The organism is Endobacter medicaginis (genome assembly GCF_014192375.1).
GTDB lineage: Bacteria > Pseudomonadota > Alphaproteobacteria > Acetobacterales > Acetobacteraceae > Endobacter > Endobacter medicaginis.
Window position 1 is genome coordinate 222383 of record NZ_JACHXV010000003.1, and the last position, 57130, is coordinate 279512.

At 68.2% G+C, this 57130-nt stretch carries 53 protein-coding genes (2 of these 53 cut by a window edge); 40 read left to right on the forward strand and 13 right to left on the reverse strand.

The window, feature by feature from the left end:
* Positions 1–107, forward strand: partial view of a cell division protein ZapE gene (gene zapE, locus FHR90_RS04955; RefSeq protein WP_183274865.1) — the 3' end only. It extends 1048 nt beyond the left edge of the window; the window shows 107 of its 1155 coding nt (coding positions 1049–1155); its start codon lies off the left edge, out of view; it ends in the stop codon at positions 105–107.
* On the opposite strand, the gene FHR90_RS04960 is transcribed toward zapE, so the two are convergent.
* The 3 genes from FHR90_RS04960 to FHR90_RS04970 are packed head-to-tail and all read right to left on the reverse strand — an operon-like array spanning position 41 to position 4963.
* Positions 41–2374, reverse strand: a complete 2334-nt coding sequence (locus tag FHR90_RS04960) for an ABC transporter permease (RefSeq protein ID WP_176625439.1) — start codon at positions 2372–2374, stop codon at positions 41–43. The genes zapE and FHR90_RS04960 overlap by 67 nt on opposite strands.
* Before the next feature lie 55 nt (positions 2375–2429).
* Positions 2430–3467, reverse strand: a complete 1038-nt coding sequence (locus FHR90_RS04965; protein WP_183274866.1) for an HlyD family secretion protein — start codon at positions 3465–3467, stop codon at positions 2430–2432.
* Positions 3464–4963, reverse strand: a complete 1500-nt coding sequence (locus tag FHR90_RS04970) for a TolC family protein (RefSeq protein WP_183274867.1) — start codon at positions 4961–4963, stop codon at positions 3464–3466. The genes FHR90_RS04965 and FHR90_RS04970 overlap by 4 nt, the downstream gene beginning before the upstream one ends.
* Before the next feature lie 493 nt (positions 4964–5456).
* On the opposite strand from FHR90_RS04970, the gene FHR90_RS04975 reads away from it, so the two are divergent.
* The 9 genes from FHR90_RS04975 to pdxA all read left to right on the forward strand — a co-directional run bounded on the left by FHR90_RS04975 (position 5457) and on the right by pdxA (position 17666).
* A complete protein-coding gene (locus FHR90_RS04975) occupies positions 5457–8351 on the forward strand; it encodes a 2-oxoglutarate dehydrogenase E1 component (protein ID WP_183274868.1) in 2895 nt (964 codons plus the stop codon).
* A gap of 20 nt (positions 8352–8371) precedes the next feature.
* A complete protein-coding gene (gene odhB, locus FHR90_RS04980) occupies positions 8372–9796 on the forward strand; it encodes a 2-oxoglutarate dehydrogenase complex dihydrolipoyllysine-residue succinyltransferase (protein ID WP_183274869.1) in 1425 nt (474 codons plus the stop codon).
* Positions 9797–9927: 131 nt separating this feature from the next.
* Complete coding sequence (gene lpdA, locus FHR90_RS04985; RefSeq protein WP_183274870.1) at positions 9928–11670, forward strand: dihydrolipoyl dehydrogenase; 1743 nt, start codon at positions 9928–9930, stop codon at positions 11668–11670.
* Positions 11671–11963: 293 nt separating this feature from the next.
* On the forward strand, positions 11964–12974 hold the full coding sequence (locus FHR90_RS04990; RefSeq protein WP_176623008.1) for an ABC-three component system protein: 1011 nt from the start codon (positions 11964–11966) through the stop codon (positions 12972–12974).
* Complete coding sequence (locus FHR90_RS04995) at positions 12962–13471, forward strand: ABC-three component system middle component 2 (RefSeq protein ID WP_218061986.1); 510 nt, start codon at positions 12962–12964, stop codon at positions 13469–13471. Before FHR90_RS04990 ends, FHR90_RS04995 begins: the two co-directional genes overlap by 13 nt.
* Positions 13468–15348, forward strand: a complete 1881-nt coding sequence (locus FHR90_RS05000; protein ID WP_176623006.1) for a hypothetical protein — start codon at positions 13468–13470, stop codon at positions 15346–15348. The genes FHR90_RS04995 and FHR90_RS05000 overlap by 4 nt, the downstream gene beginning before the upstream one ends.
* A 500-nt stretch (positions 15349–15848) precedes the next feature.
* Positions 15849–16148, forward strand: coding sequence for a type II toxin-antitoxin system TacA family antitoxin (locus FHR90_RS05005; protein ID WP_218061985.1), 300 nt, complete (start codon positions 15849–15851; stop codon positions 16146–16148).
* A gap of 7 nt (positions 16149–16155) precedes the next feature.
* Entirely contained in the window at positions 16156–16665 is a 510-nt protein-coding gene (locus tag FHR90_RS05010; RefSeq protein ID WP_221188212.1) for a GNAT family N-acetyltransferase, read from the forward strand.
* Positions 16662–17666 (forward strand): 4-hydroxythreonine-4-phosphate dehydrogenase PdxA, encoded by a 1005-nt coding sequence (pdxA, locus tag FHR90_RS05015; protein WP_176623002.1) that lies wholly within the window; start codon positions 16662–16664, stop codon positions 17664–17666. Before FHR90_RS05010 ends, pdxA begins: the two co-directional genes overlap by 4 nt.
* Here pdxA and FHR90_RS05020 read toward each other — a convergent pair.
* Positions 17657–18241, reverse strand: a complete 585-nt coding sequence (locus FHR90_RS05020; protein ID WP_176623000.1) for a lipocalin family protein — start codon at positions 18239–18241, stop codon at positions 17657–17659. The two genes, pdxA and FHR90_RS05020, sit on opposite strands and share 10 nt — an antisense overlap.
* Positions 18242–18361: 120 nt before the next feature.
* Here FHR90_RS05020 and egtB point away from each other — a divergent pair, with 120 nt between their 5' ends.
* The 4 genes from egtB to FHR90_RS05040 all read left to right on the forward strand — a co-directional run bounded on the left by egtB (position 18362) and on the right by FHR90_RS05040 (position 23707).
* Positions 18362–19609 (forward strand): ergothioneine biosynthesis protein EgtB, encoded by a 1248-nt coding sequence (egtB, locus tag FHR90_RS05025; RefSeq protein WP_183274871.1) that lies wholly within the window; start codon positions 18362–18364, stop codon positions 19607–19609.
* The gene (egtD, locus tag FHR90_RS05030; protein ID WP_176626244.1) at positions 19609–20589 is read left to right on the forward strand and encodes an L-histidine N(alpha)-methyltransferase; all 981 of its coding nucleotides are present in this window, start codon (positions 19609–19611) and stop codon (positions 20587–20589) included. The genes egtB and egtD overlap by 1 nt, the downstream gene beginning before the upstream one ends.
* A gap of 72 nt (positions 20590–20661) precedes the next feature.
* Positions 20662–22680 carry an OPT family oligopeptide transporter gene (locus FHR90_RS05035; protein ID WP_183274872.1) on the forward strand — a complete coding sequence of 673 codons (2019 nt, stop codon included), beginning with the start codon at positions 20662–20664 and terminating at the stop codon, positions 22678–22680.
* A gap of 31 nt (positions 22681–22711) precedes the next feature.
* Entirely contained in the window at positions 22712–23707 is a 996-nt protein-coding gene (locus FHR90_RS05040) for an LLM class flavin-dependent oxidoreductase (protein WP_176626053.1), read from the forward strand.
* A gap of 3 nt (positions 23708–23710) precedes the next feature.
* Here FHR90_RS05040 and FHR90_RS05045 read toward each other — a convergent pair whose 3' ends face one another.
* The gene (locus FHR90_RS05045) at positions 23711–24277 is read right to left on the reverse strand and encodes a hypothetical protein (protein ID WP_176626055.1); all 567 of its coding nucleotides are present in this window, start codon (positions 24275–24277) and stop codon (positions 23711–23713) included.
* 193 nt (positions 24278–24470) lie between these two features.
* On the opposite strand from FHR90_RS05045, the gene FHR90_RS05050 reads away from it, so the two are divergent.
* From FHR90_RS05050 to FHR90_RS05060, 3 genes are all read left to right on the forward strand, one after another.
* Positions 24471–24746 carry a hypothetical protein gene (locus FHR90_RS05050; protein WP_183274873.1) on the forward strand — a complete coding sequence of 92 codons (276 nt, stop codon included), beginning with the start codon at positions 24471–24473 and terminating at the stop codon, positions 24744–24746.
* Between the two features lie 88 nt (positions 24747–24834).
* Positions 24835–26949 (forward strand): M13 family metallopeptidase, encoded by a 2115-nt coding sequence (locus FHR90_RS05055; RefSeq protein WP_176625081.1) that lies wholly within the window; start codon positions 24835–24837, stop codon positions 26947–26949.
* Positions 26950–26957: 8 nt separating this feature from the next.
* Complete coding sequence (locus FHR90_RS05060; RefSeq protein ID WP_176625085.1) at positions 26958–27794, forward strand: TIGR01459 family HAD-type hydrolase; 837 nt, start codon at positions 26958–26960, stop codon at positions 27792–27794.
* Between the two features lie 16 nt (positions 27795–27810).
* On the opposite strand, the gene FHR90_RS05065 is transcribed toward FHR90_RS05060, so the two are convergent.
* Complete coding sequence (locus tag FHR90_RS05065; RefSeq protein ID WP_176625083.1) at positions 27811–28368, reverse strand: YqgE/AlgH family protein; 558 nt, start codon at positions 28366–28368, stop codon at positions 27811–27813.
* Between the two features lie 154 nt (positions 28369–28522).
* Between FHR90_RS05065 and FHR90_RS05070 the strand changes: the two genes are divergently transcribed.
* The 5 genes from FHR90_RS05070 to FHR90_RS05090 all read left to right on the forward strand — a co-directional run bounded on the left by FHR90_RS05070 (position 28523) and on the right by FHR90_RS05090 (position 32345).
* Positions 28523–28771 (forward strand): hypothetical protein, encoded by a 249-nt coding sequence (locus FHR90_RS05070; protein ID WP_183274874.1) that lies wholly within the window; start codon positions 28523–28525, stop codon positions 28769–28771.
* 35 nt (positions 28772–28806) lie between these two features.
* Positions 28807–29217, forward strand: a complete 411-nt coding sequence (locus tag FHR90_RS05075) for an organic hydroperoxide resistance protein (RefSeq protein WP_246330037.1) — start codon at positions 28807–28809, stop codon at positions 29215–29217.
* Positions 29217–29963 (forward strand): SDR family NAD(P)-dependent oxidoreductase, encoded by a 747-nt coding sequence (locus tag FHR90_RS05080; RefSeq protein ID WP_176623084.1) that lies wholly within the window; start codon positions 29217–29219, stop codon positions 29961–29963. The genes FHR90_RS05075 and FHR90_RS05080 overlap by 1 nt, the downstream gene beginning before the upstream one ends.
* Positions 29960–30874, forward strand: a complete 915-nt coding sequence (locus FHR90_RS05085; protein WP_266152915.1) for a PPK2 family polyphosphate kinase — start codon at positions 29960–29962, stop codon at positions 30872–30874. Before FHR90_RS05080 ends, FHR90_RS05085 begins: the two co-directional genes overlap by 4 nt.
* A 97-nt stretch (positions 30875–30971) precedes the next feature.
* Entirely contained in the window at positions 30972–32345 is a 1374-nt protein-coding gene (locus FHR90_RS05090) for an NAD-dependent succinate-semialdehyde dehydrogenase (protein WP_176623086.1), read from the forward strand.
* Between the two features lie 21 nt (positions 32346–32366).
* Here the strand turns inward: FHR90_RS05090 and FHR90_RS05095 are convergent, their stop codons facing one another.
* The 4 genes from FHR90_RS05095 to clpS form a co-directional block, all read right to left on the reverse strand.
* The gene (locus FHR90_RS05095; RefSeq protein WP_176623088.1) at positions 32367–33605 is read right to left on the reverse strand and encodes an Hsp70 family protein; all 1239 of its coding nucleotides are present in this window, start codon (positions 33603–33605) and stop codon (positions 32367–32369) included.
* A 49-nt stretch (positions 33606–33654) separates the two neighbouring features.
* A complete protein-coding gene (locus FHR90_RS05100) occupies positions 33655–33909 on the reverse strand; it encodes a hypothetical protein (RefSeq protein WP_176623090.1) in 255 nt (84 codons plus the stop codon).
* Between the two features lie 160 nt (positions 33910–34069).
* The gene (gene clpA, locus FHR90_RS05105; RefSeq protein WP_176623092.1) at positions 34070–36403 is read right to left on the reverse strand and encodes an ATP-dependent Clp protease ATP-binding subunit ClpA; all 2334 of its coding nucleotides are present in this window, start codon (positions 36401–36403) and stop codon (positions 34070–34072) included.
* 258 nt (positions 36404–36661) lie between these two features.
* The gene (clpS, locus tag FHR90_RS05110; RefSeq protein WP_218061993.1) at positions 36662–37063 is read right to left on the reverse strand and encodes an ATP-dependent Clp protease adapter ClpS; all 402 of its coding nucleotides are present in this window, start codon (positions 37061–37063) and stop codon (positions 36662–36664) included.
* Between the two features lie 311 nt (positions 37064–37374).
* On the opposite strand from clpS, the gene FHR90_RS05115 reads away from it, so the two are divergent.
* The gene (locus tag FHR90_RS05115; RefSeq protein WP_183274875.1) at positions 37375–38535 is read left to right on the forward strand and encodes a D-alanyl-D-alanine carboxypeptidase family protein; all 1161 of its coding nucleotides are present in this window, start codon (positions 37375–37377) and stop codon (positions 38533–38535) included.
* A 116-nt stretch (positions 38536–38651) separates the two neighbouring features.
* Positions 38652–39452 carry a type I methionyl aminopeptidase gene (gene map / locus FHR90_RS05120; protein ID WP_176622935.1) on the forward strand — a complete coding sequence of 267 codons (801 nt, stop codon included), beginning with the start codon at positions 38652–38654 and terminating at the stop codon, positions 39450–39452.
* On the opposite strand, the gene FHR90_RS05125 is transcribed toward map, so the two are convergent.
* The gene (locus FHR90_RS05125) at positions 39443–40351 is read right to left on the reverse strand and encodes a LysR family transcriptional regulator (protein ID WP_176622933.1); all 909 of its coding nucleotides are present in this window, start codon (positions 40349–40351) and stop codon (positions 39443–39445) included. The two genes, map and FHR90_RS05125, sit on opposite strands and share 10 nt — an antisense overlap.
* 117 nt (positions 40352–40468) lie before the next feature.
* Between FHR90_RS05125 and glaH the strand changes: the two genes are divergently transcribed.
* On the forward strand, positions 40469–41413 hold the full coding sequence (gene glaH, locus FHR90_RS05130; protein WP_176622931.1) for a glutarate dioxygenase GlaH: 945 nt from the start codon (positions 40469–40471) through the stop codon (positions 41411–41413).
* Positions 41407–42651 carry an L-2-hydroxyglutarate oxidase gene (lhgO, locus tag FHR90_RS05135; protein ID WP_176622929.1) on the forward strand — a complete coding sequence of 415 codons (1245 nt, stop codon included), beginning with the start codon at positions 41407–41409 and terminating at the stop codon, positions 42649–42651. The genes glaH and lhgO overlap by 7 nt, the downstream gene beginning before the upstream one ends.
* Before the next feature lie 38 nt (positions 42652–42689).
* Here the strand turns inward: lhgO and FHR90_RS05140 are convergent, their stop codons facing one another.
* Complete coding sequence (locus FHR90_RS05140) at positions 42690–42923, reverse strand: hypothetical protein (RefSeq protein ID WP_176622927.1); 234 nt, start codon at positions 42921–42923, stop codon at positions 42690–42692.
* A gap of 260 nt (positions 42924–43183) precedes the next feature.
* On the opposite strand from FHR90_RS05140, the gene ggt reads away from it, so the two are divergent.
* The 11 genes from ggt (at position 43184) to FHR90_RS05195 (ending at position 52910) form a co-directional block, all read left to right on the forward strand.
* A complete protein-coding gene (gene ggt / locus FHR90_RS05145; RefSeq protein WP_266152860.1) occupies positions 43184–44971 on the forward strand; it encodes a gamma-glutamyltransferase in 1788 nt (595 codons plus the stop codon).
* A gap of 195 nt (positions 44972–45166) precedes the next feature.
* Positions 45167–46510, forward strand: a complete 1344-nt coding sequence (gene purB, locus FHR90_RS05150) for an adenylosuccinate lyase (RefSeq protein WP_176622923.1) — start codon at positions 45167–45169, stop codon at positions 46508–46510.
* A gap of 88 nt (positions 46511–46598) precedes the next feature.
* Positions 46599–47381 (forward strand): NRDE family protein, encoded by a 783-nt coding sequence (locus FHR90_RS05155; protein ID WP_183274876.1) that lies wholly within the window; start codon positions 46599–46601, stop codon positions 47379–47381.
* A 133-nt stretch (positions 47382–47514) separates the two neighbouring features.
* On the forward strand, positions 47515–48279 hold the full coding sequence (gene purC / locus FHR90_RS05160) for a phosphoribosylaminoimidazolesuccinocarboxamide synthase (RefSeq protein WP_176624670.1): 765 nt from the start codon (positions 47515–47517) through the stop codon (positions 48277–48279).
* A 24-nt stretch (positions 48280–48303) separates the two neighbouring features.
* Positions 48304–48543 (forward strand): phosphoribosylformylglycinamidine synthase subunit PurS, encoded by a 240-nt coding sequence (purS, locus tag FHR90_RS05165; RefSeq protein WP_176624672.1) that lies wholly within the window; start codon positions 48304–48306, stop codon positions 48541–48543.
* On the forward strand, positions 48543–48896 hold the full coding sequence (locus FHR90_RS05170) for a Rap1a/Tai family immunity protein (RefSeq protein ID WP_176624674.1): 354 nt from the start codon (positions 48543–48545) through the stop codon (positions 48894–48896). Before purS ends, FHR90_RS05170 begins: the two co-directional genes overlap by 1 nt.
* Positions 48897–48910: 14 nt before the next feature.
* A complete protein-coding gene (gene purQ, locus FHR90_RS05175; RefSeq protein ID WP_176624676.1) occupies positions 48911–49603 on the forward strand; it encodes a phosphoribosylformylglycinamidine synthase subunit PurQ in 693 nt (230 codons plus the stop codon).
* Positions 49600–51822: a phosphoribosylformylglycinamidine synthase subunit PurL gene (purL, locus tag FHR90_RS05180; RefSeq protein WP_183274877.1), complete on the forward strand. Its 2223-nt coding sequence runs from the start codon at positions 49600–49602 to the stop codon at positions 51820–51822. Before purQ ends, purL begins: the two co-directional genes overlap by 4 nt.
* A 15-nt stretch (positions 51823–51837) precedes the next feature.
* A complete protein-coding gene (locus FHR90_RS05185) occupies positions 51838–52068 on the forward strand; it encodes a BolA family protein (RefSeq protein WP_176623920.1) in 231 nt (76 codons plus the stop codon).
* A 28-nt stretch (positions 52069–52096) separates the two neighbouring features.
* Entirely contained in the window at positions 52097–52444 is a 348-nt protein-coding gene (gene grxD, locus FHR90_RS05190; RefSeq protein WP_176623918.1) for a Grx4 family monothiol glutaredoxin, read from the forward strand.
* A gap of 133 nt (positions 52445–52577) precedes the next feature.
* A complete protein-coding gene (locus FHR90_RS05195) occupies positions 52578–52910 on the forward strand; it encodes a hypothetical protein (protein ID WP_176623916.1) in 333 nt (110 codons plus the stop codon).
* 234 nt (positions 52911–53144) lie between these two features.
* Here the strand turns inward: FHR90_RS05195 and FHR90_RS05200 are convergent, their stop codons facing one another.
* Positions 53145–53750, reverse strand: coding sequence for a LabA-like NYN domain-containing protein (locus tag FHR90_RS05200; protein ID WP_176623914.1), 606 nt, complete (start codon positions 53748–53750; stop codon positions 53145–53147).
* Between the two features lie 82 nt (positions 53751–53832).
* On the opposite strand from FHR90_RS05200, the gene folK reads away from it, so the two are divergent.
* From folK to FHR90_RS05215, 3 genes are all read left to right on the forward strand, one after another.
* Positions 53833–54333 (forward strand): 2-amino-4-hydroxy-6-hydroxymethyldihydropteridine diphosphokinase, encoded by a 501-nt coding sequence (folK, locus tag FHR90_RS05205; protein WP_176623912.1) that lies wholly within the window; start codon positions 53833–53835, stop codon positions 54331–54333.
* Between the two features lie 68 nt (positions 54334–54401).
* On the forward strand, positions 54402–54800 hold the full coding sequence (gene rpoZ, locus FHR90_RS05210; RefSeq protein WP_176623910.1) for a DNA-directed RNA polymerase subunit omega: 399 nt from the start codon (positions 54402–54404) through the stop codon (positions 54798–54800).
* 78 nt (positions 54801–54878) lie between these two features.
* Positions 54879–57130, forward strand: partial view of a RelA/SpoT family protein gene (locus FHR90_RS05215; protein WP_394367839.1) — the 5' portion only. Its footprint extends 52 nt past the window's final position; 2252 of the gene's 2304 nt are visible here — the first part of the coding sequence; its start codon is at positions 54879–54881; its stop codon lies beyond the right edge, outside the window.

Sequence of the window (57130 nt, forward strand, 5' to 3'; positions counted from 1 at the left end):
AGCGCACCGCCTCCCGGCTTCAGGAAATGCAGAGCCCCGACTACCTCGAACGCGGCGTCGCCCTCCATGAAGGCCCGCACCAGCGCCAGCCGGCCAGCGCGCCATAGATCAGGGCGAGCACGATCATCGTCAGCGTGTAGGGGGCGATCTCGGCCAGGCTCGCCCCCGCCCCGTTGATCTCGACGAAGGCCGGTATCGCCACCGTCGACGGGATCGGCCAGGCCAGTGCGACCAGCCAGCCGGGCATGGCGAAATGCGGGATCGCCAGCCCGCCGAGAAAGAACAGCGGCACCGAGGTCCCGGCCAGGATGTAGACCGCCCGGTCATGCCGGTCGAACAGGCTGCCGACCAGCAGGCCGAGCCCCGAGACCGCGGCCGCGAACCAGCCACCGAGAAACGCAGCACCTGCGATGTTGCCGCCGCGCGGGAAATCCTGGAACCACAGCACGAAGCCCCAGTAGAACGCGTTGGTGCAGAACCCCACCACGGTCAGGGCCGTCCACAGCCCGAGGAAATGCGGCCAGCTCATCTTCCAGCCCGGTCGCCCCCGACGCCGGCGTCCCGCCCAGGCCTCGCGCCGGAACCCGGCCAGCGTCGCGGTGCCGAACAGCAGCGTCTGCTGCAGGATGATCGACATCACCCCCGGTACGGCGTAGCTGCCATAGCCGTTGGTGGTGTTGAACATCGGCAGCGTAGTGACGGCGAAGGCCTGTCCCGTCGTCCCATCCGCGCGCGGCAGCGTCATGCCCAGAACGTCCTGTGCCGTCTGCCGGATCGCCGGCGGCAGCGCGCTCGTGACCGCCCCACCGACGAACGACGCCCGCGTCGGGTAGCCGCCATCGGTCGACAGCGCCAGGCCCGGCGCGTCGAGCCGCCCCAGCCGGCGGCTGAAATCCGGCGGAATGTCCAGCAGCGCCATGACCCGGCCCGCCGCCAGCCAGCGCGTAGCCTCCACCGGATCGCCGCTGATCCGCGTCACCGCCACCGCCTCGGTCGCGTCCAGATGCCGGATCAGCTCGCGCGAGAAACGGTCATGCTCCTGGTCCAGCACGCCGACCGGCAGGTCGTGCGCCGTCTGCCCGACATAGGCCGACGGGTAATAGAACGCGTAGAGCGCGACCGACAGCAGGAACAGCGAGAACAGCGGCTTCGAGCGCACCATCGACGCCACCGTATCGACATAGCTCCGCCAGAACCCGGTATCGTTGAGGGCCGCCGGCGGCACCTTCTCTTCCTTGCCGGGCTTGCGCGACCGCCACCGCAGCAGCGGGGCGGCCACCAGCAGCGGGATCACCGCGTAGCCCGCCAGCAGGGCGAAATCGCCCAGGTTCGCTGCAAGCGGCATCCCGAGCGTCCATTGTCCGTTCTGGATGCGGATGTAGTGGCTCAGCGGTATCGCGCTGCTCACCCACTGCGCGAACAGCGGACCATGCACCAGCGGCAGCGTGGCATTCGAGAACGCGATCGACGACCCGGCATAGACGGTGGACGCCGAATACGCCGAATCCGGATCGCCGGCCGCACCCACCAGCAACGCCGCGATCGAACATGTCGCGACCATCAGCAGCGCCTCCGCCGCCACGATCTCGATCACGCTGCCGACCGGATGAAACCCCCGCACCGCCCCCAGCCAGACCGTCCACACCATCAGCCACAGCGTGAAGATCACCACCGTCGGTGCGAGGCGCGCCACCAGCAGCGCCCAGGGACTGGCCATCCCCCAGGGTTGGGGCCGCTTCTCCAGCATTTCGCGCGACACCGCTCCGATCGCCGCACAGCTCGCCAGCAGCAGCAGCACCCCCGGCACGATCAGGCTGCCGAGAAACAGCTCCAGGCTGAGCTGCGGATTGCCGACAAAACTGACCTGCACCTGCGGCGCCGCCGGCCGATGCCCCGACAGCGCCGCCCCCACCTCCTCGGGCAGCCCGAGCAGCCGCGGCGCGAACGCCTTGAGCCTGTCGCCAAGCGCCGCCGTGATCTTGCGCCCCGCCAGGCTGGCCGCCGTGTAGAAGCTCGCGTTCTCGTAGATCAGCACGGCGTCGGGCGTCCGTGCCCGCGCCCGCCGCTCGAAATCCGGCGGCAGATACACCACGGCATACAGATCCGCCCGCCGCAGCCGCGCCCAGGCCTGTTCCAGATTGCCGGAACTCATCTCGACCGACAGATCGCTGCTCGCCGCAAGCGCCCTCAGCACCGACCGGCCCAGCGCCGAATGGCTGTCATCGACCAGACCCACCGGCGTATGCCGGATGGTGCCGCCGATCAGCATCGCCCCCATCGTCACCATCGCCAGCGGCGGCAGCACCAGCATCAGCACCAGCTCCCAGGGCCGGCGAAGAATCGTGGCGACCTCGTCGCACAGGGCGCGGATCATGCGGGTGCGCCGCCCCCTGCCGAGGTCCGGGGCAGGACCCCGCGCGACATCACGCTCACTGCGGCCAGTCGAACAGCACGCTCATGCCGGGTCGCAGACGGGGAATGTCGCCGACCGGGCGGGCGCGAACCTCGAAGGAGCGGACATCGTAGCCGCGTGACTGCCGGGTGGTGCGCTCGGTGGCGAAATCGCCCTGCGGGCGGATGAAGCTGACGCGGAAATCGGCGGCGCGATCGTCCAGCGCCGGAATGTGCCCGTGCAGGACGTGGCCCATGGCGATGCCGCCATACTGGTCCTCGCGCAGATTCATCGTCACCCACAGATCGTGCAGGTCGATCAGCGAGAACAGCGGGGCGGCGGGGATCACCACCTCTCCGGGATTGGCGAAGCGCTGCGAGATCTCGCCGTCGATCGGCGCGACCAGGGTGAGATCGGCCAGCAGCGCGTCGGACACGCCCAGGCCGCCCTGCGCGACCTGCACCTGGCCGGCGGCGGCGACCTTGTCCTCGGGGCGGCTGCCGGCGAGGGCCTTGAGATATTGCTGGTGGGCGGCCTCGGCATTGGCGGCCGACGAGGCGCGGGCGGCGACGGCCTCGTCGCGGCGCTGCCGCGCGATCACCCCTTCGGCGAACAGCGCCTCCGCGCGGCGGGCGGAGACGGCGGCAAGATCGGCCTGCGCGAGGGCGCTGTGCCACAGCGAGGCGATCGAGGCGATGGTCTCCGGCCTGTCGCCGTTGTCGGCGCGGGCCTGCGCGGCACTGGCCGAGACCAGCGCGCCGCTGGCCTGATGGTTGGACGCGACGAGTTCGGGGCTTTCGAGGATCGCGACCGCCTGTCCGGCGCGCACCGCATCGCCCTCATGGGCGAGAAGGGTCTTCACCCTGGCCGGCACCTTCGACGAGATCGAGATCGTGTCGGTATCGATCATCCCCTGCACCTGCTGCGGTGGCGGGCGCGAGGCGAGATACAGCCCGATCGCGACGAGGATCAGCACCACCACCAGCACGACCGCGACGATGATCGCGCCGCGCCGCGGTGGCGGGCGACCGCCATCGGGCTCGTGTTCGCCTTCCGGCTTCGTCTCGTCCGTCATGGGGTCTCGTCGTCGTCGGTGGGGGCGTCGAGCGCATCGGCGCGGGTGCGCAAGCTCTCGAAGCGCTCGGCCTGGCCGGAGGTGGTCAGCAGCGCGATCAGCGCGAGATCGTACTCATAGGCGGTGGCGGCACGCTGCACGAGCGCGTCGCCGAGCAGGTTCTGCGCGTCGATCACCGAAGCCGTGGTGCCTTCGCCCTCGCGGAACGCGGCTTCCTGGGTGCGCAGGTTCTCGCGCGCCGCGGTCAGCGACGAGGCTTCGGACAGATATTCGCGCCGTGTGGTGTCGGTCAGTGTCCAGGCGCGCTCGACGGTGAGCTTCACGTCGCGTTCGGCCTGGTCGCGGGCGGCGGCACTCTGCGCCTCGCGGGCATGGGCGGCGCGCATCTCCGCGGCACGGTCGGTGCCCGACAGCAGCGTCATGTGCACGCCGACGCCGACCGCCCAGTCCGGCAGCGTCGGAACCTCGTCGTGCCGGGCGAGATTGTAGGTGCCGAAGGCGTAGATCTTGGGCAGGTACTGGGCGCGGACGAGTTTCGTGGCCGAGCCGGCCGCGTCCTGCGCGCCGGAGGCGGCGCGGATCTGCGGGTTGGCGGCCGAGGCGAGCACGAAGCCGTCCTCGGGCCCGACCGGGGCCTGGTTGACGAACAGCGGTGTCGCGGTGCGCACCGCGCCGCTCTGCAGCTGGCTGGCGAGCGAGAGCTGCGCGGTGCGGTAGTCGCCCTCGGCGCGCAGCACGGCGCGCTCGGCCGCATCCCGCGCCACCTGCACCTCCAGCCGCCGTGCCCGGGGCAAGACGCCGTGCGCTTCCAGCAGGGTGGCGTCGCGCAGGTGCCGGTCCATGCCGGCCAGCGTGTCGCGGCGGGTGGCGAGCACCTGCGCGGCCAGCGCCTGGCCGAAATAGGCCTGCACCAGGCTGACGCGGTCGGCGTCGGTGGCGATCCCCTCGGCGGCGGTGGCCTCGCGCAGCTTCGCCGCCGCCGCCCCCTGCGCGGCGCTGATCGCGCCCCCCATGTAGATCGGCAGCACCGCGCTCACGGTGGGGCGGAAATTGTTCTGCCGGAAGCTGCCCGACAGCGAATCCGGGATCGGGGCGACGATTCCGGGCAGCAGCGACGAGACCTGCGCGGCGACCTGGTCGGCGACGCTCCCGGCCGCCTCGCCATACTGGTCGCGCACCTGCCCGGCGGCCTGGGTCAGCGCCGAATTGACGTTGTTCTGCACCCCCTGCTTGACGCCGTTGAGCGGCACGGTGATGGTCTTCTGGTAGCGCAGCTCCTGCACGTCGAGGCTGACCTGCGGGCGATGCAGGGTGGACACCGCATCGCGATCCGCCTTGGCCGCCGCCACCCCGGCGGCCGCGCCCCGCTGCCGGGCCGAGGCCTGTGACTGGAGCGTGGCGGCCTGCTCGAAGCTGAGCGCCGGGGGCGGGGTTTCGGCCGTCTGCGCCTGTGCGGCGATTGACAGCAGGCCCGGCAGGCACGCGGCGAGCAGCAATCGCCCCGATCGGCGGCAAGGCGGCTGACAGATCATTTCGCCGCGTAGATGCCGGATAATCCGCCGACCCGTCCAGTCTCTCGCGGACGGAAACTCCCGTCTCTGTTACATGGCCGACACAGCCGAGGACTGGACAGGCAGCGCCCCGCGCGCTGGTGATACTGGCGATGCGGCGCACGCGGACGCGCGGTCGGCCCGGTCGGAGAGACGCGCGCACGTCGCCACGCCTGGGTGCCGTTCGGGTCCATGTCAGCGCTCCCCGGGCACGATTGCCTGCAAAATGAGCATGCCCTGCGAAAAATGAACATTTCGTCAAGGTGTTCATGCGTAATCAGCATGGCTGATAGGGATTTGCCGCGTTGGCAAGCAGTCGGTCGGAAGCGTATCTCTGTATGGTTAGGTCAGTTGACCGCTGACAGAGACCAGCGGTTGCGCGTCGTGCGCAACGCGGAACGGTCCAGGGCGGGGCTGCGAGGGGTTACTGGAGGCCGAAATGGCAGGCGTCGACGTTCTGGCGGGGGCCCTGAGCGGGGCGAATGCGGCATATGTCGCCGATCTCTATGCGCGCTGGGCGGCCGATCCCGGCAGCGTGGACGCGAGCTTTATCCCGCTGTTCGAGGCGCTCGACGACGAGGGCCGCGCGGCGATCGCCGATGTGGCGGGTGCGTCCTGGGGCAGTCATGCCTCGCTAATCGGCTCCGACCCGGCGCCGGCGGTATCGCCCGTCTCCGGCGCCGCGCAGCCGGGCGGGGTGCCGGGCGGCGTATCGCTCGCCGTCGCCCATGCTGCCGCCGATGACAGCCTGCGCGCGCTGGCCATGGTGCGCGCCTATCGCGTGCGCGGCCATCTCGAGGCCCGCCTCGACCCGCTCGGCCTGCAGGTGCCCAAGCCCCACCCCGAGCTCGACCCGGCCAGCTACGGCTTCGGCCCCGCCGACTGCGACCGCCCGGTCTATATCGGCCGCGCGCTCGCCGACCTGCTCGAGCGCGACACCGCCACCATCAACGAGATCGTCGCCGCCCTGCGCGAGACCTATTGCGGCCCGGTCGGCATCGAGTTCACCCACATCCAGGACCCCGAGCAGAAGGACTGGCTGCAGGCCCGCGTCGAGGGCGCGCCGTGGCGCAACTGGGCGACGCGCGACGAGAAGCGCACCATCCTGTCGCAGCTCACCGAGGCGGAAGGCTTCGAGGCGTTCTGCCAGAAGCGCTATGTCGGCACCAAGCGCTTCGGCCTGGAGGGCGGCGAGGTCACCATCCCCGCGCTGCACGCCATCATCGCTCGCGCGGCCGGGGCCGGCGTGCGCGAGGTGGCGATCGGCATGCCGCATCGCGGCCGGCTCAACACGCTGGTCAACGTGGTGCGCAAGCCCTACACCGCGATCTTCTCCGAGTTCGGCGGTGCGAGCTTCAAGCCCGACGACGTGCAGGGCTCGGGCGACGTGAAATACCATCTCGGCACCTCGACCGATGTCGAGCTGGCCGGCCACAGCGTGCATATCTCGCTGCAGCCCAACCCCTCGCATCTCGAGGCCGTCGACCCGGTGGTGGTCGGCAAGGTGCGCGCGCGTCAGGACATGACCGACGACAGCGCCACCCGCCGCGCGGTGATGGGCATCCTGATGCATGGCGACGCCGCCTTCGCCGGCCAGGGGCTGGTCTACGAGGTGCTGGCGATGAGCCAGCTCATCGGCTACCGCACCGGCGGGACCATCCATGTGGTGGTCAACAACCAGATCGGCTTCACCACCGTCTCCGCCCATGCCTATTCGGGCCTGTACTGCACCGATGTGGCCAAGTCGGTGCAGGCGCCGATCCTGCACGTCAACGGCGACGAGCCGGAGGCCGTGGTCTACTGCGCGCAGCTCGCCGCCGACTACCGCCAGCGCTTCGGCGCCGACGTGGTGCTCGACATCGTCTGCTACCGCCGCCACGGCCACAACGAGAGCGACGAGCCGGCCTTCACCCAGCCCACCATGTACAAGGCGATCCGCGCGCGTCCCACCACCCGCACGCTCTATGCCGAGCGTCTGGCCCGCGAGGGCGTGGTCAGCGAGGCGCAGGCGAAGGAGGGCTGGGACGGTTTCCAGTCGCAGCTCGGCGAGGCGTTCGACGCCGCGAAATCCTATCGCCCCAACAAGGCCGACTGGCTGGAAGGCCGCTGGTCCGGCCTGCGCGCCGCCACCGACTGCGACGACGCGCCCGTCACCTCGGTCGCGCTCGACACGCTGCGCCATGTCGGCACCGCACTGGCCACCGTGCCGAAGAACTTCGCCATCAACCCCAAGATCGCCCGCCAGCTCGAGGCCAAGGCCGAGATGTTCGAGTCCGGCCAGGGCATCGACTGGGCGACCGGCGAGGCGCTCGCCTTCGGCACGCTGCTGATCGAGGGTCACCGCGTGCGCCTCTCCGGCGAGGACGTCCAGCGCGGCACCTTCAGCCACCGCCACGCGGTGCTGATCGACCAGTCCAACCAGAACGAATACGTCCCGCTCAACAACATCGACGACCGGCAGGCCCGCATCGAGGTCTACAACTCGCTGCTGTCGGAATTCGGCGTGCTCGGCTTCGAATACGGCTATTCGCTGGCCGATCCGCAGTCGCTGGTGCTGTGGGAGGGCCAGTTCGGCGACTTCGCCAACGGTGCCCAGGTCATCATCGACCAGTTCATCGCCTCGGGCGAGACCAAGTGGCTGCGCATGTCCGGCCTCGTGCTGCTGCTGCCGCACGGCTACGAGGGGCAGGGGCCTGAGCACTCCTCGGCGCGCCTGGAGCGCTTCCTGCAGCTCTGCGCCGAGAACAACATGGTGGTCGCGAACTTCACCACGCCCGCGAACTACTTCCACGCCCTGCGCCGCCAGCTCAAGCGCGAGTACCGCAAGCCGCTGGTCATCATGACGCCGAAATCGCTGCTGCGACACAAGCTCGCGGTCAGCTCCCTCGACGAGATGGGGCCGGGCAGCTTCTTCCAGCCGGTGATCGGCGAGATCGACGCCATCGCCGAGGCCGAGCGCGTCCGTCGCGTGGTGATCTGCTCGGGCAAGGTCTATTACGACCTGCTCGCCGCCCGCCGCGACAAGGGGATCGACGACGTGGCGATCCTTCGCCTCGAGCAGATTTATCCCTTCGATGCAGGTGCGCTCGGCGCCGCTTTGCGCTCCTATGTCAACGCCGAGATCGTCTGGTGTCAGGAAGAGCCCGAGAACATGGGTGCATGGAGCTTCGTCGACCGCCGCATCGAGGCGGTGCTGGGCGCGATCGGCCACGGCCACGCCCGCCCGGTCTATGCCGGTCGCAAGGCGGCGGCGAGCCCGGCGACGGGTCTTGCCAAGACGCATGCCGCCGAGCAGACAGCATTGGTGGCCGAAGCCTTGGGGCTGGTCTCCTGAAAGGGCCGGGGGAAACGAAGATGTCTGCCGAAATCAAGGTGCCCACGCTGGGCGAATCCGTCACCTCCGCCACCATCGCCCGCTGGCTGAAACAGCCCGGTGAGTCGGTCTCGGTGGACGAGCCGGTCGTCGAGCTGGAAACCGACAAGGCCTCGGTCGAGGTCGCCGCCCCGTCGGCCGGCGTGCTCGGCGACCACGCCGCCTCCGAGGGCGACGACGTCGCCGTCGGCGCGCTGCTCGCCACCGTCGAGGAAGGCGCGGGCGAGGAAGGCGGGGGCAAGCCGGCCCCCAAGCCCCAGGCAAAGTCCGCGGCAAAACCCGCCCCGAAACCCGCCCCGAAAGCGGAGGCGAAGGCGGAGACCCCCGGCACCGACCTACCGGTGACCGAAACCCCCGTCACCGGCTCCGGCGCCCCCGCCCCGGTCACCCCTGCGCGCGAGGCGGCCAAGCCCGCCCCCGGCATCAACGCGCCGCCGCGCGCCTCCGGCCCGGTCTCGCGCCCGGCGACCCCGCCCGCCGACCAGGCCCGCGACGGCGGTGCCTCGCCCAGCTCGCTCGGCTCGCCGCCGGCCTTCCCGTCGGCCGCCAAGCTGATGCGCGAGAACGATGTCGGCGCGGATGCGATCGGCGCCGGTTCCGGCAAGGGCGGCCGTGTGACCAAGGGCGACGTGCTCTCGTTCCTCGGCCAGGGGACGGCCCCCCGCCCGGCCGCCGCGTCCGCGCCGAAGACCCCCCGCGCCGACGACCCGCGCGACGAGCGCGTCAAGATGACCCGCCTGCGCTCGACCATCGCCGCGCGGCTGAAGGAGGCGCAGGCCACCGCCGCGATCCTGACCACCTTCAACGAGGTGGACATGAGTGCCGCGCAGGCGCTGCGGGCCGAGTTCCGCGAGCGCTTCGAGAAGCGCCACGGCGTGAAGCTCGGCTACATGTCGATCTTCGCCCGCGCGGTGATCGCCGCCCTGCGCGAGTTCCCCGCGCTCAACGCCGAGCTCGACGGCGACGAGATCGTCTATCGCTCCTACGTCAATCTCGGCATCGCCGTCGGCGCCGAGCAGGGCCTGGTGGTCCCCGTGCTGCGCGACGCGCAGGATCTGGGCTTCGCCGACATCGAGAAGCGCGTCGCCGAACTGGGCCGCCGCGCGCGTGACGGCAAGCTCGGCCTCGACGACCTCACCGGCGGGACGTTCTCGATCACCAATGGCGGCATCTTCGGCTCGCTGATGAGCACGCCGATCCTCAACGCCCCGCAATCGGGCATTCTCGGCATGCACAAGATCGTCGACCGCCCGGTCGCGATCGACGGCCGCGTCGAGATCCGCCCGATGATGTATCTCGCACTGTCCTACGACCATCGCATCGTCGATGGCCGCGGTGCCGTCGGCTTCCTGGTCCGTGTCAAGGAACTGGTCGAGGATCCGCGCGGACTGCTGCTGGACCTGTAGGAAGGATGTTCTTTCTTGAAAGAAAGAACCAAAGAACTTTCATCCGTTGGCTCGGTATTTAACGGATGAAAGTCTTTTTGCTTCTTTTTCTTCAGAAAAAGAAGAAGACTCACGCATAAAGAGGCCCCGTCATGGCGATCGAAATCAAGGTGCCGACGCTCGGCGAGAGTGTCACGTCGGCCACCATCGCGCGCTGGCTGAAACAGCCCGGCGATTCGGTCGCCGCCGACGAGCCGGTCGCCTCGCTCGAGACCGACAAGGTCAATGTCGACGTTCCCGCCCCGGCGGCGGGCAGGCTCGGCGCGCATCAGGCCGGCGAGGGTGACGAGGTCGAGGTCGGCGCGGTGATCGCCACCATCGAGGACGGTGAAGGCCGCGCGGCCGCTCCGGCGCCCGTGGCCGAGGCGCCGGCGGCCAAGGCGCCCGAGGCGAAACCCACCGCCGCGGCCGCGCCGAAGGCCGCACCCGCACCTGCGCCCGGCGAGAGCTTCGACCTGATCGTCATCGGCGCCGGCCCCGGCGGCTATGTCTGCGCGATCCGCGCCGCCCAGCTGGGCCTCAAGGTCGCCTGCGTCGAGAAGCGCGACACCCTCGGCGGCACCTGCCTCAACATCGGCTGCATCCCGTCCAAGGCGCTGCTGCAGTCGAGCGAGAACTACCACGAGGCCACCGGCAGCTTCGCCAAACACGGCATCGTCATCGACAAGGTCGGTCTCGACCTCGCCCGCATGCAGGCCCGCAAGGCGGAGGTCGTCGAGGCCAACGTCAAGGGCGTGGAGTTCCTGTTCCGCAAGAACAAGGTCACCTGGCTCAAGGGCACCGGCCGCCTCGTCCCCGGCGACAGTCCCGCCGTCGAGGTGGACGGCACCACCTACGGTGCGAAAAGCATCGTCATCGCGACGGGCAGCGACTCCATCCCGCTGCCCGGCATCGCCATCGACGAGCGCCGCATCGTCAGCTCCACCGGCGCGCTGGAACTGGACGCGGTGCCCAGACACCTCGTGGTGGTCGGTGCCGGCGTGATCGGCCTCGAGCTCGGCTCGGTGTGGCACCGGCTGGGCGCGGAGGTCACCGTGGTCGAGTTCCTCGACCGCATCCTGCCCGGCACCGACGACGAGATCGCCACCGCCTTCCAGCGCATCCTGGGCAAGCAGGGGCTCAAGTTCCGCCTCGGCCAGAAGGTGACGAAAGCCGAGACCACCGACGCCGGCGTGACACTGACGCTTGAGCCCGCCAAGGGCGGCGAGCCCACCACGATCGAGGCCGACATCGTGCTGGTCGCCATCGGCCGCCGTGCCGTGACCGACGGTCTCGGCGCGAAGGAGGCCGGAGTGGCGCTCGACTCCCGCGGCCGCATCACGGTGGATTCGCACTACGCGACCAGCGTGCCCGGCATCTACGCCATCGGCGACGTGATCGAGGGCCCGATGCTGGCGCACAAGGCGGAAGAGGAGGGTGTCGCGGTCGCCGAACTGCTCGCCGGCCAGTCCGGCCATGTGAACTACGAGGCGATCCCCGGCGTGATCTACACCTGGCCCGAGGTGGCGACGGTGGGTGCGACCGAGGAAAATCTCAAGTCGCAGGGCATCGCCTACAAGGTCGGCAAGTTCCCCTTCACCGCCAACGGCCGGGCCCGGGCGATGGAGGCGACGGACGGCTTCGTCAAGATCCTCGCCGACAAGGCCACCGACCGCCTGCTGGGCGCGCACATCGTCGGCCCCGACGCCGGCGCCCTGATCGCCGAACTGGTCACCGCGCTGGAATTCGGCGCAAGCGCCGAAGACGTCGCCCGCATCTGCCACGCCCACCCCACCCTGAGCGAAGCCGTCAAGGAAGCCGCCCTCGCCGTCGAGGGCCGCGCGCTGCACATCTGATGCGTTGAGTCATGCTAAATCCGTGGGATGGATTTTGAGTGCACGTCAGTGTTGGCGATGCTCTTTTCGCTTGGAGAGGAGCATTGCGTGACGGGTTTTGTCGGCGCTGAGTTTCGTGCGGGCGCTCCCATTAAGAAACTGCCCCACAATTCATCCCTCAAAGTGTGGTGATCTCGTGTACCACCACACCGTGGGATCATACAGTTTCCCCCTGACCGCGGAGAAGAACCGCATAGTAAGGATTGAAAATCTGTGCGGTAGCGGGCAATCGTTCTCTCGGGGGAGTGCGATCCTTGGGGCCAGGTGCGACGGATTATGCAGCGCGAATATATGCGCTGAATGACGCGGATTTGGAGCGGCTGACTGACGAATGGGTCGCGTCGATGCGGTCGCGCTATCCCGACAGCGACCGTTTCTCCGGTGCAGGAGACATGGGGCGCGATGTCGTGGGCTATCGCACGGCCGCTCGTTTCGATGGTCCGTGGGACAATTATCAGTGCAAGCAGCTCAGGAAAGCACTGGGCGAACCGGAATTCATCCGTGAGCTGGGTAAGATATTTTTCCATAGTGCTGCCGGGCATTTCGGCGTCCCCGCGCATTTCTATTACGTCGCTCCGAGGGGAGCGGTCCGGGCCGTTCGAGACCTCATAGGTCATCCCAGCAAGATAGGGCCGCGCTTGATCGACCAATGGGGCACCTGGTGTGCCGACGATCTGGTGGAGGGTGAACGTCATCCGCTATCGGACGAGGTACGCGCGCTCATCGACGCCTTTGACTTCCAGAACGTGTCGCTGCTTGAGGCCGGCAAGCTCGTCCGTACAGACGAGATGAAACCCGTACTAGTCAAATGGTTTGACGCGGATCCCGGTGAAGCTCCGGTCGGGAGCGTCCCCGACACGATGCAGCCGGAAGAGGCTGCCTACGTCGCGCAGCTTCTCGCCGCCTATCAGGAACAGGGCGCACCGTCTTACACCACGGGTGACAAAGCTCTTGGTGATGCCAAGTTCGGCGCTCATTTCCGCGTTCAACGGGAGCGGTTCTTCGATGCCGCTTCCTTTAAGCGCTATTACAGGGACAGCACAGAACCAGCCGTGCTCGCCACATTCGAGAAGGACATCTTCCACGGCGTGTTCGACACCCATGGTCTCTCGCACGCCGACATAATGGCGAAGATCGCAGCCGTCATGAATGAAGCCAAGAGCGTGTCGGTCTCGGGTGTCCTCGGTAAATATGCGCGGGTTCCCGTGAAGCAAGGCGTCTGCCACCACTTCGCCAACGACGGAGTGCTCCCGTGGGTGAAGTGATGATGGCAGCGCTGGGCGATGTGCCTCTGTTCAACAGTCCGTTGGAGACGGGCCTGCGTGCCTTGGTCGTGCTCGATGCTTTTTATCCTCGGCCCTGCACCATCAGCGAGCTGACGTGGTTCGACCACCTCGTCGTGCATACAGCCGACGTGGAAGGCCCCAGCAGCCTGCACCCCGACCTGCCGTCACGCGGGGGTGAACTGCTCGTGCGCCGGCAGCTGATCGACGAGGGCGTTCATTTGCTGCTGAACGCCGGTCTTATTGCCCTCGTCGATGGAGCGGACGGGGTACGATACGTGGCCGGGGAGGAGGCTCCGTCATTCATCGAGCTCATGGAAGCGACCTATAGCGCGCGCTTGAAATCGTGTGCGGAATGGCTCGCGGATCGGTTCGGCGCGCTCCCGGAAGAGGAGTTACGAACCGTCGTGCACCAGCGGCTCGGGCGGTGGACGCTTGAGTTCCAGGGGGAAGGCACACTCTACGAGCCGTCTGCATGATCGCGCGCCTGGTATTCCGGCATCTGTCGTTCATCGGCGCCGCGAAGCCGGTGAGCACGCTCCCGTTCGCCGATGGCCCCAACGTCATCTATGGCGCCTCGAACACCGGCAAGTCGTTCACGCTCGCCGCCCTGCAATTCATGCTGGGGAAGTCGACGCCGCTTCCTGTGATCGAACAGCTCGACGGCTATGAAGCGGTCCTGCTGGGTCTCGACGTCCCTTCGCTCGGGCCGATCACCCTTTATCGCGGTATTCAGGGCGCCGGGTTCCGGCTTTACGAAGGACTGCATCACGAACCGCCGCCGGGCCTTCCCTTTCGGGTGCTGGATGCGGAATATGACGCCCGCACGGAGAACATCACCAGCGTCCTCCTTGGCGCGCTGGGACTGGGCGGGAAGTTCGTCGTCAAGAACGAGAATGGCGAGAAGAACAGTGTCACGCTCCGATCCCTCGACCCCTTCATCTTCGTGGACGAGGGCTCGATCATCGATGCGCGCAGCCCGATCCTGTCCGGCCAATACACGAGCGCAACGGCGGAAAAGAATTTCTTCCGCCTGCTTTTGACCGGGCGGGACGATTCCGCGATCGTGGCGGTGGTCCCACCCAAGATCCGAAAGGCCCGCCAGGAAGGCCAGAAGGAACTGCTGGAGGAATGGATCGCGTCGCTGGACGCGCAGATCGACGCGATCGGCATCCCTCGTCACCAGCTCGACGATCAAAGCAAGCGGATCGACGCCTCGCTGATTGCCATCAAAGGTGATCTCGCCACGCGTCAGCGCCGGATCGACGAGGTCACACGCGAGCGGCGGCGCATGGTCGACGAAGCGGATCGTGTGACCGCCCAGGCCCGCGAGATCGAGCTGACCCTGGCCCGGTTCGCGCGGCTGATGGAGGTCTATGAATCCGACGTCGAGCGCCTTGAGGCCCTGGAGCAGGGTGGCCATCTCCTTCTTGCGCGGCTCGACCGCCCTTGCCCCTTATGTGGTGCCGAGGTTGATCATCAGCACCATCGTGGGCGGCAGGATGTCGAGCGTTCACCGGTAGCGGCCCGCGTCGAGATTGCACGGATCGATCGGGAACGCCGGGATCTGGTCGCCACGATGAACGGGCTTGAGGCAGATTTCGCCACCAATCTCGTGACGTCGGAACGGCTGCAACGGCGAATGGCAGCGGCGGAGCGGATTCTCGGCGCCCTTCGTCCGGAGGAATCGGGATTACGCGATAAATACGAACAGAGGATCGAAGCGCGGGACACCGTTCGCGAACGCCTAAAGTTGTTTGAAGAGCGGGATCGCCTCGCCGTGCAATTGTCTCAGGTCACGACGGCCCCAACTGCGGCCAAGCCGAAACTCACCGTCGGCATCGACGGGCCGACTGGCCATGAATTTGCCAGCAAGGTGTCTGAGGTGCTCCAAGCTTGGAAGTTTCCAGGGAATCCGACCGTGTCGTTCGACAGTCAGACGCAGGATATACGTCTGGACGGCAAGGAGCGCGGTGCAAACGGAAAGGGCGTCCGCGCTATCCTCCACTCAGCGTTCAAGGTCGCGGTTTTGCTCTACTGTCAGGACAAAGGCCTATCTCATCCTGGCGTGTTGGCGCTCGACACGCCGCTTCTCACCTACCGAGAGCCGATCCGGGTGCCACGCCACGGCGCGTTGGCTACCGATGAGAAAGAGCTGGCCGCGACCACGCTATACGAGCATTTCTACCTTCATCTGGCCAGCCTCAGTGGGCGCGCGCAGTTCATTATCCTTGAGAACAGCGATCCGCCTAGCGATCTCGTGGACCGACTTTCGGTGCAGACCTTCACGGGGGATTTGGCGGATGGACGTAGCGGATTGCTTCCCTCCGTCAGTGGTTCGCCAACTGTTTCGTGATCCACCCGTTGCGATTTTGTTAAGTGGGCAGGCAAGATCGTGGGGAATGAACGCAAGGTCGGTTGCCCGGCAAAAAAATCAGACAAGCGCTTAATTCTTGCGGTTAACGTTCACGAGAACTGGGCGCCCTTGTTGGTCGCTCAGCGTCCGAAGGCACCCTCCCAAAACCAGCCATCCGGAAAACACCTGGGGCTGTTGAAATGCGCCACTGGTGGCCGGTGCAGTTGGGGGCGGAATGACACCCAAAGGTTTCGCGGTCCCGTCCCCCATGGGATCGTTGATCGGGAATGGCTGGGTGCCGGCTACAGCGGCCGGTGCGATCGAACCCCGGCCGCCACGACGCTATTTGTGTCGCTCGCGAAACCTGATGCGGTTTCCGAAGGGATCATGCGCCTGTATCTGATCGCCCACAGCAAGCCCCAGCACGTGATTGTTAGAAGGCGAGCCCCCCACCTTGATCCAGCCGGCATTTGGCCGTACATTTCCCATGGAGGTCCGCCATGGGAAAAAGCGCACGGGTGATGGTCGATCGTGCACGCGGCGAGCGACTGGAAGCTCGCATCACGTCTGCCCAAAAGGCCCTGATCCAGCGCGCTGCCGAGCTCGAGGGCCGCAGCGTCACCGATTACGTGGTCAGCAGCGTGCAGGACGCGGCCAGGCGGACCGTGGAGGCGCACGAGGTGATGGTGCTGGGCGCCGCCCAGAGCCGGGCCTTCGTCGATGCCCTGCTCGATCCGCCGCCGCTCGGCGACCGCCTGGCCGACAGTGTCCGGCGGCATCGGGATGCCACTGGCGGCTGACCCGTCCTTGGACCGCGGCATCCTTCGTATCCAGCCTCTGGCCACGACCCACGATCGCCTCGGCTTTTCCTGCGGCGTGCCGGCGCTCGACCGCTATCTGCGCGAGCAGGCGGGTCAGGATGCTCGTCGGCGCGTGGCGGCCCCGTTCGTGGCGACGACCGACGGCGTCAGGGTGATCGGTTTCTACACCCTGTCCGCCACGTCGATCGAACTGTCCGACATTCCCCCCGCACAGGCGAGGAAGCTGCCGCGCTATCCCCGCCTGCCGGCCACCCTTCTCGGCCGTCTCGCCACCGACCTGTCCGTCCGCGGCACCGGGCTGGGCCGGGTATTGCTGGTGGATGCGATCACCCGCGCGGTTCGCAGCGAGATCGCCTCCTTCACCATGGTGCTGGACGCCAAGGACGAGTCTGCCGCGTCGTTCTGCGCCCGCGAGGGTTTCATCCGCCTGCCCGGCACCCCGATCCGCTTCGTCCGGCGTATGGACGATCTTGCCGCCGTGGTCGGCGCGCCATGACCGCTCCTGCCCGGGGTCGGCTATCCTCGACCGCAGCACCGCTCGCGCTCACCATGGGCGACCCGGCCGGCATCGGCCCCGAACTCATCGTCCGCGCCTGGCGAAACGGTGCCCCGCCGTTCATCGCGATTTGCGATCCTTGCTTGCTGGACGCGCCAATGATCGAAATCGACGCCGATACCGGTCTTTCGTGTGTACACGACGTGTACACCCGCGCCCTCCCGGTCCTGTCCGGCCTCCGCCTCGCCGCCCCCGCCATCCCCGGCCACCCCGACCCGGCCAACGCCCCGGCGGTGATCGCCGCCATCGAGACCGCCGTCCGCCTCGCGCAGTCCGGCGCCGTCTCCGCCATCGTCACCAGCCCGATCAGCAAGGCGGTGCTCAAGGCCGCCGGCTTCCCCCATCCCGGCCACACCGAGTTCCTCGCCGCACTCACCGGCACCTCGGGAGGCGAGGTGATGATGCTCGCCGGCCCCGACCTGCGCGTCGTGCTCGCCACCGTGCACCTGCCGCTCCGCCGCGCCATCGAGACCCTCGACACCGACACCATCATCCGCACCGGCCGCATCACCGCCGCCGCTCTTGCGCGCGATTTCGCCATCGCTTCCCCCCGCATCGCGGTGGCCGGCCTCAACCCGCATGCCGGCGAGGCGGGCCATCTCGGCTCGGAGGAAGCCGACATCGTCGCCCCCGCCATCGCCGCCCTGCGTGCGGAGGGGATCGACGCCACCGGCCCGCATCCGCCCGACACCCTGTTCACCGCCACCGCCCGGGCGCGCTACGACGCCGCCCTGTGCCTCTATCACGACCAGGGCCTGATCCCGCTCAAGACGCTGGACGTCGCCAACAGCGTCAACGTCACCCTCGGCCTGCCGATCGTGCGCACCTCCCCCGATCACGGCACCGCCTTCGACATCGCCGGCCGGGGCATCGCCGATCCGTCGAGCCTGATCGCGGCCCTGCGGCTGGCGGCGACGATGGCGGCGCGCCGTCAGTCCTGACGGGTCCAGCGCAGCATCGAGATGTCGTAGCCCAGGGCCGCCGCCCGCCCGGCCAGCGCCTTCGCCTCCTCGGGCGTGAGCACCGCGCGCCGGCTCAGCAGCCACAGATACCGCCCCGACGGATCGCCCACCACCGACCAGCCCGCCGCGTCGTCATGGTCGAGGATCCAGTAATCCGCGACATAGAACGGCCCGAAGAAACTCACCTTGAGCTTCGCGCCCCCCGAGCCGTCCACCACATACGCACGGCCGCGGGCCTGACTCGCGCGGCCGTTCGCCTCGATGCAGCCGTTGACGATCCCGATGCGCCCGTCCGTGCCCAGGGTGTAGTCGGCGGTGACATGGTCGCAGCCACGCTCGAAGACCTGCTCGTAGCGGGCGATCTCGTACCAGCGACCGAGATAGCGTGCCAGATCCACCGCGCCGCGCGGCTGCGGCACGTCGGGATTGCCGACCGGATGGCGCATCAGCAGCGCGCAGCCTCCCAGTGCCAGCGCCGTCGCGGCGACGGCAACGGTGGCGATCAATGGCGCGGGCAATGGCGCGGGGCGGTGCAGGCGGACGGATCTGGTCATGCCACCGGCAACGACGATCGGGGCCGATGGATGCGGCGGGACGTGAAACCGGATCGACCGATGCCACGTATAGCGCTCACAGACGCGATCGACGTCATCCCCTGACTGTCAGGCCGACCCATGCCGCTCGACATCACCGGCCGCAGGCCGACCCCTCTCCTCGAGCGCTTCCGCCGCGTGCGTGCCCTGAGCCTGGCCCTGGTGGCGCGGATGTCGGATGCGGATGCCTCCGCGCAGTCGATGCCCGACGCCTCGCCGGCCAAATGGCATCTGGCCCACACCACCTGGTTCCTCGAGACCTTCATCCTGCGCGACCACGTTGCCGGCCATGTGCCGTTCGACCGGCGCTATGCGTTCCTGTTCAACTCCTACTACGAGGCGGAGGGCGACAGGCTGGCCCGCCCCGCGCGCGGACTGCTGACGCGCCCCTCACTCGACGAGATCCGCGCCTGGCGCGCCCATGTCGATGCCGCGATCGAGGCGGCCTGGGCCGGGCTGTCCGACGAGGTGCTGGCTCTGGTCGAACTCGGCTGCCACCACGAGGAGCAGCATCAGGAACTGCTGATGACCGACATCCTGCACCTGTTCTCCCTCAACCCGCTCGCGCCCGCGCTGTTCGAGGCGGACATGCCCGTCCCGGCCGAGGCAGCGACCCCGCTGCGCTGGATCGAGGGCGCGCAGGGTGCGGTCACGATCGGACATGACGCGGACGGCTTCGCCTTCGACTGCGAGACCCCGCGGCACACTGTCTGGCTGGCGCCGCACGCGCTGGCCGACCGGCTGGTGACCAACGGCGAATGGCGCGAATTCATCGCCGATGGCGGCTACCGGACCGCCTCGCTTTGGCTGTCGGACGGCTGGGCCTGGGCGCGCACGAACGCCATTACCGCACCGCTCTACTGGCGCGGGGAGGGCGCGTTCGGGCTGGACGGGCTGCGGCCGCTCGATGACGCCGCCCCGGTCAGCCACATCAGCTATTTCGAGGCCGACGCCTTTGCGCACTGGGCCGGCGCGCGGCTGCCGACCGAGGCGGAGTGGGAGAGCGCGGCCAGCGGGATGTCGGCCGCTGCCGGACTCGACACCGCCCATGCGGTGCGCCCGCGTGCGGCCGGGCGGGGGGAGGGGTTGCGGCAGATGTTTGGCGAGGTCTGGCAGTGGACCGCGTCGGCCTATCTCGCCTATCCCGGCTTCCGCCCGGCGACAGGCGCGATCGGCGAATACAACGGCAAGTTCATGAACGGCCAATTCGTGTTGCGCGGCTCAAGCTGCGCGACGCCGCGCGGGCACAGCCGGGCGACCTATCGCAACTTCTTCCAGCCGCACCAGCGCTGGCAGTTCTCCGGCCTGCGGCTCGCGAGGGACCTGTGATGCTGAACGAGCCGGCCGACGCCGCCACCGCGACCTTTGCCGCCGATCCGGCGTTCCGCGCCGATGTGCTGGCCGGGCTGGCCGCGCGTCCGCGGGCGATCCCCGCGCGCTGGTTCTATGACCGCCGTGGCTCGGAGCTGTTCGAACAGATCACCCGTCTGCCGGAATACTATCCCACACGCACCGAACGCGCCCTGCTGGCGGCAAAGGCCAGTGAGATCGCTCAAATCGTGGGCGCGGGCCGGGTGGTGGTCGAGTTCGGCTCCGGCTCCTCGGCCAAGACGCCGCTGCTGCTCGATGCGGTGGCGCCCTCGGCCTATGTGCCGATCGATATCTCGGGCCCTTTCCTGCGCGATTCGTCGGCGGCGCTGGCCCGGGCCTTCCCCGACCTGCCGATCCACCCGGTCGAGGCGGATTTCACCCGCCCGCTGCACCTGCCTCCGGAGGTGATGGGCATGCCGAGGCTGGGCTTCTTTCCCGGCTCGACGATCGGCAACCTCGCCGCTCCTGCCGCCGTCGACCTGCTGCGCAGCATGGCCGCGACTCTCGGCGAGGGCGCGATGCTGCTGATCGGCATGGACCGCGCCAAGCCGGTCGACGAGCTGATCGCCGCCTATGACGACGCGCAGGGTGTGACGGCGGCGTTCAACCTCAACCTGCTGGCACGGATCAATACCGAACTCGGTGCCGACATCCCGCTCGACGCCTTCCGCCATGTCGCCCGCTGGAACGACGACGAGAGCCGCATCGAGATGCATCTCGAGGCGCTGCGCGACGTCGGCTTCGCAGTGGCCGGGGAGCGCTTCGCAATACGCGCCGGGGAGACCATCCACACCGAGAACAGCCACAAATACGGCCCGCGCGGCAAGCGCCTGCTGCTGGCGGCCGGCGGCTGGACGGTGCTGGCCGACTGGACCGATCCGGCCGGCCGATTCTCGATCCTGCTCGCGGTCGTGCAGGCGCCGGCCCGGGGCCCCTGATCCGGCCGCTTGCCGCCCGCCATGGCGCGGGCGACAAGACAGGCCGGCGCGATCGGGGAGCGAGACGGGGCGATGCAGGCTGGACGGGCAGGGACGGTGCGTGAGCTCACCGTACGGGGGATCATCCTCGGCGCATTGATCACCGCGATCTTCACCGCATCGAACGTCTATCTCGGCCTCAAGATCGGTCTGACCTTCGCCTCATCGATCCCGGCGGCCGTCATCTCCATGGCCGTGCTGCGCGCCGCCGGCGGCGCCGGCGTGCTCGAAAACAACATGGTCCAGACCCAGGCTTCGGCGGCCGGCACGCTGAGCTCGATCATCTTCGTGCTGCCCGCCCTGGTGATGGCCGGCATCTGGCAGGGCTTCGCCTTCTGGCCGGTGGCGATCGTGTGCGTGGCCGGCGGCATGCTCGGCGTGCTGTTCACCATCCCGCTGCGTCGCGCGCTGGTCACCGGCTCCGACCTGCCCTACCCGGAAGGGGTGGCGGCGGCCGAGGTGCTGCGGGTGGGCGCGGGCACCGATGCCGCCGACCGCGCCACCCAGCGCGAGAGCGCGGTCTCGCTGGTGATCGGCACGGTGCTGTCGGCGGTGGTGGCGCTGGCGACCGGAGGCTTCCGCCTGCTCGCCGACGGTCTGACGCTGGCGATGGGCAGCACCGGCCCGGTGTTCCGCCTCACCAGCGGCTTCTCGCTCGCCCTGCTTGGCGCGGGCTATCTCGTCGGGCTCGCCGGTGGCATCGCCATGCTGGTCGGGCTGGTGATCGCCTGGGGCGTGCTGACCCCGTATCTGACGGCGCTGCTGCCGCACCCGGCAGGGGTCGCGCCGGCGGCGTTCGCCCTGGATGTCTGGAAACATCGCGTGCGCTTCATCGGTGCGGGCACCATCGGCATCGCCGCACTCTGGACGCTGGGCACGCTGGCCGGCCCGGTCGCCGCCGGGCTGCGCGACGCCCTGCGCGGCGGGGCGACGGTACCGATCCTGCCGCCCCGTCATCCGGAGCCTGCCAATCCGGATGCCGACCGCGACCTCTCGCCGAAGCTGATCGGCCCGCTGGCGCTGGTGCTGGTGGCGGTGCTGTTCGCGGCCTTTCTCGCCTTCCTGCCCGCCCCGTACACGGCCGGACCGATCGGCGTGGCGCTGCTGGCCGCGCTGTTCTGCGCCGTCTTCGGCTTCGTGATCGCCGCGGCCTGCGGCTACATGGCCGGCATCGTCGGGTCGTCCTCGTCGCCGATCTCCGGCATCGCCATCCTCGCCGTGCTGAGCCTGTCGCTGCTGGTCTCGGGACTGCTCGACCTCGGCTGGCTGCCCGGTCCGGCGCAGGTCACGCGGCCGCTGGCGGTCGGGCTGGTGATCTTCGTCGCCACCGCGGTGCTGGCGGCGGCCACCATCTCCAACGACAACCTCCAGGATCTCAAGACCGGCCAGCTCGTCGGTGCGAGCCCGTGGAAGCAGCAGGTCGCGCTGATGATCGGCTGCGTCTCCGGTGCGGTGGTGATTCCGCCGGTGCTCAACCTGCTCTACAACGCCTATGGCTTCGCCGGCGCGATGCCGCATCCGGGCATGGACCCCGAACATGCGCTGGCTGCCCCGCAAGCCACCCTGATGGCCTCGCTCGCCAGCGGCGTGGTGCTGGGCAGCCAGGACTGGACGCCGATCGTGCAGGGCGTCGGGCTCGGCGCGCTGCTGATCGCCGTCGACCTGATCCTGCGCCGCGCCGGGGCGCGCCGCCATCTGCGGCTGCCGCCGCTCGCGGTCGGCATCGGGCTGTATCTGCCGCCGGAGGTGACGGTGGCGCTGGTGGTCGGCGCGATCGCGTCCGCGGTGATCGCCCATAGCCTGCGCCACCGCCCGGAGGCGGCCCGCAACGCGGCCGAGAACCGCGCGGTGATGCTGGCCTCGGGGCTGATCGTCGGCGAGAGCCTGATGGGGGTGGTGCTGGCCGGCATCGTCGGTGGTTCGGGGCGCGATGATCTGCTCGCTTTGGTCGGCCCGGGCTTTGCACCCGGCGCGACGGTGCTCGGGGCGGCGGTGTTCTGCGCGGTGACGCTGTGGTTCGCATTCAGCGTGATCCGGCGCGGGCGCGCTTGAGGCGAGGCGGGATACTCCCCACATCGAGGGCATGATCCCGCTCTCGGTCCTCGATCTCGCCCCGGTCTGTGCCGGTTCCGACGCCTCCGCCTCGCTCGCCAACTCGCGCGATCTCGCCCGGCACGCGGAAGCGTTGGGCTATCACCGCTACTGGCTGGCCGAGCATCACGGCATGCCAGGCATCGCCAGTGCGGCGACCTCGGTGGTGATCGCCGACATCGCCGCCGCCACCTCGACGATCCGTGTCGGTTCGGGCGGGGTGATGCTGCCCAATCACGCGCCGCTGCTGATCGCCGAGCAGTTCGGCACGCTGGCGGCCCTGCATCCGGGCCGGATCGATCTCGGCCTCGGCCGCGCGCCCGGCACCGACCAGCGCACCGCGCAGGCGATCCGCCGCTCGCTGGTCCGCGAGGAGGATTTCGTCCACGACGTCATGGAGCTGCAGGCCTATTTCGCCGGCACCGCACCGGTGCTGGCGACCCCGGGGCGCGGGCTGGAGGTGCCGATCTGGATCCTCGGCTCCAGCCTGTATGGTGCCCAGCTCGCCGCCGCCCTCGGCCTGCCCTATGCGTTCGCCTCGCATTTCGCGCCTGCCGCCCTCGACGAGGCGGTTGCGGTGTATCGTCAGCGCTTCCAGCCCTCGCCGGCCTGGCCGAAACCGTATTTGATGGTGGCAGCCAACGTCATCGCCGCACCCACCGAGGCGGAGGCGCGGTTCCTGTTTACCTCGCTGCAGCAGGCTTTCGTCAACCTGCGCACCGGCCAGCCGGGACTGCTGCCCGCTCCGGTCGAGCGGCTGCCGTTCGACGAGGAGCTGTTGCGACGCACCGGAGCCGGATCGGCGCTGTCGGTGTCGGCGATCGGCGATCCGGCGCAGGTCGGCGAGGCGCTGCGCGCGATCGTGGCGCGGACCGGCGCGGACGAGCTGATCCTGACCGCCCAGATCCACGATCATGCGGCCCGGAGGCGCTCGTTCGCCATCGCCGCGGAGGCGATGGGCCTCACGCCGCTCGCACGGGCCGCCTGAACCCTATTTGGCCGGGGCCGCGGGCTCGATGAGCTCGGCCACGGGCGGCTGCGCCGGAACGTCGGGGCTGTGGAAGGCCGAGGCGGTCGGCGTTTTCGACGGCCCGGTGGCGGGATGCATGGTCGGCTCGGTCTGCCGCATGCAGCCGCGCACCAGGGCGGCGCAGACGCCGTCGGTGCCGACCGCCATGTCGTCGTCGCCGGTGTAGTGCAGTTCGCTCACGCGCCCGTCGACCAGCCGCAGCGAGGCCGAGCAATAGGTGCCCGAGCCGCCCAGCGACACGCCGCCGAGGCTGAGCGGGAGCTGGACCGTCAGCCCGCCGGTGGCCGACGGCTTGTTGATGTAGGTCAGCAGCTCGGTGCGGGCATTGAGCCTGGTGGTCTTGTCCGGCGGCCCCGCGCAGGCCTCGAGGTCGTTCGCGGTCATTCCGATCATGTTGTACTGGGCCTGGTGGGCCATCTTCGACTGCGAGTAGCCGCAGCCGGCCAGCAGCAGCGGCAGCAGCACGGCGAGACGCGGCCGGATCGCGCACGAGGGGGCGGTGGTGAGGTCGGGAGGGGAGTGTGTCATCGGCGCTCCTGATCTGGCGATCCTTATGCTCTACCGGCCCCGGCCGGGTCGGCAAACCCTCACATACCCGCTTGTTTCGCCAACGTTTTGTTGTAAGGTCGATGCAACCGCACCGCGGACAAGGTCGATCAAGCATGGTCGGCTGGCAGGTTGCGGCGGCCGAACAGATCGGTCAGGGAGAGGAACAGCACAGATGAGACATCACCCGACTTGCCACGCTCTGGCCGCGGCCGGATTGCTGGCGGCCCTGGGGCTGCCGGTCGCCGCCGGGGCCCAGACGACGGCGGCCGCCGATTCGACGCCGCCGGCCGTGACGCCGAAGGCGCATCACAAGGTGCATCACCACAAATCCACGGTCGCCGCCAATCCGAACGGCACCGGGGTCGCGAATGGCCGTACCGGTGGCCAGCCGATGGCCGACGAGGCGCTGCCGGCGCAGCCCCAGGCGGAGCCGACCCCGTCGCAGTAAGCCCCCGGCGCGCGGAGGGGGCGGGCCGCCCGGTCCGGAGCACTCGCCCCCGTTGACGCCGGCGCGTCGCTGGTGTCTCGATAACGACATGATACCGACCCGTCGCGCCGGCCTCGCCGCGCTGCTCCTCGCCTCCTGTGTCGTGCCTGCTCTTGCGCAGGACAAGCCTCCTGCTCCGGTCAAGGCCGCACCCGCGTCGCCGGCCGCCGTCGATGACGGTTCCACCATTCCGGCCGCGCCGCATTACGGCGAATGGGGCTTCGATGCCGCCGGCATGGACCGCTCGGTTGTGCCGGGCAACAGCTTCTTCGATTTCGCCGACGGCACCGCCGTGCGCGAGATGGTGATCCCGGCCGACCGGACCGCCTGGGGCGCGTTTCCGATCCTCGCCGACCTGTCGCAGCGCCAGGTGCATGGACTGCTGGAGGCAGCAGCCAAGCCGGGTGCGGATAATGCGAAGCTCAGCCCCGACATGAAGCGTGCGGCGGTCTTCTATGCCGCGTTCATGGATGAGAAAGCTGTCGATGCGCGTGGCATCGCGCCGCTGGCGCCCGACTTCGCCCGGGTGAAGGCGGCCACGACACCGGCACAGATCGCCGCCCTGTTCGGCGACGGGATGACGCATTTCGGCAGCAGCCTGTTCGGCCTCAGCATCGATCCCGATGCCAAGCACCCCGAGCGCTATGCGATCGGCATTTCGCAGCCGGGCCTCGGCCTGCCCGACAAGAGCTTCTACACGGGGGCGAACTTCGCCGCGAAGAAGACGGCCTATCGCGCCTATGTGGAGGCGATCCTCAAGGCCACCGACTGGCCCGACGCGGCCGCGAGCGCCGATCGCATCCTCGCCTTCGAGGACAAGCTCGCCGCCGCCAACTGGGACCGCAAGGATCGCCGCGACCCCGACAAGACCTACAACCCGGTCAGCTTCGCCGAGTTGGTGAAGATCGCGCCGGGCTTCGACTGGTCGGCCTATTTCGCCGCCGCCGGGCTGCCGAAGACGGCGCCAATCGTGCTCGCCGAGAAGAGCGCGATCGTCTCGGTCGCCGCCCTGGTCGGCAAGACCGACGCGCAGACCCTGCGCGACTGGGCGGCGTTCCGTATCGCCGATGCCGCCGCCAGCGTGCTCGACGACAAGCTCGACACGCTGCGCTTCGAGTTCCGCGGCAAGACCCTGTCCGGCCAGCAACAGCAGCAGCCGCGCTGGAAGCGCGCCGTGGCCTCGGTCAACGGGGCACTCGGCGAGGCGGTCGGCAAGCTCTATGTCGAGACCTACTTCCCGGCCTCGTCGAAGGCGCAGATGGAAGTGTTGACCCAGAACCTCAAGGCTGCATTCCGCAAACGTCTCGAACACAACACGTGGATGTCGGCGCCGACCCGTGAAGCGGCGATCAGGAAGCTCGACAGCTTCACCATCCAGGTCGGCTATCCGAAGCACTGGCGCGACTATGCCGGGCTCGAGATCAAGGCCGACGATCTCTACGGCAATGCCGAGCGTGCCGGCGCCTTCGAGTGGCAGTACTGGCTCGGCCATCTCGGCAAGCCGGTTGATCGCGATGTGTGGGACATGACCCCGCAGACGGTGAATGCCTACAACGAGCCGCTGTTCAACGAGGTGGTGTTCCCGGCCGCGATCCTGCAGGCACCGTTCTTCGATCCCAAGGCCGATCCGGCGATCAACTACGGCGCGATCGGCGGTGTGATCGGCCATGAGATGACGCATGGCTTCGACGACGAGGGCCGCAAGTTCGACGCCCGTGGCCAGCTCCGCGACTGGTGGACCAAGGAAGACGGCAAGCGCTTCGAGGCACTGGCGGCGAAGCTCGGCGCGCAGTTCGAGGCGATGACGACGCCGTTCCCCGGCATGCACATCAATGGCGGGCTGACCATGGGCGAGAACATCGCCGATCTCGGCGGGCTGACACTTGCACTCGATGCCTATCACGCCTCGCTCGGCGGCAAGCCGGCACCCGTGGTGGGTGGCTTCACCGGCGACCAGCGGGTGTTCCTCGGCTGGGCGCAGGTCTGGCGCGAGAAGCTGCGCGACGACACGGCGAAGCAGCTGCTGGTCACCGACCCGCATTCGCCGCCCTATGCACGCGTCAACGGCCCGATGCACAACACCGATGCCTGGTACAGTGCCTTCGACGTCAAGCCCGGCGACAAGCTCTATCTCGCGCCGCAGGACCGCGTGCGCATCTGGTGAGCCCGGTGATGCGGAGGCTGGCCGGGCTGCGCGAGGTCGTGGATGGCTATGATGGCTTCATCCTCGACCTGTGGGGGGTGCTGCATGACGGCGTGCGCCCCTATCCCGGCGCGATCGACACGCTCTCCCGCCTGCGTGACGCGCGGAAGCGCGTCGTGCTGCTGTCGAACGCGCCGCGCCGGGCGGCGCGGGCGATCGACGGGCTGCGCGCGATGGGCTTCGACGATTCGCTCTATGACGGCGTGCTGACCAGCGGCGAGGCGACCTATCGCCTTCTCGCCGAGGCGCCACCCTTCGGGGCGGGGCGGCGGCTGTTCCATCTGGGGCCGGAGCGCGACCGCAACGTGTTCGAGGGCCTCGACTACATCGAGGCGCCCATCGGGACGGCGGATTTCCTGCTCAACACCGGCCCCGACGATCTCTCCGGTGCGCACGACATCGAGCCCTATCTGCCGGCCCTCGACGCGGCACGTGCGGCCGGGCTGCCGATGCTGTGTGCCAATCCCGATCTGGAAATCGTCCGCGACGGACAGCGCCTGGTCTGCGCGGGGCTGCTGGCCGAGCACTACGCGGGCCAGGGCGGGGTGATGCGGATGGTCGGCAAGCCAGATCCGGCGGTCTATGCGACCGTTCTGGACATACTCGGCGTTGCGCCCGCCCGGGTGCTGGCGGTGGGAGATTCACTGCGCACGGACATGTCGGGCGCCCGCAATGCCGGTCTCGACGGGCTGTGGGTGCTGGGCGGCATCCACGCCGAGGAAGCTGCCAGCCCCGAAGCGGCCGCCGCGGCGGCCCGTGCCGCTTCCGTCACCCCGATCGCCACGGTGCCCGCCTTCCTCTGGTGACGTCGACCCGTCGGCCTCAGGCGTGGCCGATGCCGGAGACGAGCTGCCCCGGATCGACACCGACACGGTGCAGGGCGCGGCGCCATTTGGTGTCGAAATCGCGGTCGAACAGGATCGCCTCCTCGGCCGGCACCGACAGCCAGACATTGGCGGCGATCTCGTCTTCGAGCTGGCCCGGCGACCAGGCGGCGTGACCGAGGGCCAGCATGGCACGGCGGGGCCCCTCGCCGGCGGCGATGGCGCGCAGGACATCGAGGCTGGCGGTCAGCGTGGTCGCCTCGTCGACGGCGAGGCTCCCATCGCCGCTCCAGTCGGCGCTGTGCAGCACGAATCCCCGCTCGCTGGCCACCGGGCCGCCGGCGCACAGACCGATCTGGCGCTGCGGCGGGACAGGCTCGACGCCGAGTTGCTCCATCAACCCGACGAAATCCGGCTGCGACAGGCGCCGGTTGATCACCAGCCCCATCGCCCCGTCCTGAGGCGAATGGGCGCACAGATAGATCACGCTGTGGGCGAAGGGCGGGGTGGTCAGCGCCGGCATCGCCACCAGCAGCCGGCCCGACAGATCCGCCATCGGCTCCTCTGCGGGCGCCGGACGCGCATGGTGCGGCGTGAGGCCGGGGTGCTGACAGGTCTGGTCGGTCATCGGGGCTGAGTTAGCGGCGAAATCCGGCAGGGATGCAAGCAGGCTCTTGTCAGCGTGACCGGCGGAGGCTGTGCTGTGGCGCATGGTCTATACACTCGCCTTCGTCGACAGCCCGGTCCCGTCGATCCCGCCGCGCGGGGCGGCGCGGCCGCCGGCGCCGAGCGACCGGCGCGAGCATTTCGGCACCCCGGAGGCGGCATTGCGCCGGGCGGCAGCGATGATGCCGGTGCCGGCCTGGCGCCGGCTGCGCCTGTTCGGGCCGGATGGCGCGCTGATCGCCGACCATGCTGCGATCCTCGCCCGGCTGGAGGCCGAACCGCGCCGGGGCTGAGACGTTTTCGCTTCCGATCTACAGGGGACATGCCGATGTCGTTCACAGCTTCCGCCACCACGCTTGCCGGCCGCAACGGCCATGTGAAGAGCGAGACCGGGGTCGTCGATCTCGATCTGGCGATGCCGAAGCCCGACGGATCGCCGGGCAAACCGGGCGCGACCAATCCGGAGGAGCTGTTCGCCTCGGGCTACTCGGCCTGTTTCGGCTCGGCGGTGATCGCGGTCGCCGGAGCCGAGAAACTCCGTCCCGAGCAGGTGTCGATCACCGCCGATGTCACGCTGCTGACCGAGAACAACGATTTCCGCCTCGCCGTGGTGCTCAAGGCGCATATCGAAGGTCTGGAAGCCTCCGAGGCCGAGCGGATCGTGCACAAGGCGCATGAGGTCTGCCCGTATTCGAAGGCGACGCGCAACAACATCAAGGTGGAGCTCGAGATCGTCTGATGGCGCTGTTCCTGGTCACCGGCGCGACGGCCGGATTTGGTGAGGCGATCACGGAAGCGGCGATCGCGGCGGGGCATCGGGTCATTGCCGCCGGCCGGCGGGAGGACCGCCTGCATGCGCTCGCCGGGCGGCTGGGCGAGGCAGTGCTGCCGCTGGTGCTGGACGTGTCGGACGCCGGGGCTGTCGCCGCACTGCCGGACAGCCTGCCCGAGGGCTGGCGGGAGATCGACGTGTTGGTCAACAATGCCGGGCTGGCACGTGGGCTCGGCCCGGCCCACGAGGTCGATCTGGCCGACTGGGATCTGATGGTGGCGACCAACGTCACCGGGCTGATCCACCTCACCCGTGCGATCCTGCCCGGGATGGTGGCCCGCAATCGCGGTCATGTGGTCAATCTCGGCTCGATCGCCGGCACCTACCCCTATCCGGGCGGCAACGTCTACGGCGCGACCAAGGCATTCGTGCGCCAGTTCAGCCTCAACCTGCGCGCCGATCTGATCGGCACGAAGCTGCGGGTGACGGATATCGAGCCCGGCCTGTCGGGCGGCAGCGAGTTCTCCCAGGTGCGCTTCGGAGACGAGGCGAAGGCGAAGGCGGTCTATGAGGGCACCGATCCGCTGACCCCGGCCGATATCGCCGAGGCCGTGCTCTGGGCGGTGTCGCAGCCTGGCCGCGTCAACATCAACCGCATCGAGATGATGCCGGTGTGTCAGGCCTCGGCGGCACTTGCCGTGCACCGCACGTGAGCCTGTCCCCCAAGGCCAGGCGAGCGCTGGTCGACCGCTACCGTATCATTGACGGCGCAGATTTCCGGCTTGCCGATCGCGACCCGGCCGACAAGGGCATCCTGTCCGATTTCGACAAGGACGAAGGCGCCGAGCAGCTTGCCCGCGGGGTCGCGCATCTGGCCGCGTTGCAGGAGCGGTTGTATGCGGACGGGCGGTTTGCCCTGCTGGTGGTGTTCCAGGCGATGGATGCGGCCGGCAAGGACGGGACCATCAAGCATGTGATGTCGGGGGTCAATCCGGCCGGCGTGTCGGTGACCTCCTTCAAGCAGCCCGGGCCGGTCGAGCTGGCGCATGACTTCCTGTGGCGCATCCACATGGCCCTGCCGGCGAATGGCCGCATCGGCATCTTCAACCGATCGCATTACGAGGACGTGCTGGTCAGTCGGGTCCATCCGGAAATCATCGCCGACCAGGGATTGCCCCATGGCCCGACCCTCGACGGGCGTCCGGCCAGCGAGAAGTTCTGGGACCGGCGACTGAAGGACATCGCCCATTTCGAGCGCTATCTCACGCATCAGAACATCCATGTCATCAAGTTCTTCCTGCACGTCTCGAAGGAGGAGCAGCGAAAGCGGCTGTTGGCCCGGCTCGACGACGAGGAAAAGCTGTGGAAGTTCTCGCCCTCCGACGTGAAGGAGCGTGACTACTGGGACCAGTATCAGCACGCCTACGAGGCGGCGATCGCAGCGACGGCCCACAAGCGCGCGCCCTGGTTCGTGGTGCCCGCCGATCGCAAATGGTATGCACGGATCGTCGTCGTCGAGGCGCTGATCGATCTTCTCGAGAGTCTCGATCCACAGCCGCCGGAAAGCGGGCACGATGCGCAGACCCTGGCCAAGGCGCGGGAGGCGCTTCAGCACGAGGATTAGTCTCACGCCTGTGTGAGGGAGGCATTCGTGCTGCGACCATGCGGCGGGCGGTGTCGTTAGCGCGGAGGTTGACCACACGATCGGAGACAGAGACGCGATGAGCGCCTACCGGACCCTCAATCCCGCCACCGGCAAGATCGAGAAGAGCTTCGAGACCTTCAGCGACGCCACGCTGGCAGAGAAGGTGGACACCGCCCAGGCCGTCTGGTCACAGGACTGGCGCCGCCGGACGATCGCCGACCGCGCCGCCGTCGTCGAGCGGGCTGCCGGCCTGCTGCGTGACGGGCGCGAGCGCTATGCGCGGCTGATCAGCATCGAGATGGGCAAGGTGCTGAAGGAGGCGGTCGGCGAAACCGCGCTCGCCGCCGACATCCTGTCCTACTATGCGAAGAACGCCGAGCGCTTCCTCGCTCCGCGCCAGTATGAGGCCTCCACCGGCAAGGCGACGATCCTGCGTCAGCCGCTCGGCATCATCTACTGCATCGAGCCGTGGAACTTCCCCTATTACCAGCTCGCCCGGGTGGCGGGGCCGAACCTGATGGCCGGCAATGTGGTGATGGTCAAGCACGCGCCGGGCGTGCCGCAATGCGCGGAGGCGTTCGCCGAGCTGTTCATCAAGGCCGGTGCGCCGGAAGGCATCTACACCAACCTGTTCATCACCAACGACCAGTCCGAGCAACTGATCGGTCGGCCCGAGATCCGGGGTGTCGCACTCACCGGCAGCGAACGCGCCGGCGGCACGGTCGCCGCGCAGGCGGGCAAGGCGCTGAAGAAGACCACGCTCGAACTCGGCGGCTCCGACCCGTTCATCGTGCTCGACGATGCCGATCTCGACACCACGGTGAAGCTGGCGGTGGCCGGGCGGATGTCGAACAACGGCCAGGTCTGCACCGCGTCGAAGCGGATGATCGTGCATTCCTCGCTGTATGAGGAATTCACCGAGCGCCTCGCCACCGCGATTGCCGGCTTCACCTATGGCGATCCGCTCGAGCAGGGTGTCACCCATGGCCCGATGAGCAGCGAGGACGCGATGAAGCGCGCGCTGTCGCAGGTCGAGGAGGCGGTCTCGCATGGTGCGACCCGGCGGATCGGCGCCGAGCGTCTCGACCGCGACGGGTTCTTCATGCAGGCCGGCATCCTGACCGATCTCGCGAAGGACAATCCGGTCTATTATCAGGAGATCTTCGGCCCGGTCGCCATCGTCACCCCGGTCGACAGTGATGACGAGGCGGTGGCACTGGCCAACGACTCGCCCTACGGGCTCGGCGGTTCGGTGCACACCGCCGATCTGGCCCGCGGCCGCGCCATCGCCGAGCGGATCGAGACCGGCATGGTCTATCTGAACGGCATCACCGGCACCGCGCCCGACGTTCCGTTCGGCGGGGTGCGCAATTCCGGCTACGGGCGCGAATTGTCGGAGCTCGGCATCGAGGAGTTCCTCAACCACAAGCTGATCCACGAACCCGCCTGACGCGTCACCGGTCGGGGCCGGTCAGCCGGCTCCGATCAGGGCGAGTCCCTCGGCAACACTGACCAATTCGCCACCGCCGGTCACCCGCCCGGCGCCGAAGCGGTCTGTAAACAGCCGCTGCACCGCAGGCACGAACGAGGTGCCGCCGGTCAGAAACACTTGGTCGACCTGCCCGGCCTCGAGTCCGGCATCGGCCAGCGCTGCATCGACAGCAGCCGACATCCGCGCCAGATCGGGCGCGATCCAGGCCTCGAAATCGCTGCGCTGGATCGGTTCGGCGATGTCGAGCCGGCCGTGGCTGAAGCGCAGGGTGGCGGAGTCCCGTTGCGACAGCGCCGTCTTCGCCGCCGACACGGCTTGGTACATCGCGAACCCCTGCTCGTCCTCGATCAGTTCGGCGAGCGCCTCGAGGCGGTCCGGCCGGCTGGCATGACGCGCCGTCTCGGCGATCTCGCGCAGGGTCTTCGGGTTGCGCATCATCGACAGCCGGTGCCAGCGCGCGAAGGCTGAGTAGTACTCGGCCGGCATCGGCAGGTCGTTGCCCATCGGCCGATAGATGTCGTCGCGGCCGAGATGCGGGCAGATCACCCGCTCGATGATGCGCTGGTCGAACGCATCGCCCGCCAGCCCGACGCCGGCATGGCCGAGCGGACGCACGGTCTCGCCGGGCGTGAAGCGCAGCACCGAGAAATCGCTTGTGCCGCCGCCGAAATCGCCGACCAGCACCGTGGTGGGCCGGGTCAGCCGGCGCGAGAACCGCCAGCCCGCGCCTTCCGGCTCCAGCACCACCGACACCTCCGCGAACCCTGCCTCGGCGAAAGCCTTGCGCAGCCGTTCGACCCCGAACGCGTCGTCCGCCAGTTCGCCCGCGAAGCGGACCGGCCGGCCGATCGTCGCGTGCACCTCGCCGGGCGAGAAGCCGGCGGCCTGCGCCATGGCACGCAGGAAGGTGGCGATCAACGTCTGGAGGGTGAAGCGCCGGCCGAAGATGCGCGTCTCGGTGAAGCTGCGCTGTGCGAGGTAGGACTTCATCGACAGGATCAGCCGGCTGTCGAGCGGATCGTCGAGATAGGCGCCGACACCGGCGGGCCCTGCGGCGTGATGCAGCGCCTCGCCGGCACGTCCCTGCTCGCTCCAGAAGCACAGCACGGAGCGGAACCCGTCGTCGGTGCCGAAGCGCGTGCTGCGCACGCTGCCATCCGGCTGCACAACGGCCACCACGGTGTTGGTGGTGCCGAAATCGATCCCGATCGTCTGCATGGGCGGGGCTTGAAGCAGATCGCCCCGCCGTAAGCAATCGCCTGCCGGGTCAGCCCAGCCGTTCGGCGTAGTGGCCTCGATGCCAGACCCAGCGGCCCTCCCACACCCAGCGGCCCGGGCGCCAGACCCAGTAGGGATGCAGCGCAGGCGGTGGAGGCGGGGGCGGTTCGACGATCACCGGCGGGGGGGCCGGGCGCTCGGCCACGATGACACGGTGCGGCGGCGGCTCGTAGACGCAGCCCGACAGGATCATGCCGGCCAGGATGGAGGCGGCCGCCGGCAGCCGGAGGTGGCGGGGGGTCATCGCATGGCGTCCTGCACTGTTTATCGGCGCAGCATCGCCGGGCAATTGGGGCGGCAATGGTGGTGCCTCTGCGACGGTCGGTAACGCAGTGTGGCACAATGAAAAGGGCCTGCCGGGGATGTCCCGGCAGGCCCGATGCTTCGGAACGCCTCGTTCCGGATCAGTTGGCGGTTTCAGCCTCGCGCTCGCTGCTGCCCTCGTCGGGGTCGCTGCTCGAGCCCGCCGGCGGCAGGAACTCGAAATCGAGTGCGCCGTCCTTGAGCGACACCTTCACCGAGCCGCCCTTGGTCAGCTTGCCGAACAGCAGTTCCTCGGCCAGTGGCTTCTTGATGTGCTCCTGGATGACGCGGGCCAGCGGCCGCGCCCCATACAGTCGCTCGTAGCCGCGCTCGGCCAGCCATTCCTTCGCCGCCGAGGACAGCTCGATGGTGACGTTGCGGTCGGCGAGCTGGGCCTCGAGCTGCAGGACGAACTTCTCCACTACACGGCCGACGATCTCCGGCGTCAGCCCCGCAAACGGGATGATCGCATCGAGACGGTTGCGGAACTCGGGGGTGAACAGGCGCTTGATCGCCTCCTCGTCCTCGCCGACGCGCACCTCGCGGCCGAAGCCGATCGCCTCGCGCGCCAGATCCGCCGCCCCTGCGTTGGTGGTCATGATCAGGATCACGTTGCGGAAATCGACCGTCTTGCCGTTGTGGTCGGTCAGCTTGCCGTGGTCCATCACCTGCAGCAGGATGTTGTAGAGATCCAGATGTGCCTTCTCGATCTCGTCGAGCAGCAGCACGCAATGCGGGTGCTGGTCGATCGCGTCGGTCAGCATGCCGCCCTGGTCGAAGCCGACATAGCCCGGCGGGGCGCCGATCAGCCGCGAGATCGAGTGCCGCTCCATGTATTCCGACATGTCGAAGCGGATCAGCTCGATGCCCAGCGTGGAGGCGAGCTGGCGCGCGACCTCGGTCTTGCCCACCCCGGTCGGGCCGGAGAAAAGGTAGTTGCCGATCGGCTTCTCCGGGTCGCGCAGGCCGGCGCGCGAGAGCTTCATCGCCGCGGCCAGCGTCTCGATCGCCTTTTCCTGTCCGAACACCATCGACTTGAGGTCGCGCTCCAGCGAACGCAGCACCTCTTTGTCGTCGGCCGACACGCTCTTGGGCGGGATGCGGGCGATCTTGGCCACCACCTCCTCGACGTCGCGCAGCGTGACGGTCTTGCGGCGCTTGGCCTCGGGCAGCAGCATCCGGCTCGCACCGACCTCGTCGATCACGTCGATCGCCTTGTCCGGCAGCTTGCGGTCGTGGATGTACTTGGCCGACATCTCGACCGCGGCCCGGATCGCCTCGTCGGTGTAGCGGACCTTGTGGTGCTTCTCGTAGTTCGCCTTCAGTCCGCGCAGGATCTTCACCGCGTCCTCGACCGAGGGCTCGGGCACGTCGATCTTCTGGAAGCGCCGCACCAAGGCGCGGTCCTTCTCGAAATAGGTGCGGAATTCCTTGTAAGTGGTCGAGCCGATGCAGCGCAGCGTGCCGGCGGCGAGCGCTGGCTTGAGCAGGTTGGAGGCATCCATCGCGCCGCCCGAGGTCGCGCCCGCGCCGATCACGGTATGGATCTCGTCGATGAACAGCACCCCGCCGGGATTGTTCTCGAGATCGGTGACCACCGCCTTGAGCCGCTCCTCGAAATCGCCCCGATAGCGCGTGCCGGCGAGCAGCGCGCCCATGTCGAGCGCGTAGATCGTCGCGTTGGCCAGCACCTCCGGCACCTCGCCATCGACGATGCGCTTGGCCAGCCCCTCGGCGATGGCCGTCTTGCCCACGCCCGGATCGCCCACATAGAGCGGATTGTTCTTGGTCCGGCGGCACAGGATCTGCACCGTGCGGTCGATTTCCTGGTCACGGCCGATCAGCGGATCGATCCGACCCGCCTGAGCCTTCTTGTTGAGATTGACGCAGTACGTCGCCAGCGCTTCGGCCTTCTTGGCCGAGCGTGAACCGCTGCCGCTGTCCTCGCGCTCGCCGCCTTCGGCGCTCTCCCCACGTTCCGAGCGCGGGGCGACGCGGCCCGGCGCCTTGGCGATGCCGTGGCTGATGAAATTGACCGCATCCAGCCGGGTCATGTCCTGGAGCTGGAGGAAATACACCGCATGGCTCTCGCGCTCGGAGAACAGCGCGACCAGCACGTTGGCCCCGGTGACCTCGTCGCGGCCGGAGGACTGCACGTGGATCGCCGCACGCTGGACCACGCGCTGGAACCCGGCGGTGGGTTTGGGCTCGGCGCTGCGGTCGGTGGCGAGGCCGGCGAGGTCCTTGTCGAGGAACTCGGTCAGATCGGTGCGCAGCTTGTCGATATCGACGCCGCAGGCGCGCAGCACCGTCACCGCGTCGTTGTCGTCGACGAGCCCGAGCAGCAGGTGTTCGAGGGTGGCATATTCGTGGCGCCGTTCGCCCGCCAGCGACAGGGCGCGGTGGAGCGTCTGTTCGAGGGTGCGAGACAACATGGTCCGACGCTCCTTTCTATGCGGCTGCGGAGGGTCCGGATCGGTTCGGGCCACCCGCGCGGGTATCATCTTCCGGCGGTTGCGCCGGTTTGGCAAAGCAGATTCTCCTTTGGCGGGAGATTTGCCGGGCATCTGAGGAGATCGCGCCGCAGGTCCGCTGCCGCAAGGACTTGAAAATCACCATCTGCGTAATGAAACGCCGTGGCGACGACGGGCGGCGGAAGGAACGGTCAGGCGGCAGCGTCGATCGGGACAGTTTCAGTCCTTCTCGATCGTGCATTGCAGCGGATGCTGGTTCTGCCGGGCGAGGTCCATCACCTGCGTCACCTTGGTCTCGGCGACCTCGTAGGTGTACACGCCACACACCCCAACGCCACGCTTGTGGACATTGAGCATGATGCGCGTGGCCTCGTCGCGGGTCTTCTGGAAGAACCGCTCCAGCACGTGAACGACGAACTCCATCGGCGTATAGTCGTCGTTGAGCATCAGCACCTTGAACATCGCCGGCTTGCGCGTGCGCGGCCGCGCCTTGACCACGACCGCGGTGTTCGGACCCTTGTCGGCGTCCTGGTCGGGGGTGGTGCTGTCGGGCTTGCGCGGGCCGATCGCGGCACGCGCCAGCCTGTCCGTGGCCGCAGGCCCCGTCCGCGCCGGTGTCATCACTGTGTCGATCTGAGGCATCGCCCCATCATATGTGATGTCCATGGTCCGATGAAAGGTGTTCGCGGGCAGAGGGTTCGCCGCCGGTGGCGTGACGGTCCGGGAACCGCCGTGCAACCGGCAGTATGCGGAGTTATCGCCCGTTCGGCTCATTAAAGATACAAAACATCCTCCAACATCCTCATGGTTAACCTTTTTTTGGTAGACGGAGGTTATGGTTTTCCGCATTGTGACAGGGTAGTCACATCAGCGGGTCGCGGCCGATTGCGGTGGGATCGCGGCGACCGGAAGTTGACAGTGAAGGAATGGCGATGACGGACGGGTGCGGTGCGGGTGTTGCGGGCGCGTGCGCGCCGATCGCCGGCGGCAGGCGTCGCAGGCTCGGCCGTCTCGGCGCGCTGTCCGCGCTGCTCGCGGCTTGCCTGCCGCTCGCGCCGGTCGCCGCACACGCCCAGTATCATCACATGCTCAGCACCATCACCCTTGATGCCTCCACCGGCAACGTGCTGAGCCAGGACAATCCCGACCTGCAGCGCTATCCGGCCAGCCTGACCAAGCTGATGACGCTGTATCTGACCTTCAAGGCGCTCAAGGCCGGGCAGATCAGCCTCGACACCGCCGTGCCGGTCTCCATCCATGCCGCCTCGATGGAGCCCTCCAAGCTCGGACTGGTGCCCGGCTCCTATTTCACCGTGCAGCAGGCCGTGCTCGGGCTGGTGACAAAATCCGCCAATGATGCCGCCTGTGCGCTGGGCGAGCTGCTTGGCGGGGGCGACGAGGATGCCTTCGCCGATCTGATGACCCGGCAGGCGCATGCGCTCGGCATGAATGCCACCACCTTCCGCAACGCCTCCGGCCTGCCCGACCCGGAACAGGTTACCACCGCGCGCGACCTCGCCCTGCTGACCCGACACCTGCTGATCGACTTCCCCGACCAGTACCACTGGTTCTCGGTGCCGTCCTTCGTGTTCCGCGGCCGCATGGTGATGAACCACGATCCGATGCTGCGCATCTACCCGGGCGCCGACGGGCTCAAGACGGGGTACACCCTGGAAGCCGGCCGCAATCTCGTCACCTCGGCGGTGCGCGGCAATGTGCGCCTGGTCGGCGTCGTGCTCGGCGCCTGGAGCAACACGCAGCGCAGCAACGTGATGGCCTCGCTGCTCGATGACGGTTTCCGCCAGGAAGGCGTGCCGGTCGATGCGGCGCCGCGCATCGATACGCCCGACGATTCCGACGAGTTGCTGGCCGCCGCCGCCGCTTCGCATCACCGTTCGAGCTATGCCGCGCGGCATGCCGGCCGCAAGAGCCATTCGCCGGCTGCCGGCGTCGCCCTCGCCTCGGCCCATGGCGCCAATCGCCGTGGCTCGAAGTTGCGCGGGGCAAGCGTGCATCTGGTGGTGGCCAAGCCGGCCGCCGCGCATGCCACCAGCCACGCTAAACACGCCAAATCCCCCCGTCATCGCGCCTGAGCATCGACGCGCCTGCGGGCCGGTCGCGTCGATGCTTGGCCTGACCCCGTCGCCTCATGATATGACGCTCGCATGACCGATATTCAGAGCGACATTCTGGCCAGGGGGCGCGCGTGATGGATGGTGGTGGCGAGAGCCGGCGTATCCTCCTGCACGATCCGTCCGATTTCGCGCCGATGCGCGCCGCCGGCGAGCTCGCCGCGCGAACGCTCGACATGATCACGCCGCATGTCGTCGCCGGAGTCACCACCGGCGAACTCGACGACATCATCGACGCCTTCATGGTCGCCAATGGCGCGATCTCGGCAACGCTGGGCTATCGCGGCTACCCGAAATCCTCCTGCATCTCGCTCAACCATGTCGTCTGTCATGGCATTCCCGGCGACCGCAGGCTGGTCGACGGCGACATCCTCAACATCGACGTCACCTGCATCCTCGATGGCTGGTATGGCGACACCTCCCGCATGTACACGGTCGGTCCGATCTCGCGCCGGGCGGAAATGCTGATCGACGTGACCTACGAGTCGCTGATGCGTGGTCTCGCGGTGATCCGCCCGGGGGCGACGCTGGGCGATATCGGCCATGCCATCCAGAGTTATGTCGAACCCAAGCGCTTCTCGGTGGTGCGCGATTTCTGCGGCCATGGCATCGGCCGCACCTTCCACGCCGCGCCCAACGTGGTGCATTTCGGCCGCCCCGGCGAGGGCCTGACCCTCAAGCCCGGTATGTTCTTCACCGTCGAGCCGATGATCAATGCCGGCAAGCCGGAGGTGAAGGTGCTCGACGACGGCTGGACCGCGGTGACCCGCGACCGCTCGCTCTCGGCGCAGTTCGAGCACATGATCGGCGTGACCGAGACCGGCTGCGAGATCTTCACCCTCTCGCCGGCGGGGCTGCACAAGCCGCCCTACGGCTGAGCCGACGCGGCCAGGAACGTCCTCGCCGAGTCGACGAACTGTGCGACGCATGGCGACATGCCGCGGCTGCGATGGGCGAGGGCAAGCTCGATCTCGGCGTCGAAATCCTCGATCTCCCGGAAGACGATGTTGTCCACCCGCAGCGAGGACAGCGAACGCGGTCCGAGCACGACGCCGTAGCCGGCGGCGGCCAGGCTGATCGCGGCCAGGAAATCGCCCACCTGGTCGGTCGGCCTGACCTCGAAGCGGCCGATCTCGGCCAGCGCGTGCAGCTTGTCGGAAAACCCGGCCGTCTCGTGGAAATGCGGGATCAGGAACACTTCCTGCGCAAGATCGGCGGCGCGCAGGCGGGGCGTGGCGGCGAGCGGATGATCCACGGCCAGGGCGATCCTGATCGGCTCGCGCTGGATCACGAAACCTGTATTGCCGGCGCCGTATTGCGGTCGCGGGCGGATCAGCGCGATGTCGATGCGGCCCTCGCCGAGAGCCTCGATCTGCGTCGGCGTGTCGAGCGCGATCACCTCCATGCGCACCGCCGGGTGGTGGTGGCGGAAGCGTCGCAACAGCTCGGCGAGCAGCCCCGAGGTGACCGCCGAGCCGACATAGCCGAGCGTCACGCGGCCGCTCTCGCCACGTCCGGCGGCGCGCCCGACCTGCTCGGCACGCTCGATCTGGCGCAGGGCCGCGACCGCCTCGGGCAGGAACAGCCGTCCGGCCTCGGTCAATGTCACCGCAGAGCGCTTGCTGCGGTGAAACAGCCGCGCGCCGAGCCGTTCCTCGAGATGACGGATGTGCAGGCTGAGTGCGGACTGTGCGAGATGCAGCCGGTCCGCCGCACCGGCGAAATGCAGTTCCTCCGCGGTGGTCAGAAAGCAGCGCAGCTGACGGTAATCGATCACCGGGGCAGCCTACGATCTCTGATCTGTCTGCGCGATTAAAACATCGCGAACCGCTATTGGGCCGGCGATGGGCGACGGGCGCATATCATCGATGTCAACCCGCAGCAGGAGGACGCCATGGGCGCCCAGACCCCCACCGTCATCGACCGTTCCATCCCGCTCTCGACCGCCTCGGGCAAGGTGAGGATCGCCCCGCACCCCCGGCACGCGCGGCTGCGTCATCTCGCCTTCGAGACCGCCGCGCTGCGCCGCTTCTTCGACGAGGTCGCCGATATCGAGGTGCAGAACCTCGAGTATGTGCCGTTCATGCGCTTTCATGTCGCCCGCAAGCTCGCCGAGGCGGTAGGCGAGGACCTCGCGGACACGGTGCGCGCCATCGTCACCGACCGCAACACCGGCGGCTTCACCCTCGGCGTGCAGTCGGTGACGTCGAACCCGCAGGATTACGTGAAGCTCGGCACCGCCATCGGCCATCTGATCGGTCCCTGCAACCACGATGCGATGTCGGGCACCTATTACGCCCGCTTCGAGGTTCGCGACACCGATGCCAGCGATTCCTACCTGCGTCAGGCCTATCGGCTGTTCACGCTGCACACCGACGGCACCTTCGTCGACGAGGCGACCGACTGGCTGCTGATGATGAAGTTCGCCGAGGCCAACGCGGTCGGCGGCGAGTCGCGCTTCCTGCATATCGACGACTGGTCCGAGCGTGACATCTTCCTGCACGATCCGCTGGCGACGCGGCCGATGCTCCACAAGGCGCCGGGTTCGAAGAACGTCGCCCAGTCGATCGAGCGTCCGGTGTTCTTCCAGAGTCGCTTCGGCCTCGCACTCAGCTTCATCGACCAGTTCGTGCAGCCCCGCAACGGCGAGGAAGCCGACTATCTGCGCCGGTTGTCGGCGTCGATGGAGGCCTCGCCGGCCACCACCGAGGTGGGACTGCCGGTCGGCGACCTGGTGGTGCTCAACAACCTGTTCTGGCTGCATGGCCGCGCACCGTTCCAGAAGAATGCCGGCCTGCATCGCGAGCTGATGCGCCAGCGCGGCATGATCTCATGCTGAGCGGGCAACCCGAGGCGACGAGCGATGTCGTCGTCGTCGGTGGCGGCATCATCGGCGTCGCCACCGCCCTGGAGCTGACCCGGCGCTGGCCGGGCATCAGCGTGACCCTGGTGGAGAAGGAGGCGAGCCTCGCCGCCCATCAGACCGGCCACAACAGCGGCGTCATCCACGCCGGGGTCTACTACGCCCCCGGCAGCCTCAAGGCGGAGTTCTGCCGGCGCGGCTCGCAGGCGATCTACGAGTTCGCCGCCGAGCACGGCATCGCCCATGAGCGCTGCGGCAAGCTGATCGTGGCGACCACCGAGCTGGAGGTCGAGCGCCTGCAGGCGCTCAAGGCACGCTGCGAGGCCAACGGTCTCGATCCCGAGCCGATCGACGCCGCACGGCTGCGCGAGCTCGAGCCCAACATCAGCGGCCTGGAAGCGATCCGGGTTGCCTCCAGCGGCATCGTCGACTACCCGGCGATCACCCGCGCGATGGCAGACATCGCCACCGGCCGGGGCGTGACCATCCGTCTCGGCGAGGAGGTGATCGCGATGAGCGAAACCATGTCGGGGGTATCGGTGACCACCGATCGCGGCCGCATCGCCGCGGGATACGCCATCGTCTGCGCCGGTCTGATGGCCGACCGGCTGGCCGGGATGTGCGATCTCGACCTCGATTTCCGCGTCGTGCCGTTCCGGGGCGAGTACTACCGACTGCCGGAGCGCTGTCGCGACATCGTCCGGCACCTGATCTATCCGGTTCCCGATCCCGACCTGCCATTCCTGGGCGTGCATCTCACCCGCATGGTCGGCGGCTACATTACCGTCGGGCCGAACGCCGTGCTGGCGCTGGCGCGCGAGGGCTATCGCTGGCGCGATGTCAATCTGCGCGATCTGGGTGAGCTGGCCCGGTTCGGCGGCTTCTGGCGCACGCTGCGCGCCAATGCCCGCTCGGGTCTGGGCGAGATGCGGAACTCGATCTGGCGACGTGGCTATCTCCAGGCCTGCCGCAAATACTGCCCCTCGCTCAGGCTCGAAAACCTCACCCCCTATCCCGCCGGCGTGCGCGCCCAGGCGGTGGGCCGTGACGGAACGCTGCTGCATGATTTCCTGGTGCGCCGATCCCGGGCCAGCCTGCATGTCTGCAACGCACCGTCTCCGGCGGCGACCTCGTCGATGCCGATCGCGCAGTACGTGGTCGACCAGTTCGGCGAGGCCTTCGGTATCCAGCCGGCGAACCCCGTCGCGGCCTGATCGGCCGCAACGACGTCAGATCTGACCGGTGATGGTCTTCAGGGCTGTCGTCGCTGGTGCTCCAGTTCGTTCGTGCCGATCGCAGCAGACGTCGGCGGCAGGCGAAGCAGCAGTGCTTCGAGACAGTCCACTTCGTAGGTCCATTCCCTCCCGGCAATATCCTGGTCAGAAACTCTCAGGACGGGATTCCTGTAGCGACGGTAGCAGTGCAGCGCTGTTTCCAAGGCGGCGCGCAGGACGCGGATATCTGCATCCTCGACAACGATAGCCATTCGATGGCGTCTCCCAGTGGACGCCGGATCTGTGTCCGGCCGATTGGAGCCGGCGATTCCGGCTTCTTTGTGTAATTACGGTGACGGCGGTCAATGGATTGCGACGAAACGGCGGACTACGTCATGTGTGATGAGACAGACGAGCAGCGATCTCGCGCAAGGTAGGAGCGAACCGGGCCCTTGTCGCCCCGATGCGGCTCACTCATCATGCCGACGGTCCGGCAATTGTCGTTGGACCGGCTGTCCCGAGGAGACCGCATGTGACCGAATGGATTGGCCGCCGCTGGCGGTGGCTTGCAGCCGCCGCGGCCCTCGCCTTGGCCCATCCGGTTTTCGCCGCTCCCGCACCGTCCGGCGACCCTCTCGCCGCGGCGCAGGAAAATACGCTTCCGCTCGATATTCCGCCGCCGGTCGGCGCCGGGCACGGCATGGTCGCCACCGCCCAGCACCTCGCCTCGCAGGTTGGTGCCGACGTCCTCGCGCGCGGGGGCAACGCGGTTGATGCCGCAGTGGCGGTGGCCTATGCGCTGGCCGTGGTCTATCCGGCGGCCGGCAATCTCGGCGGCGGCGGCTTCATGACCGTGCGCATGGCCGACGGCCGGACCGATTTCCTCGATTTCCGCGAGAAGGCGCCGCTCGCCGCGACGCGGACCATGTATCAGGACGCCAATGGCCAGGTGATCCCCGGCAAGTCGGTTGATGGCTGGCTCGCCGTCGCGGTGCCCGGCACGGTGGCCGGCATGGAGGTCGCGCGCACGAAATTCGGCACGCTGTCGCGCCAGGTGCTGATGGCGCCGGCGATCCGGCTGGCGGCGAAGGGCTATGTGCTGGGCGAGGGCGACGTGTCGCTGATCGCGGCGGTGGCCGACAACCTCAAGACCGACCACGATGCCGCGGCGATCTTCCTCGATGACGGCGAGGTGCCGGAGACGGGCACGAATCTGGTGCAGGCTGATCTCGCCCGTACGCTGGAAGCGATCTCGAAGGACGGGCCGGCCGCCTTCTATCATGGCCCGGTCGGCGCCGAACTGGTCGCCGCCAGCAGGCGCGGCGGCGGGATCATCACCCAGGGCGATCTCGATCACTACAAGGTTCGCGAACTGCCGCCGCTGAGCTGCTCGTATCGCGGCTACCACATCGACACCGCGCCACCGCCGAGCGCGGGCGGGATCGCGGTGTGCGAGATCCTGTCGATCCTGCAGGGCTACGACATGCACGCGCTCGGCTTTCACAGTGCCGCGTCGGTGCATCTGATGGTCGAGGCGATGCGGCGCACCTATGCCGATCGTGTCGCACTCGGCGATCCGGATTTCGTCCACGACCCGATCGACCGCATCCTCTCGCCCGAGCACATCGCCGCCGCACGCGCGGCGATTCCCGCCGACCGGGCAATGAAATCCTCCGAGATCAAGGTCGATCTCGGCGGCGGCGGCGAGGGGCACAACACCACCCATTTCTCGATCATCGACGGCCACGGCAACGCGGTGGCGATGACCTACACGCTCAACAACTGGTTCGGCGCCGGCGTGGTGGCGGGCTCGACCGGCATTGTGATGAACGATGAGATGGACGATTTCACCGCCCGTCCCGGCACGCCCAACATGTTCGGCCTGGTGCAGGGCGAGGCGAATGCCATTGCGCCCGGCAAGACGCCCGTCTCGTCGATGTCGCCGACGATCCTGTCGAAGGACGGTCACGTGGTGATGTCGATCGGCAGCCCCGGCGGGTCGCGCATCCCGACCATCACGCTGGAGGTGATCATGAACGTGATCGATTACGGCATGGACATCCGCACCGCCATCGACGAGCCGCGAATCCATCAGCAATGGATGCCCGAACCGGTCGAGATCGAGCCCGGCGCGCTCACGCCTGCGGTGCAGAAGCAGCTCGAGGCGATGGGCTACACCTTCAAGCCGCACGCCCCCTGGGGTGTGGGTGCCGGCGTGCTGGTGGGGGCGAAGCATCTCGGCGGGCGGCCGACGCCAAAGGTGGCGCTGTGGGGGAGTGCGGATGATCGTCGGCCGGGTGGGGCTGCGGTCGGCGAGTAGCATCGCAGGGGCGCTGCCCCTGCACCCCGGCAGGAGGCGCGGCCTCCTGCACCTGCGGTCAGAGGCATGTTGCGTCTCTCTGTACGATTGGCGCACGACCCGAAACAGACTATTTCACCGCAAAATCGAGAGGTCCAGGAGGCGAGCCTCCTGGCGGGGGTTCGGGGGCGGCACCCCCGACTGACAGGAGCACCGATGGTCCCGCGCTACACCCGTCCCGAGATGGCTGCCATCTGGGCGCCCGCGAACCGCTACCGCATCTGGTTCGAGATCGAGGCGCTGGCGGCGGAAGCGATGGCAGAATATGGCGACGTGCCGCGCGGGGCCGCCGCTACCATCCGCGTCAACGGCGATGCCGCGATGGCGGCGTTCACCGATGCCGATCTCGCACGCATCGACGAGATCGAGGCCGAGACCCGGCACGACGTGATCGCGTTCCTGACCTGGCTGGCGGAGAAGGTCGGCCCCGACAGCCGCTTCGTGCATCTCGGCATGACCAGCTCCGACGTGCTCGACACCTGCCTGTCGGTGCAGCTCACCCAGGCCACGGATCTGCTGCTGGCCGATCTCGACCGGCTGCTGGCGGCGCTCAGGACGCGCGCGATCGAGCACAAGCACACGCTGACCATCGGCCGCAGCCACGGCATCCATGCCGAGCCGACCAGTTTCGGCCTCAAGCTCGCCGGGCACTATGTCGAGTTCGAGCGCAACCGCGCCCGGCTGGTGGCGGCGCGCGCCGAGATCGCCACCTGCGCGATCAGCGGCGCGGTCGGCACCTATGCGCATGTCGATCCGCGCATCGAGGAGTATGTGGCGGCGAAACTGGGTCTCGCCGCCGAGCCGGTCTCCACCCAGGTGATCCCGCGCGATCGCCATGCGGCGTTCTTCGCGACCCTGGGCGTGATCGCGAGTTCGGTGGAGCGGCTGGCGACCGAGGTGCGGCATCTCCAGCGCAGCGAGGTGCGCGAGGCGGAGGAGTTCTTCCATCCCGGGCAGAAGGGCAGCTCGGCGATGCCGCACAAGCGCAACCCGGTGCTCAGCGAGAACCTCACCGGGCTGGCCCGGCTGGTGCGCGCGGCGGTGGTGCCCGCATTGGAGAACGTCGCGCTGTGGCACGAGCGCGACATCTCGCATTCCTCGGTCGAGCGGGTGATCGGCCCGGATGCGACACTCGCACTCGACTTCGCGCTGGTCCGTGCGGCCGGGATGATGGAGAAGCTGGTGGTCTATCCGGAGCGGATGGCGGCCAATCTCGAGAGCCTCGGCGGGGTGGTGCATAGCGGCGAGGTGCTGCTGGCACTCGCGCGCTCGGGGATCTCGCGCGAGGACGCCTACCGGATCGTGCAGCGCAATGCGATGGCGACCTGGACGAAGCTGGGCACGGCGGAGGGTCGACCGTTCCGCGACAATCTGGCCGAGGATCCGGACGTGTCGGGGCGGGTCGATCCGGCCGTGCTGGACGCGGCGATGGACAGCACGGCGCATCTGAGATCGGTCGATCACGTCTTCGCCCGGGTGTTCGGCCCTGCCGGGGGCTGAGCGTCCACGAACCGACGCGCACGGGCGGCAGGGCCGCAATGCAGCAATTCGACTGGCGAAGATTTCACATCGATGTCATGAGGGTCGAGTGTGCACTGTCATCGTCTCCCTTCGCCCCGGTGCGGCCTGGCCCCTGCATGTCGCCGCCAACCGTGATGAGCGCCTTGATCGTCCCTGGACACCGCCCGGTCGCCACTGGCCGGTGCAGCCGGATGCGTTCGGACCGCGCGACGATCTGGTCGGCGGGTCCTGGCTGACGGTGAACGAGGCCGGGGTGGTCGGCGCGGTGATGAACCGCTCCGGCAGCCTGGGTCCGGCCCCCGGCAAGCGTTCGCGCGGCGACCTGCCGCTGCTGGCCGCGCAGTTCGCGCATGCGGCCGATGCGGCGCGGGCGATCTCGGAGCTCGACGCCGGCACGTTCCGCAGCTTCAACATGGTAGTGGCCGATCGCGAGGAGGCATTCTTCCTGCGCGGTCTCGGCTACGGGCAGCCGCAGATCATGCGTCTGGAGCCGGGCGTGCACATGATCGCCTCCGGCGAGCCGGACGAGATCACCACGCCGCGGATCGCGCGCCATCTGCCGCGCTTCCGCGCCATCGAGCCGCCCGATCCGCAGATCGGCTGGTCGGGCTGGTCGGCGCTGCTGGCCGATCGCAGCCTGCCGGCGGGCAGCGAGCTCAACATCCCGCCGCGCTCGGGCTTCGGCACCACCAACTCGTCGATCATCGCCGTGCCGGCGGAGACCGACCGTCTGGCGCGCTGGCTGTTCTCTGGCGGGGCGCCTGACAGGGTCGGCTTCCGCGAGGTCGAATTCGAGCCTGCTGTGGCGATCGCGTCGGGTGCGCCATCGGCCGGACAGTACGCCGGCTGAGGTTCTGACGACACTGTGGTCCGGTTGGCCAATCGGCCCCGCGCTGCTATATCGCACCGCGTCGGTCCGGCCGCGAAGCCGGTCGGGACGCCCAGCCGCGCACGCATCGGTGCGCTGAGCAAGAAGGAACACGATGGCCCGCCGCCGACAGCTCTACGAGGGCAAAGCCAAGATCCTGTTCGAGGGTCCTGAGCCCGGCACGCTCGTGCAATATTTCAAGGACGATGCCACCGCCGGCAATGGTGCCAAGAAGGGCGTCATTACTGGCAAGGGCGTGCTCAACAACCGCATCAGCGAGCACCTGATGCTGCGGCTGCACGAGATCGGTATCCCGACGCATTTCGTCCGCCGGCTCAACATGCGCGAGCAGCTGATCCGCGAGGTCGAGATCATCCCGCTCGAGGTGGTGGTGCGCAACGTCTCGGCCGGCTCGCTGGCGACCCGGCTGGGGATTCCGGAAGGCACGCGGCTGCCGCGCAGCATCATCGAATATTACTACAAGAACGACTCGCTCAACGACCCGATGGTCGCCGAGGAGCACATCACCGCGTTCGGCTGGGCCGGCACGGCGGATATGGACGACATCGTCTCGCTGACGCTGCGGGTGAACGATTTCCTCTCCGGGCTGTTCCTGGGCGTGGGCATCACGCTGGTGGACTTCAAGCTGGAGTTCGGCCGGCTCTGGGAGAACGATGACATGCGCATCGTGCTCGCCGACGAGATCAGCCCCGACAATTGCCGGCTCTGGGACGCCAAGACGTCCGAGAAGCTCGACAAGGACCGCTTCCGTCGCGATCTCGGCCGGGTCGAGGAAGCGTATCAGGAAGTCGCCAAGCGGCTCGGTATCCTTCCCGAAGCCGGAAACAACGACATGAAGGGTCCGGAGACGATGCAGTGAGGGTTGGGCAGTGAGGGTTGGGCAGTGAAGGCCATCGTGACCGTGATGCTCAAGGATGGCGTGCTCGATCCGCAGGGCAAGGCGATCGGCCATGCGCTGCATGTGCAGGGCTTCGGCGAGGTGCAGGAGGTCCGGGCGGGGAGGGTGATCGAGCTCGATATCGACGCCCGCGACCGTGAAGCTGCCGCCGCACGGGTCGACGAGATGGCCCGCAAGCTGCTGGCCAACCAGGTCATCGAGAGTTTCAAGGTGGAGATCGTCTGATGCGTCGCCTCGCCGTGCTGCTGGCCGCCGCCAGCCTCTGTGCCACTCCGGCCCTCGCGCAGCGGATATCGCCGGTCAACGGGCGCAACCTGCTGGCGATGTGCAGCTCGCATGCCCTGCCCGGGCAGAAGATGTGCGAGGCCTATGTCAGCGGCATCGCCGACATGATCGGCTATGAGAAGGCGTCCAGCCCCGACAAGGCGCCGCCGGTCTGCATCCCCGACGCGATCACCGGCGGGCAGCTCCGCCAGACCGCCGCCGACTGGCTGGAAGGCCACAAGGATCTCTCCGGCGAGCGGGCGGCGCGTCAGGTCTACGAGGCGCTCAAGGCCGCCTATCCCTGCAAGGGCTGAGGGTTATTTCGGACATGCGTGCGGGCATCGTCGTCTTTCCGGGCACCAATCGCGAGCGTGACATGGCGATCGCGCTGCATCGGGTGACCGGGATTCGTCCGATGATGCTGTGGCATCGCGACACCAAACTGCCGAAGCTGGATCTCGTGGTGCTGCCGGGTGGATTCAGTCATGGCGACTACCTGCGCTGCGGGGCGATGGCGGCGCATTCGCCGGTGATGAGCGCGGTCCGGGCGCATGCCGCCACAGGCGGCGCCGTGCTGGGCGTGTGCAACGGCTTTCAGATCCTGACCGAGGCACAGTTGCTGCCCGGCGCGCTGCTGCGCAATGCGGGCCTGCGCTTCCTCTCGCAGGACTGGCATCTGCGCGTCGAGCGCGCGGACACCATCTTCACCTCCGCCTGGCGGCAGGGGGACATCTTTCGCGTTCCGCTCGCGCATGGCGACGGCAACTACATTGCCGATGCCGACACGCTCGACCGCATCGAGGATGAGGGCCAGGTGGCGTTTCGCTACTGCGATGCCGAGGGGCGCGTGTCGCCCGAGACCAGCCCGAACGGCAGTGCACGCTCCATCGCCGGGGTGTTCGACCGGTCGCGGCGCATCCTCGGGCTGATGCCGCATCCGGAGGATCTGGTCGACCCGCTGATGGGCGGCACCGATGGGCTGCCCCTGTTCAAGAGCCTGCTGGAGAGCCTCGTTTCATGACTGCCCGGACCGTGGATGCGGCCCTTGCCCGCGAGTTCGGCCTGTCGAACGAGGAATACGAGCGCGTGCTGGCCATCATGGGCCGCACGCCGAGCCTGACCGAGCTGGGCATCTTCTCGGTGATGTGGTCGGAGCACTGCTCCTACAAATCGTCGCGCGTGTGGCTCAAGACGCTGCCGACCACCGCACCGTGGGTGATCCACGGGCCGGGCGAGAATGCCGGCGTGGTCGATATCGGCCGGGGCCTCGCGGCGATCTTCAAGATGGAGAGCCACAACCACCCCAGCTTCATCGAGCCTTATCAGGGGGCGGCGACCGGGGTCGGCGGCATCCTGCGCGACGTGTTCACCATGGGCGCGCGCCCCGTCGCCAACCTCAACGCGCTGCGCTTCGGCAGTCCGGAAAACCCCGTCACCCGCCGGATCGTGGATGGGGTGGTGCGCGGCATCGGCGGCTACGGCAACTGCGTCGGCGTGCCGACGGTGGGCGGCGAGATCAATTTCCATCCCAGCTTCGACGGCAATCCGCTGGTCAATGCGATGACGGTGGGCATCGCGCGCACCGACCGCATCTTTCTCTCGGCCGCCGCCGGGATCGGCAATCCGGTGGTCTATGTCGGCTCCAGGACCGGGCGCGACGGCATCCATGGCGCCACCATGGCCTCGGCCGAGTTCGGGGCGGACGCCGAGGCCAAGCGCCCGACCGTGCAGGTCGGCGACCCGTTCGTCGAGAAGCTGCTGATCGAGGCCTGCCTGGAGCTGATGGCGACCGACGCGATCGTCGCCATCCAGGACATGGGAGCGGCGGGGCTGACCTCGTCCTCGGTGGAGATGGCGGGAAAGGGCGGGGTCGGCATCGAGCTCGATCTCGACCATGTGCCGCAGCGCGAGCGTGGCATGACCGCCTACGAGATGATGCTGTCGGAGAGCCAGGAGCGGATGCTGATCGTCATCCGTCCCGACCGCGAGGATGTCGCCCGCGCGATCTTCGACAAGTGGGAACTCGATTTCGCCGTCATCGGCCACATCACCGAGACCGGCCATATCGTGGTGAAGCATCGCGGCGTGGTGGAGGCCGATATTCCGCTCGATCCGCTGGCCGAGCAGGCGCCGCTGTATCGCCGTCCGCTGGGTGATCGCGTGGTGCCCGAACCGCTGGGCCGCGTGCACGATCCGATCGGCACCGAGGCGGCGCTGCTGCGTCTGATCGGGAGCCCCGACATCGCCTCGCGCGCCTGGGTGTGGAACCAGTATGACAGCACCGTCGGCGGCCGCACGGTGCGCCGACCCGGTGCGGCCGATGCCGCGGTGGTCGTGGTCAGCGAGGACGATGCCGGCTTCGACTCGACGCTGGCCCTGGCCCTGACCACCGACTGCACGCCGCGTTACGTGCAGGCCTGCGCGCGCACCGGTGGCGCTCAGGCGGTGGCGGAAGCCTATCGCAATCTCTGCGCGGTGGGGGCGACGCCGCTGGCGGTGACCGACAACCTCAATTTCGGCAACCCCGAGCGTCCGGAGATCATGCGGCAGTTCGCGGATGCGATCGAGGGCATGGGCGTGGCCTGCCGCGCACTGGATTTCCCGGTCGTGAGCGGCAACGTGTCGCTCTACAACGAGACCAAGAACCCCGACGGCACCACCACCGCCATCCTGCCCACCCCGGCGATCGGCGGGCTCGGCGTGCTGGAGGATGCCAACCGTGCCGTCGGCCTGTCGCTCGCGCCGGGGCTTTCGCTGGTGCTGATCGGCGAGACGGCGGGTGCGCTCGGGCAGTCGCTGTGGCTGCGTGAGGTGCTGGGGCAGGAGGAGGGTGCGCCACCGCCGCTCGATCTGGCGGCGGAGCGCCGGCACGGCGCGTTCGTGCGCGACCAGATCGCCGCCGGGCGGATCGCCGCCAGCCACGATCTCGCCGATGGCGGGCTGCTGGTGGCGATCGCCGAGATGGCGATGGCCGGGCGCACCGGCGTGGCGCTCGACACCCCGCCCTCGGGCCTGCCGCCCTATGGCTGGTGGTTCGGCGAGGACCAGGCGCGGTATCTGCTCGGCACCGCCGAACCCGATGCCCTGCTCGCCGCCGCGGCGTCGGCCGGCGTTCCGGCGCGCATCATCGGTCATGCCGATGGTTCGGACGGTTTGACATTGCCCGAGGGCGTCACGATATCGCTTGCACGTCTGCGCGCGGCCCATGACCGTTTCTTTCCCGCGCTGATGGACGCCTGAGGAGACCATGCGACGATGCCGATGCCGGCCAACGAGATCGAGGCCCTGATCCGCCAGGCGCTGCCGGATGCGGTGGTGACGATCGAGGATCTGGCCGGCGACGGCGACCACTATGCCTGTCAGGTGGTGAGTGCCGCGTTCGCCGGACGCTCGCGCATCCAGCAGCATCGCATGGTCTATGATGCCCTCGGCGGCCAGATGGGCGGGGTGCTGCATGCCCTCGCCGTCCGGACCTCGACCCCCTGAACTTCCCCGCAGCCGAAAGGGCGCGACGATGAGCGACACACAGGCCACCGTTTTCGACCGCATCAAGGGCGAGATTGCCGCCAACCCGGTGATGCTGTTCATGAAAGGCAATGCGCTGTTCCCGCAATGCGGTTTCTCGGCGCGGGTGGTGCAGATCCTCCAGCACCTCGACGTGCCGTTCGGCACCGCCAACGTCCTGGAGAGCGCGGAGCTGCGCGAGGGCATCAAGGCCTTCACCAACTGGCCGACCATCCCGCAGCTCTACGTCAACGGCGAGTTCGTCGGCGGCTGCGACATCGTTTCCGAGATGTTCGCTTCCGGCGAGCTCGAGACCCTGCTGGGCGAGGCCGGAGTGTTGAAAACCGGCCACGCCTGAGAGGCAAAGCGAGAGGGGAGTTGAGGATCGTCCTCCAACTCCCCGGAAGGGCGCAATTGTCTGCTTGTCGCCGGGTTCACGGATCGTTTACTGATTCGGCTTATCATCCAGCCGTGATCACCCGGGAGTTCACGTGACCGCATTCTCCGCCACGCTGCGCCGTCTCTGCCTCAGCGCCATGCTCGCCGCGCCCGCGCTGGCCGCGCATCCCGCCCTCGCCCAGCATGTGGTTACCGAGGACGAGGCCGCGAAGCTGAATTTCGACTCGCTGACCGCGGCGCCGGCCTATCACGCGCCCGTCGTCCGGCAGGTCAGCTACCGCGCCACTCGCCATTCGCATGGCAAGGTGTCGCATGGCACGCACCATGCCCGCAGCGCGGCCCGCGACAGCTCGATGGTGCATTTCGTCAGTGCGAAGCACGTGGTCAACACCAAGCGCGCCCACGGCACCCACCGCCGCGGCTGACGGGCGGCCAGACGGTTCGCCTTTCTCCCGAAAACCCGGTTCCGGCCGGGTTTTTCATGTCAGCTTCCGTCCTGGCAGGCTGCTGAAGACCTGGACGGGTCGGCTGAGCGGCGCCTTTGCACGCAGGATTCGTTCAGTCCTTGCCACGATGTCATAACATCGTGGCAGCGGTCTGGCCTTTCCCGCACACAAATTCGCTCGCTCATCCTCAGCCGCCAGTTTTTCAGCAGCCTGCTAGAGCAGGTCGGTGGTCTCGTTCTCGTTGGTTTCGGTGGTGTTCGCCCGGCTGTAGCTGCGCTGCCGGGGTTCGGTCTGCCGGCGGGTGAACTCGCCGGCAATCTCGGCGAGTTCGACGAACTGATCCGCCTGCCGGCGCAGTTCGTCGCCGATCATCGGCGGTGAACTGCGCACGGAGGACACCACGCTCACCCGCACACCCTGCCGCTGCACCGCCTCCACCACGCGGCGGAAGTCGGCGTCGCCGCTGAACAGGATCAGGTGGTCGAGCCGGCTCGCCATCTCGATCATGTCGACGGCGATCTCGATTTCCATGTTGCCCCTGACCCGGCGCCGGCCCTGCGCGTCGGTGAACTCGCGCGCCGCCTTGGTGACCAGCGTGTAGCCGTTATAGGCCAGCCAGTCGGTCAATGGCCGCAGGGGGGAATATTCCTCGCTCTCCAGCAGGGCGGCATAATAATAGGCCCGCACCAGCCGCGACTTGCCGCGGAAGAACCTCAGCAGGTTGCGATAATCCACGTCGAACCCGAGGCTGCGCGAGGCGGCATAGAGATTGGCGCCGTCGATGAACAGGCAGGTGCGCTCGTCCGGACGGATTTCCATGCTCAACTCCTCGTGATCTCGCTAAAATAACCGGGATCGTCTCGTAAACCAATTGCGACGTGTTTCATAGCATTAGACAAAGATGATTTTTATCGCTCTCGGGGCGAATCTGCCTCATCCGGATGGACGTGACGCGCTCCAGACCTGCATCGACGCCGTCGCTGCCCTCGACCTTGTGCCCGGGCTGCGGCGCGTGGCCGCATCGAGCTGGTATGCCAGCGCGGCCGAGCCGCCCTCCGGCCAGCCGGACTATGTCAACGGTGTCGTCGCGTTCGTGCCGACCGGGTTCGACGCGGTCGATCCGGCCGGCCTGCTCGCCGCCCTGCAGCGGATCGAGACGGCGTTCGGCCGCGTGCGCAGCGTGCCCAACGCCGCCCGCACGCTCGATCTCGACATCGTCGCGATTGACGATGTCGTCCGCGATGTGCCCGACCCCGTGCTGCCGCATCCGCGCGCGCATCTGCGTGGTTTCGTGCTGGCGCCGCTGGCCGAGATCGCACCGCACTGGCGCCATCCGCGCCTGGGCCGGACCGCGGCCGACCTGCTCGCAGCACTGAAGGGGGGTGTGCCGCGGCGTCTGTAAGGTTGCGCTGCACAATCGCCGGCCTTATACAGTGCAATTCACTCATTGATTGACCGGAGGCTGGCCGCATGGCGCGCGTCACCGTCGAGGACTGCGTCGAGAAAGTCCCGAACCGCTTTGAACTCGTGCTGCTGGCCGCCCAGCGGGCGCGCAATCTCAGCCGCGGCGAGGAACTCACCATCGACCGCGACAACGACAAGAACCCGGTCGTCGCCCTGCGCGAGATCGCCGACGAGACCGTCTCGCTGGCGTCGCTGCACGGCGATCTGGTCAAGTCTCTGGCGCGTGCGCCCGAACCCGAGCCGGCCGACGAGGAGGTTCTGGACCTGATCCCGACCGACCAGAACATCTTCGGCCTCCAGGACGTGTCCGCCGACGAAGAGGCTGCCAATCTCGCCGCCGACATGACGCCCGAGGAATTCGAGGCTGCGATCGAGGCCGAGCTGGGCGGTCGCGGCCGCCGTTGACCGGGCAGGGCTGACCGGATGGCGGGAGACGGGAACCACGTCACTCCCGCTCGCCCCGGCCCGCTCGCGGGTCGCGGCATGATGCAGCCCGACGGGGTGGAGACCGCCCCGCCCCCGCGATATGTCGGCGCCCCGGCCAAGGTCGGCAAGACCGGCCAGAGCGAGGCGCAGGCCGAGGCTGGGGTCTCGGCGCACAATCTGATCCGTCGCGTCCGGGCCTACGATCCCGGCGCCGATATCGCCACCATCGAAGCGGCCTTCGAAGCCGCACGCCGCGCCCATGCCGGGCAGTTGCGTGACAATGGCGATCCCTACATCACCCATCCGCTCGCCGTCGCGACCATCCTCGCGCAGATGAAGCTGGATACCGCCTCCATCGTCACCGGGCTGCTGCACGACACGATCGAGGATACCGGCCTCACCTTGGCCGAGCTCGAATCCCGCTTCGGACCCACCGTCGCCGGGCTGGTGGACGGCGTGACCAAGCTCACCCGTCTCGAGCTGCAATCCGACCGCACCAAGCAGGCGGAGAATTTCCGCAAGCTTGTCCTCGCCATGAGCCGCGACATCCGCGTGCTGATGGTCAAGCTCGCCGACCGGCTGCACAACATGCGCACGCTGCATTACGTCGAGCGTCTCGACCGCCGCCAGCGCATCGCCCGCGAGACGATGGACATCTATGCGCCGCTGGCCGAGCGCATCGGCATGGATCGGGTCAAGACCGAGCTGCAGAACCTGTCCTTCGCCGAGCTCGAGCCCGAGGCCAACGCCACCATCCGCGCGCGGCTGAACTATCTGCGCGGGCAGGGGGCCGACATCATCGATGAGATGCGGGCCGAGATCGCCCGTGTCTGCAACGAGGCCGGCGCACAGGTCATCGACGTGACCGGGCGCGAGAAGACGCCCTATTCGATCTGGGAAAAGATGCAGCGGCACAACGTCGCCTTCGAGCAGCTCTCCGACATCATGGCGTTCCGCGTTCTCGTGCCCTCGCGCGAGAGCTGTTACGTGGCACTCGGCGCGCTGCACGGCGCCTATCCGGTGATCGCCGGTCGCTTCAAGGACTACATCTCCACCCCCAAGCCGAACGGCTACCAGAGCCTGCATACCGGGGTGACGCTGCGCTCGCCGCGCAACCAGAAGATCGAGGTGCAGATCCGCACCCCCGAGATGCACGACGTCGCCGAGAACGGCGTCGCCAGCCACTGGCTCTACAAGCAGCCGGAAGCGCAGCCGAAATCGAAGGAGGCCGGCGCGATGCCGGTGCCGCAGCTGCGCAAGCTGCGCTGGGTGCAGGACCTGCTCGAAATTCTCGAGAATTCCGCGGCCCCCGACGAATTCCTCGAGAACACCAAGCTCGAGCTGTACCAGGACCAGGTGTTCTGCTTCACCCCGAAGGGGCAGCTCATCCAGCTTCCGCGCGGCGCCACCCCGGTCGACTTCGCCTATGCGGTGCATTCCCAGGTCGGCGATACCTGCGTGGGTGCAAAGGTGAACGGCCGGCTGATGCCGCTGCGCCACGAACTGCAGAACGGCGACCAGGTCGAGATCATGACCGCCCGCGGCGGCTCGCCCTCGCCGGCCTGGGAACGCTTCGTCGTCACCGGCAAGGCGCGCGCCCGCATCCGCCGCTATATCGCCCAGGCCCAGCGCGAGACGCATCTCGATGCCGGCCGCGTCGCACTGACCCGCGCCTTCCGCCAGGATGGGGTCGACGGCTCGGAGAAAGTGCTGGAGACGGTTCTCGGTGCGTTCAAGGCGGCCTCGCTCGCCGATCTCTATGTGGCGGTCGGCGCCGGCCATGTCGGCGCGAAGGATGTGGTGCACGCCGCCTATCCGGAACTGAAGCGTTCGGCCCGCGCACCGCGCATGGTGCCGTCGTTCCCGAGCCGGATGCGGCCGAAACTGCCGGGCGCGGGCAACGGGCTCGCACTTACCGGGCTCGGTGCCGGGGTCGCGGTGCATTTCGCCGGCTGCTGTCATCCGCTGCCCGGCGACAAGATCGTCGGCATCGTCGCCACCGGCAAGGGCGTCACCGTGCATACGCGCGAGTGTGCAACGCTGGCGAGCTTCGCCGACACGCCAGAGCGGTTCATGGATATCGACTGGGACTACGATGCCGTGCGAGAGCGCAGCGCCGAACCTCATGTGGGGCGCATCAGCGTGATCGGCGCCAACGAGCCCGGCATGCTGGCCACGCTGACCAATGCGGTATCGAAGCATGACGGCTCGGTGGTGAACCTCAAGATCACCAATCGGCAGGCGGATTTCATGGAGATCCTGATCGATGTCGAGGTGCGCGACCTGCGGCATCTGTCGACGGTGATCGC

Coding starts and splice junctions, on each gene's coding strand:
- FHR90_RS05200 (WP_176623914.1), bottom strand. CDS start 53,750: ATGGAAATCCGTCCGGACGAGCGCACCTGCCTGTTCATCGACGGCGCC.
- FHR90_RS05065 (WP_176625083.1), bottom strand. CDS start 28,368: ATGGCGGATCTGTCGGGCCGGCTGCTGGTGGCGATGCCGGCGCTGACC.
- map (WP_176622935.1), top strand. CDS start 38,652: ATGGATGGTGGTGGCGAGAGCCGGCGTATCCTCCTGCACGATCCGTCC.
- FHR90_RS04975 (WP_183274868.1), top strand. CDS start 5,457: ATGGCAGGCGTCGACGTTCTGGCGGGGGCCCTGAGCGGGGCGAATGCG.
- FHR90_RS05095 (WP_176623088.1), bottom strand. CDS start 33,605: ATGCAGACGATCGGGATCGATTTCGGCACCACCAACACCGTGGTGGCC.
- egtB (WP_183274871.1), top strand. CDS start 18,362: ATGCCGCTCGACATCACCGGCCGCAGGCCGACCCCTCTCCTCGAGCGC.
- purB (WP_176622923.1), top strand. CDS start 45,167: ATGGTCCCGCGCTACACCCGTCCCGAGATGGCTGCCATCTGGGCGCCC.
- grxD (WP_176623918.1), top strand. CDS start 52,097: ATGAGCGACACACAGGCCACCGTTTTCGACCGCATCAAGGGCGAGATT.
- FHR90_RS05140 (WP_176622927.1), bottom strand. CDS start 42,923: ATGGCTATCGTTGTCGAGGATGCAGATATCCGCGTCCTGCGCGCCGCC.
- FHR90_RS04965 (WP_183274866.1), bottom strand. CDS start 3,467: ATGACGGACGAGACGAAGCCGGAAGGCGAACACGAGCCCGATGGCGGT.
- odhB (WP_183274869.1), top strand. CDS start 8,372: ATGTCTGCCGAAATCAAGGTGCCCACGCTGGGCGAATCCGTCACCTCC.
- FHR90_RS05080 (WP_176623084.1), top strand. CDS start 29,217: ATGGCGCTGTTCCTGGTCACCGGCGCGACGGCCGGATTTGGTGAGGCG.
- FHR90_RS05035 (WP_183274872.1), top strand. CDS start 20,662: ATGCAGGCTGGACGGGCAGGGACGGTGCGTGAGCTCACCGTACGGGGG.
- purL (WP_183274877.1), top strand. CDS start 49,600: ATGACTGCCCGGACCGTGGATGCGGCCCTTGCCCGCGAGTTCGGCCTG.
- FHR90_RS05020 (WP_176623000.1), bottom strand. CDS start 18,241: ATGACCAGATCCGTCCGCCTGCACCGCCCCGCGCCATTGCCCGCGCCA.
- glaH (WP_176622931.1), top strand. CDS start 40,469: ATGGGCGCCCAGACCCCCACCGTCATCGACCGTTCCATCCCGCTCTCG.
- FHR90_RS05090 (WP_176623086.1), top strand. CDS start 30,972: ATGAGCGCCTACCGGACCCTCAATCCCGCCACCGGCAAGATCGAGAAG.
- FHR90_RS05055 (WP_176625081.1), top strand. CDS start 24,835: ATGATACCGACCCGTCGCGCCGGCCTCGCCGCGCTGCTCCTCGCCTCC.
- FHR90_RS05040 (WP_176626053.1), top strand. CDS start 22,712: ATGATCCCGCTCTCGGTCCTCGATCTCGCCCCGGTCTGTGCCGGTTCC.
- clpS (WP_218061993.1), bottom strand. CDS start 37,063: ATGACACCGGCGCGGACGGGGCCTGCGGCCACGGACAGGCTGGCGCGT.
- FHR90_RS05050 (WP_183274873.1), top strand. CDS start 24,471: ATGAGACATCACCCGACTTGCCACGCTCTGGCCGCGGCCGGATTGCTG.
- FHR90_RS05185 (WP_176623920.1), top strand. CDS start 51,838: ATGCCGATGCCGGCCAACGAGATCGAGGCCCTGATCCGCCAGGCGCTG.
- FHR90_RS05045 (WP_176626055.1), bottom strand. CDS start 24,277: ATGACACACTCCCCTCCCGACCTCACCACCGCCCCCTCGTGCGCGATC.
- FHR90_RS05070 (WP_183274874.1), top strand. CDS start 28,523: ATGGTCTATACACTCGCCTTCGTCGACAGCCCGGTCCCGTCGATCCCG.
- FHR90_RS05000 (WP_176623006.1), top strand. CDS start 13,468: ATGATCGCGCGCCTGGTATTCCGGCATCTGTCGTTCATCGGCGCCGCG.
- FHR90_RS05075 (WP_246330037.1), top strand. CDS start 28,807: ATGTCGTTCACAGCTTCCGCCACCACGCTTGCCGGCCGCAACGGCCAT.
- pdxA (WP_176623002.1), top strand. CDS start 16,662: ATGACCGCTCCTGCCCGGGGTCGGCTATCCTCGACCGCAGCACCGCTC.
- lpdA (WP_183274870.1), top strand. CDS start 9,928: ATGGCGATCGAAATCAAGGTGCCGACGCTCGGCGAGAGTGTCACGTCG.
- FHR90_RS05005 (WP_218061985.1), top strand. CDS start 15,849: ATGGGAAAAAGCGCACGGGTGATGGTCGATCGTGCACGCGGCGAGCGA.
- FHR90_RS04960 (WP_176625439.1), bottom strand. CDS start 2,374: ATGATCCGCGCCCTGTGCGACGAGGTCGCCACGATTCTTCGCCGGCCC.
- FHR90_RS05170 (WP_176624674.1), top strand. CDS start 48,543: ATGCGTCGCCTCGCCGTGCTGCTGGCCGCCGCCAGCCTCTGTGCCACT.
- rpoZ (WP_176623910.1), top strand. CDS start 54,402: ATGGCGCGCGTCACCGTCGAGGACTGCGTCGAGAAAGTCCCGAACCGC.
- purC (WP_176624670.1), top strand. CDS start 47,515: ATGGCCCGCCGCCGACAGCTCTACGAGGGCAAAGCCAAGATCCTGTTC.
- FHR90_RS05060 (WP_176625085.1), top strand. CDS start 26,958: ATGCGGAGGCTGGCCGGGCTGCGCGAGGTCGTGGATGGCTATGATGGC.
- purQ (WP_176624676.1), top strand. CDS start 48,911: ATGCGTGCGGGCATCGTCGTCTTTCCGGGCACCAATCGCGAGCGTGAC.
- lhgO (WP_176622929.1), top strand. CDS start 41,407: ATGCTGAGCGGGCAACCCGAGGCGACGAGCGATGTCGTCGTCGTCGGT.
- egtD (WP_176626244.1), top strand. CDS start 19,609: ATGCTGAACGAGCCGGCCGACGCCGCCACCGCGACCTTTGCCGCCGAT.
- FHR90_RS05100 (WP_176623090.1), bottom strand. CDS start 33,909: ATGACCCCCCGCCACCTCCGGCTGCCGGCGGCCGCCTCCATCCTGGCC.
- FHR90_RS05115 (WP_183274875.1), top strand. CDS start 37,375: ATGACGGACGGGTGCGGTGCGGGTGTTGCGGGCGCGTGCGCGCCGATC.
- clpA (WP_176623092.1), bottom strand. CDS start 36,403: ATGTTGTCTCGCACCCTCGAACAGACGCTCCACCGCGCCCTGTCGCTG.
- folK (WP_176623912.1), top strand. CDS start 53,833: ATGATTTTTATCGCTCTCGGGGCGAATCTGCCTCATCCGGATGGACGT.